This window comes from Paenibacillus tyrphae, from assembly GCF_027925525.1.
GTDB classification, from domain to species: domain Bacteria; phylum Bacillota; class Bacilli; order Paenibacillales; family NBRC-103111; genus Paenibacillus_G; species Paenibacillus_G tyrfis_B.
In genome coordinates this window covers 1-57,671 of sequence record NZ_BSDJ01000023.1, presented here as the reverse complement: position 1 = coordinate 57,671, position 57,671 = coordinate 1, and the positions used below count along the sequence as shown (strand labels likewise).

At 52.1% G+C, this 57,671-nt stretch carries 50 protein-coding genes (1 of these 50 running past the window's edge); 14 read left to right on the top strand and 36 right to left on the bottom strand.

The window, feature by feature from the left end:
- Positions 1-77 carry the 5' portion of a preQ(1) synthase gene (gene queF / locus QMG93_RS23970; protein ID WP_054973159.1) on the bottom strand. The gene continues 418 nt to the left of window position 1, outside the view, so only the first 77 of its 495 coding nucleotides appear in the window; the start codon lies at positions 75-77; the stop codon falls past the left edge of the window.
- A gap of 461 nt (positions 78-538) precedes the next feature.
- Here queF and QMG93_RS23965 point away from each other — a divergent pair, with 461 nt between their 5' ends.
- The 3 genes from QMG93_RS23965 to nfsA all read left to right on the top strand — a co-directional run bounded on the left by QMG93_RS23965 (position 539) and on the right by nfsA (position 9,879).
- The gene (locus QMG93_RS23965) at positions 539-1,693 is read left to right on the top strand and encodes an S-layer homology domain-containing protein (RefSeq protein WP_281940954.1); all 1,155 of its coding nucleotides are present in this window, start codon (positions 539-541) and stop codon (positions 1,691-1,693) included.
- A gap of 855 nt (positions 1,694-2,548) precedes the next feature.
- Entirely contained in the window at positions 2,549-8,941 is a 6,393-nt protein-coding gene (locus QMG93_RS23960; protein WP_281940952.1) for a fibronectin type III domain-containing protein, read from the top strand.
- Positions 8,942-9,144: 203 nt separating this feature from the next.
- Positions 9,145-9,879, top strand: a complete 735-nt coding sequence (gene nfsA, locus QMG93_RS23955) for an oxygen-insensitive NADPH nitroreductase (protein WP_281940950.1) — start codon at positions 9,145-9,147, stop codon at positions 9,877-9,879.
- Position 9,880: 1 nt separating this feature from the next.
- On the opposite strand, the gene QMG93_RS23950 is transcribed toward nfsA, so the two are convergent.
- Positions 9,881-10,576, bottom strand: coding sequence for a DNA alkylation repair protein (locus QMG93_RS23950; protein WP_281940948.1), 696 nt, complete (start codon positions 10,574-10,576; stop codon positions 9,881-9,883).
- A 129-nt stretch (positions 10,577-10,705) separates the two neighbouring features.
- Here QMG93_RS23950 and QMG93_RS23945 point away from each other — a divergent pair, with 129 nt between their 5' ends.
- Complete coding sequence (locus tag QMG93_RS23945; RefSeq protein ID WP_281940947.1) at positions 10,706-11,140, top strand: DUF6526 family protein; 435 nt, start codon at positions 10,706-10,708, stop codon at positions 11,138-11,140.
- Positions 11,141-11,752: 612 nt separating this feature from the next.
- On the opposite strand, the gene QMG93_RS23940 is transcribed toward QMG93_RS23945, so the two are convergent.
- Positions 11,753-13,519: a DUF4179 domain-containing protein gene (locus tag QMG93_RS23940; RefSeq protein ID WP_281940945.1), complete on the bottom strand. Its 1,767-nt coding sequence runs from the start codon at positions 13,517-13,519 to the stop codon at positions 11,753-11,755.
- On the bottom strand, positions 13,497-14,081 hold the full coding sequence (locus QMG93_RS23935; RefSeq protein ID WP_281940942.1) for an RNA polymerase sigma factor: 585 nt from the start codon (positions 14,079-14,081) through the stop codon (positions 13,497-13,499). Before QMG93_RS23935 ends, QMG93_RS23940 begins: the two co-directional genes overlap by 23 nt.
- Positions 14,082-14,271: 190 nt before the next feature.
- Between QMG93_RS23935 and QMG93_RS23930 the strand changes: the two genes are divergently transcribed.
- On the top strand, positions 14,272-15,171 hold the full coding sequence (locus QMG93_RS23930) for a D-alanyl-D-alanine carboxypeptidase family protein (RefSeq protein WP_413789326.1): 900 nt from the start codon (positions 14,272-14,274) through the stop codon (positions 15,169-15,171).
- Between the two features lie 90 nt (positions 15,172-15,261).
- On the opposite strand, the gene QMG93_RS23925 is transcribed toward QMG93_RS23930, so the two are convergent.
- The 13 genes from QMG93_RS23925 to isdC form a co-directional block, all read right to left on the bottom strand.
- A complete protein-coding gene (locus QMG93_RS23925; protein WP_281940940.1) occupies positions 15,262-16,836 on the bottom strand; it encodes a copper amine oxidase N-terminal domain-containing protein in 1,575 nt (524 codons plus the stop codon).
- 116 nt (positions 16,837-16,952) lie between these two features.
- On the bottom strand, positions 16,953-17,963 hold the full coding sequence (locus tag QMG93_RS23920; protein WP_281940939.1) for a YeiH family protein: 1,011 nt from the start codon (positions 17,961-17,963) through the stop codon (positions 16,953-16,955).
- A 123-nt stretch (positions 17,964-18,086) separates the two neighbouring features.
- A complete protein-coding gene (locus QMG93_RS23915; RefSeq protein WP_281940937.1) occupies positions 18,087-18,362 on the bottom strand; it encodes a hypothetical protein in 276 nt (91 codons plus the stop codon).
- A gap of 127 nt (positions 18,363-18,489) precedes the next feature.
- Entirely contained in the window at positions 18,490-19,500 is a 1,011-nt protein-coding gene (gene mglC / locus QMG93_RS23910; protein WP_281940935.1) for a galactose/methyl galactoside ABC transporter permease MglC, read from the bottom strand.
- 33 nt (positions 19,501-19,533) lie between these two features.
- Positions 19,534-21,042 carry a sugar ABC transporter ATP-binding protein gene (locus QMG93_RS23905; protein ID WP_281940933.1) on the bottom strand — a complete coding sequence of 503 codons (1,509 nt, stop codon included), beginning with the start codon at positions 21,040-21,042 and terminating at the stop codon, positions 19,534-19,536.
- An 89-nt stretch (positions 21,043-21,131) separates the two neighbouring features.
- On the bottom strand, positions 21,132-22,208 hold the full coding sequence (locus QMG93_RS23900) for a galactose ABC transporter substrate-binding protein (protein ID WP_281940931.1): 1,077 nt from the start codon (positions 22,206-22,208) through the stop codon (positions 21,132-21,134).
- Between the two features lie 419 nt (positions 22,209-22,627).
- Complete coding sequence (gene srtB / locus QMG93_RS23895; RefSeq protein WP_281940929.1) at positions 22,628-23,413, bottom strand: class B sortase; 786 nt, start codon at positions 23,411-23,413, stop codon at positions 22,628-22,630.
- Between the two features lie 19 nt (positions 23,414-23,432).
- A complete protein-coding gene (locus QMG93_RS23890) occupies positions 23,433-24,203 on the bottom strand; it encodes an ABC transporter ATP-binding protein (protein WP_281941054.1) in 771 nt (256 codons plus the stop codon).
- A 1-nt stretch (position 24,204) separates the two neighbouring features.
- Complete coding sequence (locus tag QMG93_RS23885) at positions 24,205-25,188, bottom strand: FecCD family ABC transporter permease (protein ID WP_281940927.1); 984 nt, start codon at positions 25,186-25,188, stop codon at positions 24,205-24,207.
- Positions 25,189-25,216: 28 nt separating this feature from the next.
- The gene (gene isdE, locus QMG93_RS23880) at positions 25,217-26,119 is read right to left on the bottom strand and encodes a heme ABC transporter substrate-binding protein IsdE (protein WP_281940925.1); all 903 of its coding nucleotides are present in this window, start codon (positions 26,117-26,119) and stop codon (positions 25,217-25,219) included.
- 91 nt (positions 26,120-26,210) lie between these two features.
- The gene (locus tag QMG93_RS23875; protein WP_281940923.1) at positions 26,211-29,906 is read right to left on the bottom strand and encodes an NEAT domain-containing protein; all 3,696 of its coding nucleotides are present in this window, start codon (positions 29,904-29,906) and stop codon (positions 26,211-26,213) included.
- Positions 29,907-30,024: 118 nt separating this feature from the next.
- Positions 30,025-30,495, bottom strand: coding sequence for an NEAT domain-containing protein (locus QMG93_RS23870; protein ID WP_281940921.1), 471 nt, complete (start codon positions 30,493-30,495; stop codon positions 30,025-30,027).
- A gap of 22 nt (positions 30,496-30,517) precedes the next feature.
- Positions 30,518-31,309 carry a heme uptake protein IsdC gene (isdC, locus tag QMG93_RS23865; protein WP_281940919.1) on the bottom strand — a complete coding sequence of 264 codons (792 nt, stop codon included), beginning with the start codon at positions 31,307-31,309 and terminating at the stop codon, positions 30,518-30,520.
- Positions 31,310-31,732: 423 nt separating this feature from the next.
- On the opposite strand from isdC, the gene QMG93_RS23860 reads away from it, so the two are divergent.
- Genes QMG93_RS23860 through isdG form a run of 4 tightly spaced genes read left to right on the top strand, consistent with a single transcriptional unit; the run spans position 31,733 to position 34,816 of the window.
- Complete coding sequence (locus tag QMG93_RS23860; RefSeq protein WP_281941052.1) at positions 31,733-32,689, top strand: ABC transporter substrate-binding protein; 957 nt, start codon at positions 31,733-31,735, stop codon at positions 32,687-32,689.
- An 11-nt stretch (positions 32,690-32,700) separates the two neighbouring features.
- Positions 32,701-33,696, top strand: a complete 996-nt coding sequence (locus QMG93_RS23855; RefSeq protein ID WP_281940917.1) for a FecCD family ABC transporter permease — start codon at positions 32,701-32,703, stop codon at positions 33,694-33,696.
- Positions 33,696-34,508 (top strand): ABC transporter ATP-binding protein, encoded by an 813-nt coding sequence (locus tag QMG93_RS23850; protein ID WP_281940915.1) that lies wholly within the window; start codon positions 33,696-33,698, stop codon positions 34,506-34,508. The genes QMG93_RS23855 and QMG93_RS23850 overlap by 1 nt, the downstream gene beginning before the upstream one ends.
- Positions 34,496-34,816: a heme oxygenase gene (gene isdG, locus QMG93_RS23845; RefSeq protein WP_281940914.1), complete on the top strand. Its 321-nt coding sequence runs from the start codon at positions 34,496-34,498 to the stop codon at positions 34,814-34,816. The genes QMG93_RS23850 and isdG overlap by 13 nt, the downstream gene beginning before the upstream one ends.
- 47 nt (positions 34,817-34,863) lie before the next feature.
- Here the strand turns inward: isdG and QMG93_RS23840 are convergent, their stop codons facing one another.
- The 6 genes from QMG93_RS23840 to QMG93_RS23815 all read right to left on the bottom strand — a co-directional run bounded on the left by QMG93_RS23840 (position 34,864) and on the right by QMG93_RS23815 (position 40,607).
- Positions 34,864-35,850, bottom strand: a complete 987-nt coding sequence (locus tag QMG93_RS23840; RefSeq protein ID WP_281940912.1) for a substrate-binding domain-containing protein — start codon at positions 35,848-35,850, stop codon at positions 34,864-34,866.
- Entirely contained in the window at positions 35,847-37,640 is a 1,794-nt protein-coding gene (locus QMG93_RS23835) for a sensor histidine kinase (protein ID WP_281940910.1), read from the bottom strand. Before QMG93_RS23835 ends, QMG93_RS23840 begins: the two co-directional genes overlap by 4 nt.
- Positions 37,637-39,286: a response regulator gene (locus QMG93_RS23830; RefSeq protein ID WP_281940908.1), complete on the bottom strand. Its 1,650-nt coding sequence runs from the start codon at positions 39,284-39,286 to the stop codon at positions 37,637-37,639. The genes QMG93_RS23835 and QMG93_RS23830 overlap by 4 nt, the downstream gene beginning before the upstream one ends.
- Positions 39,287-39,414: 128 nt before the next feature.
- Entirely contained in the window at positions 39,415-40,026 is a 612-nt protein-coding gene (locus QMG93_RS23825; protein ID WP_281940906.1) for a class I SAM-dependent methyltransferase, read from the bottom strand.
- Positions 40,027-40,102: 76 nt separating this feature from the next.
- On the bottom strand, positions 40,103-40,330 hold the full coding sequence (locus QMG93_RS23820; RefSeq protein ID WP_281940904.1) for a cold-shock protein: 228 nt from the start codon (positions 40,328-40,330) through the stop codon (positions 40,103-40,105).
- Positions 40,331-40,403: 73 nt separating this feature from the next.
- The gene (locus QMG93_RS23815) at positions 40,404-40,607 is read right to left on the bottom strand and encodes a cold-shock protein (protein ID WP_010495688.1); all 204 of its coding nucleotides are present in this window, start codon (positions 40,605-40,607) and stop codon (positions 40,404-40,406) included.
- A 305-nt stretch (positions 40,608-40,912) separates the two neighbouring features.
- Here QMG93_RS23815 and QMG93_RS23810 point away from each other — a divergent pair, with 305 nt between their 5' ends.
- Positions 40,913-41,149 (top strand): TM2 domain-containing protein, encoded by a 237-nt coding sequence (locus QMG93_RS23810; RefSeq protein ID WP_281940903.1) that lies wholly within the window; start codon positions 40,913-40,915, stop codon positions 41,147-41,149.
- Between the two features lie 55 nt (positions 41,150-41,204).
- On the opposite strand, the gene QMG93_RS23805 is transcribed toward QMG93_RS23810, so the two are convergent.
- The 5 genes from QMG93_RS23805 to QMG93_RS23785 form a co-directional block, all read right to left on the bottom strand.
- Positions 41,205-42,437 (bottom strand): MFS transporter, encoded by a 1,233-nt coding sequence (locus QMG93_RS23805; protein ID WP_281941050.1) that lies wholly within the window; start codon positions 42,435-42,437, stop codon positions 41,205-41,207.
- 614 nt (positions 42,438-43,051) lie between these two features.
- Complete coding sequence (locus tag QMG93_RS23800) at positions 43,052-43,591, bottom strand: hypothetical protein (RefSeq protein ID WP_281940902.1); 540 nt, start codon at positions 43,589-43,591, stop codon at positions 43,052-43,054.
- A 35-nt stretch (positions 43,592-43,626) separates the two neighbouring features.
- Positions 43,627-44,154, bottom strand: coding sequence for an NAD(P)H-dependent oxidoreductase (locus tag QMG93_RS23795; protein WP_281940901.1), 528 nt, complete (start codon positions 44,152-44,154; stop codon positions 43,627-43,629).
- Between the two features lie 38 nt (positions 44,155-44,192).
- Entirely contained in the window at positions 44,193-45,833 is a 1,641-nt protein-coding gene (locus QMG93_RS23790; RefSeq protein ID WP_281940900.1) for a DHA2 family efflux MFS transporter permease subunit, read from the bottom strand.
- Between the two features lie 38 nt (positions 45,834-45,871).
- Positions 45,872-46,507, bottom strand: coding sequence for an HlyD family efflux transporter periplasmic adaptor subunit (locus QMG93_RS23785; RefSeq protein ID WP_281940899.1), 636 nt, complete (start codon positions 46,505-46,507; stop codon positions 45,872-45,874).
- A 162-nt stretch (positions 46,508-46,669) separates the two neighbouring features.
- Here QMG93_RS23785 and QMG93_RS23780 point away from each other — a divergent pair, with 162 nt between their 5' ends.
- Together QMG93_RS23780 and QMG93_RS23775 are read left to right on the top strand one after the other, a co-directional pair.
- Positions 46,670-47,143 (top strand): MarR family winged helix-turn-helix transcriptional regulator, encoded by a 474-nt coding sequence (locus tag QMG93_RS23780; protein ID WP_281940898.1) that lies wholly within the window; start codon positions 46,670-46,672, stop codon positions 47,141-47,143.
- A gap of 226 nt (positions 47,144-47,369) precedes the next feature.
- Positions 47,370-48,260, top strand: coding sequence for an EamA family transporter (locus QMG93_RS23775; RefSeq protein ID WP_281940897.1), 891 nt, complete (start codon positions 47,370-47,372; stop codon positions 48,258-48,260).
- A gap of 24 nt (positions 48,261-48,284) precedes the next feature.
- Here the strand turns inward: QMG93_RS23775 and QMG93_RS23770 are convergent, their stop codons facing one another.
- The 7 genes from QMG93_RS23770 to QMG93_RS23740 all read right to left on the bottom strand — a co-directional run bounded on the left by QMG93_RS23770 (position 48,285) and on the right by QMG93_RS23740 (position 54,252).
- A complete protein-coding gene (locus QMG93_RS23770) occupies positions 48,285-48,908 on the bottom strand; it encodes a sterol desaturase family protein (RefSeq protein WP_281940896.1) in 624 nt (207 codons plus the stop codon).
- 31 nt (positions 48,909-48,939) lie between these two features.
- Positions 48,940-50,472 (bottom strand): aldehyde dehydrogenase family protein, encoded by a 1,533-nt coding sequence (locus QMG93_RS23765; RefSeq protein WP_281940895.1) that lies wholly within the window; start codon positions 50,470-50,472, stop codon positions 48,940-48,942.
- A gap of 44 nt (positions 50,473-50,516) precedes the next feature.
- Entirely contained in the window at positions 50,517-51,200 is a 684-nt protein-coding gene (locus QMG93_RS23760) for a lysoplasmalogenase family protein (RefSeq protein WP_413789327.1), read from the bottom strand.
- Between the two features lie 206 nt (positions 51,201-51,406).
- Positions 51,407-51,664 (bottom strand): zinc ribbon domain-containing protein, encoded by a 258-nt coding sequence (locus QMG93_RS23755; protein WP_281940893.1) that lies wholly within the window; start codon positions 51,662-51,664, stop codon positions 51,407-51,409.
- Positions 51,665-51,741: 77 nt separating this feature from the next.
- A complete protein-coding gene (locus QMG93_RS23750) occupies positions 51,742-52,677 on the bottom strand; it encodes a helix-turn-helix transcriptional regulator (protein ID WP_281940892.1) in 936 nt (311 codons plus the stop codon).
- Positions 52,678-53,138: 461 nt separating this feature from the next.
- On the bottom strand, positions 53,139-53,780 hold the full coding sequence (locus QMG93_RS23745; protein WP_281940891.1) for a hypothetical protein: 642 nt from the start codon (positions 53,778-53,780) through the stop codon (positions 53,139-53,141).
- Positions 53,781-53,793: 13 nt separating this feature from the next.
- A complete protein-coding gene (locus tag QMG93_RS23740) occupies positions 53,794-54,252 on the bottom strand; it encodes a hypothetical protein (protein WP_281940890.1) in 459 nt (152 codons plus the stop codon).
- Between the two features lie 50 nt (positions 54,253-54,302).
- Here QMG93_RS23740 and QMG93_RS23735 point away from each other — a divergent pair.
- Positions 54,303-55,453 (top strand): IS3 family transposase gene (locus tag QMG93_RS23735; protein WP_281940889.1). Its coding sequence is split into 2 segments (ribosomal slippage): positions 54,303-54,558 and positions 54,558-55,453, totalling 1,152 coding nucleotides; the frame shifts between segments, so codons are not numbered across the junction.
- On the opposite strand, the gene QMG93_RS23730 is transcribed toward QMG93_RS23735, so the two are convergent.
- Entirely contained in the window at positions 55,410-56,069 is a 660-nt protein-coding gene (locus tag QMG93_RS23730; protein ID WP_281940888.1) for a hypothetical protein, read from the bottom strand. The two genes, QMG93_RS23735 and QMG93_RS23730, sit on opposite strands and share 44 nt — an antisense overlap.
- Before the next feature lie 332 nt (positions 56,070-56,401).
- Between QMG93_RS23730 and QMG93_RS23725 the strand changes: the two genes are divergently transcribed.
- Complete coding sequence (locus QMG93_RS23725) at positions 56,402-57,301, top strand: hypothetical protein (RefSeq protein ID WP_281940887.1); 900 nt, start codon at positions 56,402-56,404, stop codon at positions 57,299-57,301.
- The last annotated feature ends 370 nt before the right edge of the window (positions 57,302-57,671 follow it).

Genomic DNA, 57,671 nt, shown 5'->3' with positions numbered 1-57,671 from the left:
GCATAGTTCATCGGATATTTCGTTTGCTGGTTGCCGAGCAGCGTCAAGTCGAGCTCGCCTTCTTTTCTTCCTGCCATGGTGTGCTTGGCTCCTTTCTCTTCTTAAACCTTTATTATAGCCGATCTATGAGCTAAAGGTAAGATTTTGTGAGAAAAAGGAAGGTACTCCAAGCGCCTCCGCCAATGGCCGGACAGCAGCCGTAACCGGGCCGTCGGTCATTTGAGCCTGTGCTTCTGTTCCCAGCAGCGATTGATTCACCTTCACTTGGATGGTACCCTCGGCCAGTACGGCAGGTTGAACGCACAACAGCGCCACGACAAAAATTGCAAAACCTCTTGAAGATTTCGGAATAAGATGGTAATATAACAACGAATGATGAGCGGAAGAACCGCCTTATCCATGCTTTAATGGGTAGGGCGGTTTTTGTGTTTTAGCGCAAGAAAAATCTGTAAATTAAGCACGGTCATGGTACAATAGACCTAGTCCTTTTGGATCTGGAAATCCATAACTTTGAATTCACTCGAAAGGAAGATTTTTGATGAAACGAGTTGTCCCTTTAGTCGTATCCATGATGTTAATGAGCGCCTGCAGCCCCAATGCCAATACGCTGGTTGCCGCAGAGCAGCCGAAATCGGCTGTGGAGTCAAAAGCAGTTGTGTCTTTAAGCGATATTTCCGGGCATTGGGCGGAGTCTGATATTAAGGCAATTGTAGCAGCCGGTTACGTCGACGGTTACCCGGACGGTTCGTTCAAGCCGGACCACACCGTTACGCGAGCGGAATTTATCACCATGACGGCAAAAGCAGCCGGTTTGAAGCCCGTACCGGGCGGCGATAACAAGGAGTGGTATGCTCCTTATGTCGCAGCGCTTGTGCAAGCCGGAATACACCAATACAAGGACTTTTCTTCCGGTGACTGGAACACGCCTATTACCCGGATGGAAATGGCCCGCCTCGCTGTCCGGGTATTGGACAAATCGCTGCAGTCGCCTGAGGACAGCACCGATGCGAAGAAGCTTATGTTTTTGGCGACGCAGAAGGGGTTGATTACGGGCATGGCCGACGGTCAACTCGGTAAAGAAGAATCGGCCACGAGGGCGCAATCCGTGAAAATCATTCAGCGGATTTTGGACGTGAGCCAAGGCAAGAAGCTCGAAGTAGATAAGCGTGCGGCCAGCTATGCGGAAGTGGAGTTGACGGGGAGTAACGTGCAGACGATGTGGGGTAGTCATGTGGTGGAGCTGCCATATAAAATGCCATTGCAGAATACGAAAGCAACGGTGAAAGTGCATCAGATTTTGATTATGGATTTGAAGGAGGGAGATGGGGCTTTTAGGTCGATGTTTGATGGTCGATTGAGGAAAGTGAGCGGTAAACCAATTGGAGATGAGTACTTAGTCGCGTTGAAAATAGAAATCACCAATGAAACAGGCTCTCCTTTAGGATACGGATTATTTGGTGAATTAGCCCCATTTACAGGAGTGAGAGTATCTATAAATGATAAGGATGGTCAAGTGGATAGAAAATTTTATCTTCCACAAATTGGAGTTGATATAGATCATTCGGAAGGGTGGTATCTTTTCGTCGTTCCTAGAGAAGAAGTAGAGAAGGAATTCAAAGAATACGGTTTTGTATATCTTAGGTTAAATGAAAATAATGGAGCTACTATTAATCTTCATAAAAAAGAACAGTAGAGGAAGGAGGCTGCAATGCTTATAAAAAAGCAACGAAAAAAAATCGTTGCGGCAGCCATAATCTTCTTTTTAGGATTTTCAATGTTTATGTTTCTATTACCAAATCACATCATGGCCGCCATCAACTTTAAAACGTTTAAGCCGACCTCAACCTTAATGAACTTTTCCGTACCCTTAAATTCAGGCACTCAAATTATTGACAAGGTCGATGTATACATGCAAGACGCAAACGGCGTAGAAAAAAAGATAAATTCGAATGTCTTCGAAGTGACCAATGATCAACTTATGTTAAAAAATATAACTGAAGGTGTCCCCGTTCCACTGTATGGTAAACGATATACAAATCCCGGTCACATCATTTGGCGGGACCCCAGTGGAAAGTATTGGGATACGGAAGGTGAAAGAACAAAGCATTATCAATTTCCGGGGAGTTGCAACAGTTCATCGGATGCAGCTCCTTCTCCTTGCCCAGGATTATTTCCAAGTGATGCGATGCTTTATCCATCAGGTGAATATGTTCTTTTTAACGAAACTGATTTACGAAAATGGGACGGATCTGCGGTAACGACTGCATACAAAGTTGAGCCCCCTCAAGATTTTTATTTTAAAGAAAATTTAACAGGTGAAGTTATTGACCTAGATCGAATTGATCCTAAAAGCATTACGATCACAAAGGCAATTGCTATTGCCGATGGCTTACAGATTGAGGACTTTGGAAGAAAAGTAGATAGATTCGGATATTTGAAAGTTTCTAAACCTTTTACATCAACATATAATCAACTCGATACCGACTACATCCTCTGGCCCAAAGGAAATCCAAAATATGACAAGGATCAACAAGGCCGGAATTATGTTATGGACGCCGACACCTTCTGGAACGCCAAGACCTACAAATTCGAAGGCCGCATTGAAGTGTTCTACAAAGCGCCGACCTTTCCCGACCTGATCCCTATCGATCTCAAATCGAACGGACCGGTCAAAATCGGCGAACCGACGACGTTTACCTACACGTTCCGCAACGTGGGAGAGCCAATCAAGAACAAAACCTTCTCGATCCTGATCCAGAATCGTTCCAACGGCAAAACGATTCACAAGGCATCGTTTACGAACGCCGAACAGAATGTGGATATTACGGGCACGTTTCAGTATACGGTGACGGACCCGGGAAAACTACTGACCGGATTTTATGTCGATTCGGACAATACGATTGATGAAGGTACGACTGGCGGGGAAGACAATAACTATAAGCCGTTTGATTTCCCTGTCGATATCGGCATCGACGGCGACTTTCGAATAAGGCCGGGACCGACGATCAAAATCCGGGATAATTTCGAGCTGGAGCCTGTTGATTTTAAAATCCCGAAAGGCTGCACCTATTTCGGTCATCAATATCGGTTCAACTATAACGGCCAGACATGGTCGACGAATCGGGTGAAAGGGCAATCGCAGAACAGTTCATTCCCCTACCCGAACGGGAGACCGTTTTATTTTGGAGAAGGTAACAACTACATAAGTCTGAAAATTCAAACTTCTTGCGGCGAAACGGACTGGATTAAGGAAAAACCATTAACGGTTCTCCCCGATCCGAACAATAAACCGCCCTATTTTCAGGCAGGCTGGTTTTACGATCAAGATCGGAACGGGATCTATCCGCCGGAATATTTTTTGGTGGGCGACATGGTGAATGTCCGCGTTATTCATAACCAGTACACAGACCCGAAGTCGCCTTCGGACCCGGACAACGATCCGATCCAGTGGAAATGGGATTTCGATTCCGGTACGCATCCTTGGGTTCAAAAAATAGCAAAGCAGTTGCACGAAGATTGGGGCAAGACGCTCGACGCCGAAGGCTATTATCATATCAAAGCCGATACGCCGGGAACCTTCTCCGTGAAAGCTACGGCGGATGACGGGCGCGGCGGGACGCGCACGGAAAACGTATCCTTGACTGTGATGGAACCGAATCCGATCCCGGTATGCACCGCACCTGCGGAGATCAAGGAAAATCGTCCTGTCCCTCCCGGAGCGATCCATGCGGATAAAAGCTGGAGCCCGGCGAGACGGTCCATCGACCATTCGAAAGACTTGTGGGTCAACAAGCTGGATAAGTATTATAACGGCACCTTGCAGGACGTTACAGCGACCGTCACGCTGGCAAAAGTCGTGGACAGCTCCGGCATGGCATCGACTGGCTACAGCACGTGCAGCATTACCGTGCACCCGGACTTGCCTCCCGTCGGCAAAATTGTCGTACCGCCGCTCGGTATCCGGAATCAGCCGGTGACCATCCGTAACCAATCGTACTCGCCGGACGGCGATCAGATCGTTTCCGTCAAATGGCGGTTCAAATACGACGCGGCAAACAACGGTTTTCAGGACGATCCCTGGCTGGATATCCTTGGGACAGACAGCAGAGTTGTCTCCTTCGATAACAATTCGCTTGTATTTAAGACCGACATGGTCGGTAAATATTTGTTCGATGTTCAAGTAACGGAGGACTACGGGAAAAGCGCCCTGGCATCCGATACGCAACCGGATGCGCCGCGTACGATGGATATCGTCAACAATGCGCCGCACGTTTCCTTTGCCATCGAAGGGCAAAACGACCAGCCGGGATTGAATCCGCCTATTATGTTTAACGCTAATACAATCGTAAACTCGTGGGCGCTGTTCGATACGAACACGAATAACCGGATCAATAACTACGTTTACCGGTGGGCTGCCGAGGGCAATGCTGTCCTACGGGCTGGCTTGGGAAGGGAAATGGAGCGTCAGGAAAGCATCATCAAGCGAGACAATCCGCCACAGGGGCCTACCAACGTTTTCGGAACGTTCCTATGGCCGGACCTCGGGTTTGGAGCGAATTTTATCAGCTCATATAAAGGTACGGTTTATCAGTGGGTGGGCGGTAGACCCACGCTGACCAGTACGCCCATCTTAATCCCCTCAACGATCTGGGACCCGGATGCGAGGACATATGTACCCGGATATGCTCCGGCGAAGTTTAATTCGATCGTACGTACGAACAAAACGTATCTTTATTTTGACGAGGGCTCGAAGCTGTATGCCTTTAATAAAAAGAAGTTGCCGCAGTACAGCCGAAAATGGAACAATGCAGCTAACAACCTGTTTCATCTATGGGATCGGGACCCGTATGATTTTATCCTTGCTCCGGACAAGTATACTGTGGCCGTACCGTTCCGGGATTCTCCGAGTGGGTCGACCTATACGAAAGAAGCATATTTGCCGGATGAGTATCAAGGTTCTGTGAAGTACGAGGTCGCAGGCGGAATCATCTACAAGGTTTCGAACATCAGAATGCACGATTATTTCACCACTTGCCGCAACGACGATGGTTCGAGAAGCTGGACGTGCGGCGTCGGCAAGGGCAATAACTCCTTTATGATTGAGGCATACGATGCGTATACCGGTAAGCTGATTTCAAGCAATAAGGACAATCCGCTCAAGAGCGGCTGGGAAGAGCTGGGTCTATCGGTTGACGAAAAGGATTATGTCGGTCGGAAGACGTTCTCGCTGATGACCAAAGGTGAAAGTCTGGTTATTGTGTATCAAAAGAATTATAGTAATGGATTGGCTGCTATTGGGTTTATCGAGGTTAATCCGCAGCTCCGGGAAGTCAGAAGAGGCGGACAATCGTTCCCGGACAGTACGATTAAATATCAAAGAAAGTATTATAATACGATGCTGGGGCGCCCGGTTCCTGAGCAATATCCGGAAACCTACCAATGCAGATACAGCGATCTAAACGGGTTATGGAAAGGGCCGGATGGGGAATTTTATACCTACATCAAACGCTCCTGCGACCGGGACGACGGATACATTAAAATCGACAGAAGATATAACGAGGACGCCCCGATCGGCGTTTATCTGCTGCGCATCAATAACGATTTGAGCATGGGATGGACCGCCAGATTGGCGGGTATGGAATGGTTCTACCCTTCCAACACGTCAATGGGTGGAGAAATGCTTTACAACAATTTTACGGCGCTCGTTGTAAATCCATATAACCGGACCTTGCTGACCCGCAGTTACACGAATATGGATCTTATGAACGGTCGTGGCGACCACCATAGCTTCGGACAATACGTGAATATGGACACCGGTGCGGTATCGGACGGACCTGTTCCATACAATTATCCGTACACGGTTGGCGTAACTCCTGGTGGCGGATTCAATGACGGAGGAGGAGGTTGCTCCTGGGGGACGGATGGAAAGTGCAGCCGTTTCAATGTTCATGAGGGCGAATTATTGAACGAAGCGTCGAATGAACAAGAACGGGGAGACAATTACTTAGGCGGATTTTATGTAGGGGACGGCCTGTTTTTGGGGATGTACAATACGGTAAAAAGACAAACGGGCAACGGCTATTACTTCACAGAAACCGAAAAGTACATGTATCTCGAAAGCGGTTCTTTGGATCAAGATCCTATACTGCGGAAAGGGTTTGTTCTCGGCCAGTTCGTTTCTCCGGATAGTTATCGTGACACGGACATTACGTTTCGAATGAAAATGACAAGTCCGAACGAGGATACGAGCTTAAGCGGTTTTTCGTTCCGGATGCTTGACCCAACCAACCGGTATAGTCTGGAAGCGGACGGCACCACGCTCTATCTAAGCCGTTACGTTGGCGGCAGCCGAACTGTGCTGCGCAGCCAGATGTGGCCGTTCGATAACACGGACAATCTATTCAAAATCAGCCTGTCAGGCGATAACATTCAAGTATTCATGAACGGCGTACCGGTGTTTGATGTACAGGATGCCACATTCACGGATGGAAAAATGGGACCTTTTACGGACAAATCGTTTGTCACTTTTACGGCCATTTCCATCAAGCAAAATCAGGACCGCCGGGATTGGATGTCCGACTACGCCATATGGGAGAATGGTTCGGCTTCGGCCAACGTACGGTATAAAAGCATTCTATTCGAAGATCCGGAAAACGATCCGATGGCCGGCAACTTCCGGTGGGGGGTTACGCATACGCCGAAATTCTTAAATAATCAGGGACGGTCCGCGCTGAACGGGAAAACGTTCGATGCTCCGCAGCAAACCTTTGACACAGTCGGCGTCTATCTGCTCACGCTGCGGGCGCAGGACGATCCGAACCGGAACTATTTATGGGCAAGCATGGTTTTCGATCAATACCGCAAATGGTCCAATACGTTCCAGAAAAAATTGACGGTTCACCGCAGGCCGAGCGCGCAGTTCACACTTTCGGAGAATGGGGACGGCACGGTCGCCTGGAACGATACGTCCTACGATCCGGATCGGTTCGATCCGAATCGGGCGGCTTGGGACCCGGTACGATGCAGTGCGTCCGATGTGACGGGCTACGATTATTGCAGCATGCGCGGGATCGTTTCCCGAGAGTACGGCTATGTCGACCCCGACGGTAATTTTGTAGCTGAAAAGCTGACAAGACCGAAAAAGCCGGGAGTCTATACCGTGTATTTGCAGGTTATCGATGAGTACGGGGCAAAATCTTACCCCGCCACCGCTTCGATCCAGCTCAAAGGCAACGTCCCTGAAATTCCAAAACCGACGATCCAGCTCACGTATCCGACTGGAACACGAGATAATCCAACGCTGGAACACGGAACGAGACCGACGATCCATTGGAGGCAGGATGACCCGGCGGGCCATTCGTTTACGGGCTACGAGGTTCAAATCATGGATTCACACGGAAGTCTCGTCATCAGTAGCGGGGAAACAAGCCAGAATGCGCCGCCGTATAGTGCGGCTTCGTGGCAAGTGACGACGGATTTGATCCGCGGCGAGCTGTATCAAGTACGGGTGCGCGCGCAAAATCCGTACTATTGGACGGAATGGTCCAAAATCGGATGGATGGTCATCAATTCGGCGCCCAGAGTTGTCATTACGAATCCGAACGGACCTGACGCCTATAATCCGACGCTCATTCTGGATAATAAACGACCGGCGATTGCATGGATTCAATCGGACGGCCAGAAGAACTATTACGCGAAAATGTACATCGAAATTTTGAACGAGACCGGCGGCATGGTCTACAACACCGGATGGAATGCGTATCAGAACACTACGGCAGCAACGAACAGCTTCCAAGTGCCGACGGACCTGCCGACAGGCGTTCCTTTGCAAGCACGGATGAAGGTCACCGACGACGATCCGAACCTATGGTCCGAATGGAGCAATACTGTATGGTTCTACATCAACATGACGCCGACTGTGACGATGAACGTTCCTTCCGGAACGCAAGCGAATCCGACGCCGATGAGCCCCACGCCAACCGTTTCGTTCACGCAAAGTGACCCTGATCCGAATACGACGTTCACGAAATATCAGGTCCAATTCATCAACGAAACGGGAAATACCGTGCTCTATGATACAGGAGAACAAGGGCAGCATCTTCAAGGGCAAGTGTCCTTACAAAACGCCTCCGTACCTAAGGACCATCCGCTGCCGGCAGGGGCAAAAGTTCAGGTTCGGGCGCGCGCTTTTGACGGATTTGTATGGTCGGCATGGTCTGCGCCAACTTGGCTGCTGACCAACCGCCCTCCGACGGGAAATATTACGTTTGTCACGCCCATTTACGAGCACGACACGCCCGTATTCACCGTATCGGTCTCCGATCCGGACTGCGATGCGATCGACGTCATGGTGGAAAGCAGCTTGAACGGCGGCGCGTTCGGAATTATTCAGCAATGGAGCGGCGTTCCGTCCGGCCAAAGCAAGGCGTTCACCTATGGTCCGCTGCCTCAAGGAAATTACACCTTGCGGCTATCCCTCAGCGACGGCAAGGGCGGAACGTTTAACCAGATCTATTCGTTCGTCGTACTGCCTTTGTCGATTAAGGGCTATGTCACGCATACGCCGGAGTGGGAAAGCTACCGGCTGCAGTGGAACGAGAAGCACCCGGGCGCGCCTCGGGGAGCTGACGTCTTTTGGGCCGGGGAAGCGTTCGAGCTATCGGCGACAGTGACCGATACCGGCACCAGTGCAACCAAGCCGCAGTCGCTCGATGCGACGCTTATGGAAACCGGCGAGCAAGTCAAGCTTGACTCTTCCGACCGCATTCGATTCAGCGGGCAACTGGTCAATCCCGATCATGCCCAATCGCTGCGCAGCGGCCAAACCTACACATTCCGATTCCGCGTGCATTGGAGCAACGGATTGGTTCAGACCGACGATGTGCAGGTCAAAATTCAAGGCAGCATGTATGATGTGATCGTCAATCAGATCCGGCATTGATGGCGCGTAAATTCGTCCGGTTATCTCTAAGAATAAGTGTCAGCACGAGAAAAGCCGCACGTTATCCCACCCGGTTTGACGATATGAATCTAAACATTTACAATTTAAGGTAGGCATGTCAACCAGTCTGCTGGAGACCCCCGACAGGGGGTCTTTCCTATTTACTACATTCCATACCATTCCATTCGGAGGTGCAACCATTTATGAACGCCGTAATTGACCTGCTCCAAAACCACCGCTCCATACGCAAATTCAAAGACGTTCCGCTGCAGCCGGAGCACATCGACGCCATCGTCGCTTCTGCTCAAATGGCTTCGACTTCAAGCAATGTCCAAGCCTACAGCATCATTGCCGTGACCGACCCGGAGAAAAAGCAGGAGCTGGCCCGGCTGGCCGGAAATCAGGCCTATGTCGAGCATTCCGGTCTGTTCCTTGTATTCTGCGCAGATTTGTACCGACTCCGTGAAGCAACCGAGCTGAACGGTGAAACGTTCCATCAAAATACGGAAAGCTTCATCGTTGCCACCGTCGATGCGACGCTTGCCGCGCAAAATGCTGCGGTGGCCGCCGAATCACTCGGATTCGGGATCGTGTACATTGGCGGAATCCGCAGCGCTCCAGAGGACGTAAGCCGGCTGCTCCAGCTGCCCGAGCTCGTCTATCCGGTGTTCGGCATGTGTATCGGCGTGCCCGATCAAGAGCCTTCGGCTCGCCCGCGGCTGCCGAAGCAGGCCGTTCTGCACTATAACGGTTATCAAGCAGACGATGTGCGGCAGCAGATCGAAACGTACGACGAGACGATGCTGGAATATTACCGAACGAGAACCGGAGGCAAAACAGTGACCACATGGTCCAGAGGGATGGCGGACAAATTCCGGCAGCCGGTGCGTGCGCATATACGAAGCTTCTTGGAGGCCCGGGGCTTTAAGCTGGAATAGGTTATTTCGGCTTTCGCCGATCCACATATTTGAGCGCTTCACGGATACTGAGCGGCGATAACGCAGTTTCGGTGACGAACCTGCGGACCGCCGCTTCGTCCGTCTTGGAATATTCCCGGAGCGCCCAACCGATCGCTTTTCGGATGAAAAACTCCTTCGAGTCCGCGCACTGCCTGATCAAATCAAAGAGTAAAACCGCATCCGTTCGCTTCTTGTAGCGAAGCTGGAACAATAATGCCGTCCGCTGCAGCCACAGCGAATCCGAAGCCATCCATCTTTGCGTATGGACCGGAATCAGCTCGGGAAACCGGGCGAACAATTCCCCTACCGCATGTCCCGCCAATTCATCCACCGTATCCCACCACGATTTGGTCGTTATGAGCTCTTCCAAAAGCTCGATTCGGGAGGCATTCGCAGTCTTGCTTCTTTTCCCGAGCAGCGTTAGCGCCGCATACTGGAATTCGCGTTCCGGCTGCGCCCACAATGCCCGGACCGCTTTTTCCAATTCCCCATTTTCCGGTACGCCGTACTCTTGAAGAAACTGCCAGACCAGCGCCGTGCGTTCAGGCGATTTGATCCCCAGAAAAGCGAATTGATCGCGCATATATGCCTGCATCGGGCCTGCCAATTCCGGGTTCGCATGGGATCGCAGATGGGCCTGCAAACGTTCGGCATAATCGGGAGTAACGTAAGCCAAGAAAATAACCTCCAGTATCGTTATTTTCTTCACTTTACAAAAAAGCGGACAAGCAAGCAACCAAGAGTGTGGTAAATTGTTGTAGCCAGTTATACAATAAAACTAACCTGACTACGGGAGGAAAATCGTTTGGAAACCCAACAGTACGCCAACCACCGGAAATTGGATCCGCTGTTCCATTTCGTGCTTCTTTGGCTAACTTTGATCGTTCTCGTCGGTGCCGTGATTTATGCCGTCCGTTCCCTGGTAGCGGGAGAAGGCGTGTCCATCGCACTGCTTCTTCTCGGGCTGAGTGTCATCGACGCCATCTTGGTCATGCTGGTGCGGACGTATGCACTCAAGGCTCAAGACCGGGCCATCCGGGCGGAAGAGCAGCTCCGGCACTTTATCATGACCGGCAAGCCGATCGATCCCCGATTATCGCTGCGGCAAATCATCGCTTTGCGATTCGCCGGCGATCAGGAGTACCCGGAGCTATGTCGCAAAGCGGCAGAAGAAAACATGCAGCCCGATGACATCAAGAAAGCGATCCAAAAATGGCGGGCGGATTACCACCGGCTGTAATATCCCTGCTGTGAACCCGCCGCTGTATGCGCCATACGCTATATGCACCATACGCTGTATACACCATGCACCAGAAGCTCTATATGCCTAAATGCACCATCCACCATACGTCATGCGTGCCAAATAGAGGAACTGTAGTGAGCTATGGGCTTCGCCCGACCGCCTTTGGCAACATTTAAAGGAACTGCGATGCGCTATTGCTCCCTTTTGAGGCACAACAAACTATTTTCGACACGGATAGCTAACGTATGTTCCTCTATATTTTTCCTGAGGCCAAGGGCCTGCGATTAGCGAATCGGAGTTCCTCTATTTGCCGCCCAAAACTAACGGGTCAGCCCATCCGCCGCCATGCAGCGCGGCAACGACTACCGCGAAAGTGGCACGACGGGAGAAAAGCGCACAACAGGAGAAAGTCGTAGCCCGTGAAATCCGTCCGTGCAACTTTCAGTTCTCGCTTTATTCCTCTCGGATAGTAACCTATTACCGTTGGGGTTCTAGCGACCTCCTCGCAGCGCCGAAACGTGTTTTTCCTTCTTAATTACTTTATAAAAAGATCTAATTGGCCAAAACACAAACAATACAGCATTCGGCTTCTCTTCCCCGCCTAACAATCTACCAGCTTCCACATCGAATGAGTCTGATTCCAAGCAAAAAGGACAGCTTCCTCCGCTGTCCTTTTGCCTCTTCATTCCGCCCGACATGTAAGTTAAGGTCGCCAAATTGCTGGATAGAGCCCGCAAGGCCTTCTTTATTATGGTTCTCCAGGTTTCCGTTCATCTCAACCGACCAATCGACGTTAACGTATCGTTTATTCACAACGTTTCGTATCAGCGTAATCCGTTCCGGCACAGTCAGCATACCGGGGATTCGGAACTCATAGTCCTCTCTCAGTTCGATCATCCCATCCTTCCATCCTGATCCCTTCGAACTCGAAGCCCCACGCATCGAAACTTGGTATTCTTTGCCCTCCGAATCCCGTGCCATCCAATAGTCATCAAAAGAATAGCCATTCCATAGTTTCCCATCGACATGCAGCGTACCTTCCGTTTCTTTACCGTTCGTATTCGGCGGTTGCTCGATCGTAAAACCTTTCAACCGAATATCGTCGCCGTCCGCACGGAAAAACACCGGTTCTTCCTGCAAACGAGCAGGTGCAAAGCTCACCGACGAACCGTCCCGCTCCGGTATGTAATACCCATCGAAGACGAAACGGTACGGCTGGTTCTCCGGGAGATACTGGAACGTATAACTTAAATGCATCAATCCGACCTTATCGCCAGCAATGTGGGATTGGGTCATTAAACTATTCATGCTGGGGTGTTTTCTCGTATTCACGCTATGAATTTCGCTGCCTGCCGCGTCTTCAAAGTGAAACATCAGCTCCTGCTTCTGCCAAAGGTCTCCCGGAGACCGCATCAATGCCTCCGAACTGAGCTCCGTATCCAACTCCAAACGAACCCCCTGCACCATACGGGTTAACCGCTTTAAGCGAACCGTCATACCACCTGGGGATGTATACTCCCCCTGCAATTCGGTGATCCTCGTTTGTTTCTGCGCCTCCGTCATATCGATCGGGAATTCAAAACTCCAGTTTCCTTTAACGACGGGAAATCCCTTTTTCCAAGAATCTCCGTCCAATTTACCGATCTGTCCCTCGATCATAATACGATTCGATTGAATGGGCTCTGGAAAAAACGCAACGAGATAATAAAAGTCGTTCGTCGCCCCCATATCGTACAATTTTCCAATCACTTTCCCCTGCTCGTCCTTAACGAGAATACGGCTTCCTTCTTCCGAGAGTCTTAAGCGATCCCGCTCGTGCTTTCCGTCCGGGCCGAACAGTTGCAGCGCCACAATAACACGGGTAGGGTCGGCAACAGCCTCGTCGATTTTGAGCGTGTAGCCTTTATCATTTATTTTAATGTTCGGATGCTGTACCAAACCGAATTCCTGCGCCCGCAGCAAGCCGATATCTACATTATTGCGTGAAAATAAAGACCGGATAATTTCCGCGACCGTCGGTATTGAATAGAAGGACGCCACACCTAGCAACACGAGGATGGAAGCTACTCCTACCGTGACCCACCAGATTTTCCGGCGGCGCTTCATCGTCACACGACCTACCCGTTCGGTCATCGGTTCCGGCGTCGCAGGCTCGATCTCTTCGTCCTGCAGCGCGGACATGACTTGATCCGTGAATGATTCCGGCAGCGTTTCCGCATACATTTCCCGGGCCCATTGCTCCTGTTCCTCTAAAAGAGCGTCTTTCAATCGCTGACAATCGGAGCAAGCAGCGAGATGATCATCTATGCCGCTGCGGTTGGTGACGCCAGAGCGGGTCAGGAACATCTCCATTTCATCGCGGCTCAAGCATTTCATATTCCAATCCCTCCTTGCTCTCGGTCATGATCTGCTTTAGCCGTTTTTTCGCCCGGTACAAGTCGTTCTGGACTTTGCTCACCGATACCTCCAACACTTCGCCGATCTCCTCGTAGCTCAAATCATTCGTGTATCTTAACAGCAGCGCCATCCGGTAGTTGGCCGGAAGCAGCGCCAGCAGCCGTTGAAATTCGGTTCGCCGTTCCGTTTGAAGCACCGATTGCTCCGGGCCGTCGCTGACCGCAGTCTCAACCTGCCCGATGGGATGCTCCTCGAATCTGTGCTTTTTCTTGTGATCCTTCAACAGATTGGCGGCGATGGTATACAACCAGGAGGCGAAGCTTTTGTCCGGTTGATGCGAAGCAAGCTTACGATAGGCCTTAATGAAGGTTTCCTGCGTCAAATCCTGCGCATCCATAGGGCTCGCCCCCATCCCCCGAAGGAGGCCGTAAATTTTCTGTTTATAGCGATCGACCAGAAAGCAGAATTCCTGCTTGCTTCCCGCCACAATCCGATGAATAAGCTCTCGTTCCGACTCCTGCCGGATATCGCGTTCCTCCACCACTCGGTCCTCCCAGCGTTCTATACTGTATAGACGACGAACCGGAATCCAATCTCTCACCTTAGGGAATATTTTTACAAAGAGCGGATGGGAGAAAAAATTAGAAACTTTTCGTATTCGTACGTCGTCTATGTAATAAGAGACCGCTAAAACGCGCGTGCATTTTAAATACAGAAAGGATTTGGCTCTATTGAACTCTCGTCGTACGACCGCCGCAGCGTTGCTGCTGGCCGCATTCATGCTCGTATCCGCCGCATGCGGAGACGGCGGCAGCAAAACGCAGGCCGACACCGCAGCCGGAACCTCGACACCTCCTGCATCATCGAATACCAGCTCGACTGGTACTAGCGCGGATGCATCCAAGTCGAAACCGTCCGAGACACCTGCCGCCTCTACGAACGGGCAGAATCAAGCTTCTGGTACCGCGGGGGTAAAGCAGACAGCTCAAACGGATACCAAATCTGGTAAGAAAACAGACGATATTCAGGTTGTCGCGAACCCAGCGGACGTTGCGGTTCTTGTCAACAAGACGAACAAGCTGCCGGATAGCTACAAGCCGCAGGACTTGGTTGACCCGAATGTGCCTTTTACGTTCAAAGAAAAGCTTGAAAAGCGCAAAATGCGCAAGGAAGCGGCCGCGGCGCTTGAAAAGCTGTTTGAAGCGGCCAAAAAGGATAACCTGCCGCTGGCAGGCGTCTCCGCTTACCGCTCCCATGAAACGCAAAAAACGGTGTATAACCGATACGTGCAAAAAGACGGCGAAGCCGCAGCGAACAAATATAGCGCCAAGCCGGGACACAGCGAGCATGAGACGGGGCTGGCCATCGACGTGGCCGGCAGCTCGGGTAAATGCGCGGCGCAGGACTGCTTCGGCGCAACCAAGGAAGCGAAGTGGCTCGCCGAGCACGCGGCCGATTACGGGTTTATCATCCGGTATCCGGAAGGCAAAGAGGGCATTACCGGCTACCAATACGAGCCTTGGCACCTCCGCTATGTCGGCGTAGACACGGCCAAAGCGATCGTCAAGCAGGGCGTAACGCTGGAAGAATACGTTAAGAACGCCGTACCTGTAACGAAGCCAAAATCCTGATCCGCTTCATAAGAAACGTCAAACGCCTGATTCTTTTTCCACAAAGGATGAAGAATCAGGCGTTTTGTTTTTTTCTCTATGCGTCCTGTACTACGGTTTATATACTTCGATGGAGTATAAGCTTTCCTCTCCCTCGGTTTTCACTTTGGCGCCCAATTGCTCGGCTACGAACCGGACCGGAACGTAGAGCGCATCTTTTTTCAGCACGGCGGGAGCGCCGATGCTTTTGTCGGTTCCGTTCACCCGGGCCGTTGCGCTGCCCGCTTGTAGTACGATCTCCGTCTGGGAGCTCGCGATGATCATCGTTTTCGTTCCCGCATCCCATGTCACCTTATAGCCAAGCCCTTCCCCGAGCTCTTTCCCTTGCACATAGGCGGTATTACTGCCCGAAATATAAGCGGCATTGTAATCGTAGGCCGGATATGCCTCTGTCCCCTCTGCCTCTGCCCCCGGTACACCGTCCAAGTCGGATTCGGACCAAATATAGAAGTACAAATACTTCTCCGTGATTCGAAGCTGCTCTTTCAACAGCTTGTAGAACGCCGAATCCGGCTGCACAACCTGTCTCAAGTTGTCCTCGTTCGATAAGTCCTCGTACAGGATCGCATCCTTCGCGGAGATGATGTCCGGCTTCACATCTCCATTGATGTTCCAGCGGTCCATCCGGACGGTAAGCTTGCCGCCGCGGATTCCGTCTTCCGTTCCCGGGGGACTTTGCATAGCGATCTCGGAGTTCCACTGGCGGATTTGCTTGCTCTCGTCGACGAATGCGTCCACTTTGAGCTTGGATTGGCTCAGCAGTTCCTGCTCCCAAGCACCGCCCATTTCGGAGGTCAAATAAAGCGCAATCGCTTTCGCCCCCGTATAGACTGCTTCCGTACCGAGCTGCCGGTCTTGGAACAACTCCTCCGCGAAGCCAAGTTCTTTTAGCTCCGGATGGAACTTATCGTAGATGACGACAGCCAGCTCGCGCAAGCCTTGGTCGTCCAAAGCTACGTTTTTAAACGTTGACCGGAACAACGAAGCAAATTGCTCTCCCGATACATCGAACCGGAGCTGATGTCCGCTGACCGTCTGCCCTTGAATCGTTTCCGTCTTCTTGTCTACGGCAAGGGAGGCGGCGTTTGGAAGGTTTTTGGCAAGGAGGCCTATCGCTTTGTTGGTCACCTCTTGCTGATCAACCAAGTGAAACTCCTTCAAAAACCTTTGCAGCCTATAGAACCAGTAATCGTCGTACATCGTCACCTCATGAGACAGACCGGTGAGCTCGTTCTTACGCCAATCGGCAATAACAATCGGCTTATTCGCGCCTTCCACGGTTAGCACCGCAACATCCTTATCTAGGGAAACGGCAAATGGAAGGTTCAGCTTAGCAGCAGTGATCGACCCTTTGGCCGACATCGTTTGCTCTTTTCGATTCACCTTCAAGCTGGATACGTTTAATTGAAATCCGTTCCAAAAGGCCACGCGTTCCTTCTCGGATTCGGACAAGGCACTCGTATCTCCCACATCGTATTGCAGCGCCATCGACAGCGAAGCCTCGTAAGAATTCGTTTTCAATTCGTTTTCAATGGCCTGATTCATATCCAAACCGCCAAGCGACTGGCAGCCGGCCGTAAACACAAGAGCTGCGCTCATGACCCATACGCCGATTTTTTTAAACAACGGGCATCTCTCCTTCGTTAGTCTTATGTACTTGACTAAAGATTCGATGAGATGGAACGGATTTCCTTCTTCCGTAACTTTGCAAAAAAAAAAGACGTTCCCGCATAACGAGAACGTCACATTTGGCCGGTCAGCGTGCCGACCGCATATCCCGTGACGGAGACGACCAACCAGACGATTAAGCCGAGAATCATCGGCCTTACGCCGGTTGCGGTCATCTGCCGGAAGTCGGCCGATAAGCCGACCGCGGTCAGCGCCACCACGATCATAAACTGCGCCGCCAAATGAATCCACTGTAGGAGTTGTTCCCCGAAAAGTCCGAGCGTGTACAGCAGCGAAGCGGCGAGAAACCATAAAATAAACCAAGGGAATACTTGCTTGATCGAAAATGATCCCCCCTCAGAGGCAGCCGCAGCTTCCCGCTTCTTGCTCCAACCGACGACGACCGCCATAATGATCGCGATCGGCACGATCATCGTGGTGCGCGTCAGCTTCACGATGGTAGCGTAATCCCCGGCAGCGGTGCTGAATGCATACCCTGCAGCGACGACGGAAGAAGTGTCGTTCACCGCGGTGCCCGCCCATAAGCCGAAGCCCGCATCGGATAAGCCGAGCGCATGCCCAAGCGCGGGAAAAACAAGGACCGCGACGATGTTAAACAAGAAGATCGTCGAGATCGAATACGCGATCTCCGCTTCCTCTGCTTCGATAACCGGCGAGATGGCCGCGATCGCCGAACCGCCACAAATGCCGGTGCCTGCGCCGATTAGCGTCGCCATGCGCAGCGGAATGCGAAGCAGCCGCCCGAAGCCGTAGGCCGCGGCGAACGAAAGCAGCAGCGTGACGATCATGACCGCGAACGTCTCCGTGCCGGTCTTCCATACTTCCGACAAGCTGAGACGGCAGCCAAGCAGGATAATTGCCCATTGCAGCACTTTTTTGGAGCAAAAACGAATGCCCTGCCATGTATGTTGCGGCTTGCGCCATAGATTGTTCACCAGGATGCCGATCACGATGCCAAAAACCGAGCCGCCGATCAGCGGAAACAGCAGGCCGAGCCCGTAAGACACGGCTGCAATGACTCCCGTGAGCGCGAGACCCGGGCCGAGTGATTTCAAACCGTTCATAGTGCTTCCCCCCCGATTCCCATGTACTTCCGACAGGTGTAATCGTAAGAGATTCGGGAGGAAAACACAAATACGAATCCTTGATGCTATGAATAAGCTTTTATTATGATTGACGGGATGGCTTTAAATTTTAATCGTGAAGAGGCGGTACAGAAGCGCGATGACGGCACCGGTCCAGAAGAGTGCGGGAACATGCAGCCAAGCGGCCGCTCCGCCGGCGACGACAACGATCAGAAGAGCTATCAAAGAGGGATACAGACGGGAAGCGGCAGCCGTGCCGTCCCAATAAGTCAAAGCGTCCAGCAGCCGGTCTTGCGTCTTCGCCTCGGCTCCGCAGTGAGGGCAGATCGAAGCGTCCAAGGGCTGAACGCCGGAGCAGTGAGGACAACGTGCCGTCATCGGAATCACCCATTCCTTTCGGTTAATTCATAGTTATTTTATCGGATAAATAAAGATATTGCAATCCTCCTTGGGGCCTAGCGCAAAAAAAACTTGCCGCCTATGCGACAAGCCTTTTGCGACTTCCTTATTTTTTCGCTAAATACTTACGAATATCAAAAGCGACGGCGGCGACGATGATCAACCCTTTAATAATGAGCTGCCAATACGGACTGACGCCGATGAAGGTCAAGCCGTAGTTGATGACGCCGAAAATGAGTACGCCGGCCAGCACACCCGGCACGGTTCCGATCCCGCCCGCCGTCGATACGCCGCCGACCACGCACGCGGCAATCGCATCAAGCTCGTACATGTTGCCGTAGTTGTTCGTCGCGCCGCCCGTACGGGCCGCTTCCAGCACGCCGCCCAAGCCGTACAGCGCGCCTGCGATCGCATAAATATAGATCAGGTTGCGCTTGACGTTAATCCCGGAGACGACCGCCGCCTGCATGTTACCGCCGATGGCGTACATATTTTTGCCGAGCCGCGTCTTGTTGAAAACGACCCAGACGATAAAAGCGACGACAATTGCGATGATGACGATATACGGCAGCGAATACGGCCCGTTCGGACCGATGAAGCCGGTGCCGATGGTTGTGAAGTCCTGGCGCAGGCCGGCAATCGGCTGCGATTCGTTCGGCTTCAAATCGAAGTAGATCGAGTTGGCCCCGTAGACGATGACCATCGTGCCCAGCGTTGCGATGAACGGCGGCACGCTCAGCTTGGATACGATCCAGCCGTTGATCAGGCCGACGAGCAGCCCAGCGGCAATCCCGATCAAGATCGGTGCCCAGACCGGCAGATCGGGCATGTCCGGGAAAAACCGGCGCGGGTAGTCGGCCGTCTGCAGCATCGAAGCGGACAATACCGCCGTCAACCCGACGACGCGCCCTGAGGACAAATCGGTTCCTCCCGTAATCAGCACGAACGCGGCTCCCAGCGCGATAATGGCGCGGGTCGAGTTTTGCAGCAAAATGTCCCGCAAAATATCGACCGACAGAAAGCGCGGATCGGACGCCGCAATGCCTGCTACGAGAAGGATCAGAACGATATAAATGGCATATTGCGTAAAAAAATGATTTAGCTTTCCCGTCTTCATAAGCCCGGTTCTCCTCCTTCGCGATGTCCTCTTCTAGTTGGCGGCAAGCCGCATAATTTCTTGTTCCGTCGCCTGCCGTCCGTCCAGGATGCCCGTCAACCGCCCCTCCGACATGACCATAATGCGGTCTGACATGCCGAGCAGCTCGGGCATTTCCGAGGAAATCATGATGATACTTTTGCCTTGCTTGGCCAGATCGGCGATGATCGTATAGATCTCGAACTTGGCCCCGACGTCGATGCCCCGGGTAGGCTCGTCAAGCAGCAAAATGTCCGGCTCGGTCAGAAGCCACCGCGCCAGCAGCACCTTCTGCTGGTTGCCGCCCGACAAGTTTTTGATCAGCTCCTTAATCGAAGGCGTCTTGACGCGCAGCTTCTCGACGCTCCCTGCGACTTCCGCCCGCCCCTTCCGCTCATTCAATAGGAAGAACGGATTGATATACCGGTCCAGATTGGCGATCATCGTATTTTCCAGAATCGACAGCACGGGAAAAATGCCCGTCACCCGCCGTTCTTCGGTCAGCAGCGCGATCTTGTGCTTTTTGGCGTCGGTCGGCGATTTGATCTTGACCTTGCGTCCGCGGAGACGGATCTCGCCGGAGGCAACCGACCGCAGGCCGAACAGCGCTTCGATCAGCTCGGTCCGCTGTGCACCGACAAGGCCGCCGACGCCCAAAATCTCTCCCTGCCGCAGCTCGAACGACACGTCCCGGAACGACTTCGGAAAAGGCGAGGTCAGCTTCTCCACCTTCAGCAGCACGTCGCCGGGCTTGTTGTGGCGCTCCGGGAAGCGCTCCTTCAGGTCGCGGCCGACCATCCGGGAGATAATGAGATCCGTCGTTAGCTCGGCCGCCGGCCACGTGCCGATCAGCCTGCCGTCCCGCATGATGGTCACGTCGTCGGAAATGCGGAGTATTTCCTCCATCTTGTGGGAAATATAAATGATGGATACGCCCCACCCGCGCAGCTCGTTGATGATCTTGAACAGCTGCTCCACTTCGTTGCCCGTCAGCGAAGACGTCGGTTCGTCCATCACGATCACTTTGGAGCGGAAGGAGACGGCTTTGGCGATTTCGAGCGATTGAATCTTGGATACGGACATCAAGCCTACCAGAGCGTTCGGATCGATATCCATATCCAAATCCCGAAACAGCGCAAGCGTATCCTCGCGCATTTTTTTCTCGTCGACGATGTTAAACGGCCCGAGCCCCTTCACCGGAAAACGGCCGAGCCAGAGATTCTCCATTACATTGCGGTGTGGCACCGGGTACAGCTCCTGATGAATCATCGAGACGCCCAAGCTCAGTGCATCCTTCGAGTTGTTGATCTCCACCCGCTGTCCGTCCAGGACGATCTCGCCGCCGTCCGGCTTGTAAATCCCGAACAAACATTTCATCAGCGTGGACTTGCCTGCGCCGTTCTCTCCCATCAAGGCGTGCACCGTGCCGGGGCGCACCTTCAAGGTGACGCCGTCCAGCGCTTTGACGCCGGGAAATTCCTTCGAAATTCCGTTCATTTCAAGCAAATATCGGGTTTCCGTCATGCCAAGGCCCCCTAGCGTAAGGATGCGCGCATACGACAAAGGGGCAACGTCCGCAGCCATTGCCCCTTGCCGCTCGGCCGGGTAGCCGATTATTTCGCGTCGTTCATGTTTGCTTTAGTAATTTTTTTGTAAGAGATCCAGACGTATTTGCCGTCGGTAATGTCATAGCCGGTGTTTTCTTTGGTTGGCGTCTGGCCTTGCGCGAGCACGTTCGCGATGCTGAACGTCGCTTTCCCCTGGTTCTTCGCGTCGTTCAGCACGGTGCCGAGCAGCGTGCCTTCTTCGAGCGCTTTGAGCGCAGGCGCCGTGGCGTCAACGCCGACGACCGGGATGAATTTGTTGTCTTTAAAATAGCCCTTCGCCTTCAAAGCTTCGATCGCGCCAAGCGCCATGTCGTCGTTGTTCGCGAAGACGGCTTCGATTTTGTCGCCGTGGGAAGCGAGGAACGCGGCCATTTTCTCCTGTCCTTTGACGCGATCCCACATCGCGGTGTCTTCCGCCAGCTTCTCCACCTTGATGCCGGCGTCCTCGACGGCTTTGATCGCGAACTTCGTGCGCAGCTCGGCGTCCTGATGCCCCGGCTCGCCCTTCAGCATGACGTATTGCAGCACGCCGTCCTTGTTTTTGTCCGCTGTGGGGTTCGCTTTGAAATAATCAACGATGAGCTGGCCTTCCATCGTACCGGACTGCTCCGCTTTCGCGCCGACGTAGTAGACTTTATCCCATTTTTTCATGTCGTCGGCCAGCGGCTCGCGGTTCAGGAACACGACGGGGATGTTGGCGTTTTTCGCTTTGTCGATGATGACGCCCGCTGCCGTACGGTCGACCGGATTGATAGCGAGCGCGTTGACCTTCTTCGTAATGAACAAATCGACCTTATCGTTCTGGGTCGGCTGGGAGTTCTGGCTGTCGACGATGTCCGCCTTCGCTTTGCCTTCCGCCGCTTGGGAAATCGCGTTCCGTACGCCCGTCATGAACGTATCGTCAAACTTGTAGATCGCGACGCCGATCGTCGGATTTTTGGCTGCGCCGGCATCGGGCTTGGCGGCCCCTCCGCCTGCATTCGTGTTCGCGCCGCCCGCCGGAGCATTGCCGGAACTGGAACAGCCGACAGCAGTGGCAAGCAGGGCTGCCGCGACGATCATGGATACAGCTTTCTTTTTCATAACATCTGACCTCCTGTTTTTTGCGTACGTTACGTTGGGTTAGCTACGTTCCCATTATCTTGGATTTCCGGTAAAAAACCCATTCAAAATTCTCATGTGTTTTATCGAAATCCTCATGTGTTTGGAGGTGGACGCAAAGAAACGTCCTTCGAATTTCAAAGGACGTTGAGTGTGTGGAGAAAGTGGGGCAATAGAGGCTTCTACGAGGGGGTGGAGTATCTACTTCCGGTCGCTGTTGTCAGCGGGAAACTTTGATTGAAGCCGCTTGCAGCGGATGTTTCCCGCAGACAAAGGCGAACGCTATCGCTCCTCCAGTAGATACCCCACCCAACGTATGATTCTCTATTTTGTAAAGACCATTTTCTCAACACATCTGAAAGTCCTTCGGATTCAAAGGACGTTTCTTTTATAAGGGAGGGCTAGGGATTCGCGGGCCTAACTTGCTCGATTAGCTTGGCGTGGATTATAAGTCTGCCCTTCGCAGGGTCGAGCGTATAGTCGCAGGTTGAAAGCGTGAGGATGCGGTCTTCCACCCCGAGGACGGTGTCCGTTTTGTACAGCGATCGCTCCTGCAGGCCCTGCAGGAAAGTCGCGTATTCCTGTTCGCTCCCGAATCCGGTCTGGATATAATCTAAATCCGCGGTCGCCAGGTAGACGGAGAAAATTTCGGCCCGATAGCTGTGATATAAGGTATCGTATTGAAAAGTGAGGTTATCCCTAAAAAAATCTTCTTTTAGGAATTTCTTTAAATCACCGAACATGGAGCCGTCCTTCATGCGATGGCCGTATATCACCGTGTTCGGCTGAGCCTTGCCGATATCGTTACGGAAGTCGAGGAAAATGCTGCCGGCGCTCGACTCCTCTCCCTTATAGTTCCGATTCAAATAATAGGCGTTGTCCTGCCCTTGGACGACCGGATAATCGATGGCCGTATTCCCGATTCGGAGCCAGCCGACCACGTCCGGATTCACGTCGAGCAGAGCCCTAAATTGAGTACGGGCCTCCTTCGGGGCTTCTACGGGCTCGCCCGGGGGCTCCACAGCTTCAGTGAGAGGCGGCTGGGGCTCCGCGTTCCCGTACAACCGCTGGGCTTCGGCCATGACGGTCCGGTTGTCGTGGTAGCTGCGGAAAATACCGGCTAACTCGTACCCGGAAAACAGCATAAGTCCCAAGCAAAGCGGCGTCAGCCATCTTCGAACGTTCAACTCATCACCTCAACACAAGTCAAATGCCGACCGGAATCATGTACAGCCCCGCAGTTTCTACATGCTTGACGATCACATCCACGCCATAAATCGTCTTGATCGAAGCTTCCGTAATGACTTCGTCAGGCGGGCCTTGCAACTGAATCTCGCCGTTCTTCATCACGATCAAACGGTCGCTGTAACGGATCGCCTGATTGATGTCGTGAAGCACCATGACAATCGTCAGGCCGTGATCGGCATTCAGCTTCTTGATCAATTCTAATAGTTCAATTTGGTAATAAATATCAAGAAATGTTGTTGGCTCATCCAAAAACAACATCGGCGTGCTTTGCGCCAAAGCCATCGCTACCCAAGCTCTCTGCCTTTCGCCTCCGGACAATTGGTCAAGCGTCGCCTGACGCTTTTCCAGCAGGTTCGTGCAGGACAGCGCCCACTCGATAGCCTTGTCGTCCTCCTCGTGAAGCGGGGCAAGCATGCTCCGATGCGCGATCCGGCCAAAGCCCGCAAGCTTCTCCACGGTGATGTCGGAGGGCGCGTCGTTCTGCTGGTGAACGACAGCCAGCTTTCTGGCCAGCTCCTTCGGCTTGTAGCTCCGAATCGCTTTCCCGTCCAGCACGACCTGTCCGCTGTGCGGAGCGTAATTTTGCGACATGACGCCGAGCAGCGTCGACTTGCCCGATCCGTTCGGGCCGATAATGGTCGTGATTTTGCCGGGCTCGATCCGGCCGTTCACCTGCTTGAGCTGATCGCGCTTCTTGTCGTACGAAAAGCTGACCTGTTGAATTTCCAACTTAATGTCCATGGACCCGATCACTCTTTCTAAGCAGAAATATCAAGAAAGGCCCCCCGATCACCATCATAATAATCGAGGCCGGAATTTCGGCAGGCGCCAGCACCGTTCGTCCGAGCGTGTCCGCCGTCAAGATCAGCAAAGCCCCCGCTAGGGCGGAAAACGGAATAAGCACCTTATGATCCGAGCCGACGAGCAACCGGGCGATATGGGGAACGAGCAGCCCAACAAAAGCGATAAGCCCTCCGATAGCCGTGGCAACACCCGCAAGCAGGACGGCGACGGCAGAGATCAACAGCCGGGCGCGCGCGACGGGAAGACCGACGTTCCGGGCCGATTTGTCCTGCAGCGCAAGCACGTTGCACCAGGAGCACAGTAGCAGCGAGAGCACGAGACCGGCGGTGCCATAGATGAGCATCGCTTCGACGTCACTCCACGTTTTCAAAGGAAACGTAGACGTCGTCGCCTGATTGACGCTGGCCACCGCATAGCTGCCTCTATAGTTAAACGATTGTCCCAGGCCGGTAAACATCGCATTGATGGCAATCCCTACAAGAATAATCCGAATCGGACTGAGGCCCGATTTCCAGGAGAACGAGTAAACCAGAAAACATGCCAACGCGCCGCCAAGAAAAGCAAAAAACGGCAGCCAGAAGAAAAGACCCGGGAATAGCGAGACCATCAAAATGGAAACAAACCCGGCTCCCGAAGAGATGCCGATCACACCCGCGTCCGCAAGCGAGCTTCGCATCACGGCTTGCAGAAGCACGCCCGATACCGCCAATGCCGCTCCGACGAACAGCGCGACGATGATCCGGGGCAAGCGCAAGTCGCGGATGACCTCCACTTTCTTATTCGCGCCGGTAACCAAGCCTTGAATCAGTTCGAAACCGCCGACCTTGATGCTGCCCGTCGTTGCGGATACGATGACCATGACGACGAGCAAAAGGATGACGGCCGCCAGGCTCCAAATCGTTTTGTTCATGTGCAAACGTCCTCTGTCGCTCCATAGTTTACGGGTACAGCATGTTCGTCACAACGTCCAGCGCTTCGATCGCCGCCAGATTTCCCGTTGTTCCGAACAATTGTTCCTCCAGATCGTATACCCTGTTGTTTTTTACCGCATCGAAATGCTTCCAAATGTCGTTTTTCTTGAATTCTTTATCGAACATTTTGACGACCTCTTCCGGCATCCCATGAGCCGCCCGCAAAATGACGTCCGGGTTCGCTTGCTGGAGATATTCCGTATTGGAGGCCAAATATTCCACTTTTTCACCCTGTACGATGTTTCTTCCGCCGGCCAGCTTCACCAGATCGCCAATGTACGAGTTTTCCGTCGCCACCAGATAGCTGCCCGGCACGCCGAGAAGAATAAGCACGGACGGGGACGGTTTGCCCGCAATCCGCTGCCTGATTTCGGCGAGCCTCTTGTCGTATTGGGCTACGATCGCTTCGGCCTGCTTTTGTCGGCCGTATTTGTTGCCTAGCGTCTTGATGGCCTCGTTCATTTTGCCCAGACTGGTCAAATCGAGAAAGCTCGCTTCGAGCCCCGCATTTTTGAAGACCGGTTCCAAGTCGTATTGCAAAGTCGTCACGGACAGTACGTCCGTCGGATCAAGCGACTTCACCAGCTCCATGTTCGGGCTCATCGGATTGCCTACTTGAGGCAAGGACGCATACCGTTTGGGCAGCTCCTTATAGCTGGTCGGAATCCCGACCAAATCGACCTCCAGCACATCCATGATTTCCGCAGCCGCCACCGTTGTGGCGATGATCCGATGCTCCGGCTGCGTCGTTGTCGCCTCCGGGCCTGTGTTCGCAGCAGCAGTACCATCGGTGTTCGCCTTTGTCGAGCAGCCTGTTACGAGCAGCAGGAAGACGATTGCAGCGCTTAGCCCTTTGCACCATTTGCCCACCTTCGCAATTCCTCCTTTCCTAAAAAAATTACGGAGGACGCCGGTTACCCGGCATCCCCGCTCATCCGATTTGTGAAGCCTAAGATTTCCATTAATTTACATGGTTCAGCATTTTCAACACCAGGTTCACCGCTTCGACCCGGGTTACGTTCGCATGCGGCGCGAAATGGTTGTCGTAGCTTGCGCCGAAGATTTCGAGCTTGTGGGCCGCATCAATGTAAGGCTGTGCCCATGGCGCAACTTGTCCGGCATCCGCGAACGTAAGAGACGCATTCGCTGCAGGCTCGATCTTCAGAGCGCGTACGATCATGACGGCCATTTCGGTCCGGCTGACCTTCCGATCGCCCGAGAATGTTCCGTCCGCATAACCGCTAATAATGCCCGAGCTTACGACGCTGGCCAAGTTCTCCTTGGCCCATACGGGAATGCTGTCGAGGTCGGCAAAGCTCAACTCGCCTTGCTCCCCTTTCAGCTTGAGCGCCCGGCTGATCATCGCCGCCACTTCAGCCCGGCTTGTCTCGTTATCCGGACGGAACGTGCCGTCCTCGTAGCCGTTGACGATGCCCAGCGCCGCAGCCCGCTCGATCAGTGCTTTTGCCCAATGGTCTTCGATATCGGTCAGCTTCGCAGGTGCGATCGCCTTCACCGCAGGCTTGGTTCCTGCTGCTTTAGGCTCTTCCTTCTTCTCTTCTTCCTTCTTGACAGGCTTGATGCTGTCCAGATCGAACGTCATGTCCACGGTGTATATCAGGTTATATTTGTCCGGCCAGTCCATCTTGATCCGGGCTTTTTTCGTGCTCGCGTCCTTCACTTCGAACTGAACGACCCGCGTATTTTCTTTTTCATTGAACGATACCACTTTGACGTCGGCAAACGGATCGGCATCCTTCTCGACCTGATCCTGCTCGACCTGGATCATCGGCATTTCTTTGCTTTTGTTCACGGTAAAGGTAACAAGCTTCTTGCCGTCTTCCTGAATGGTCAGGTTAGCAGGATGCTTCACCAGATCGTTGATGAACGATTTTTTCGGCGCATTCTTATCGGTTTTCTTATCCGTTTTATTGTCTTCCGTCTTCGCTTGCTCCGGGCTTGTTGCCGAAATAAGCAGCGTATAGTTCATCGTATATTCGCCAGCCTTTAGCGATTTAGGAAACGGCTTGGCGTTCAGGACTTTGGACAAGTTGCCGTTGAGCGGCCTAATGCTGCTTTTGTCAAACGCAAGGTGTACGTCATAGGAATGGAAATAGTTGAAGGCTGCCCAATCTACTTTGACCCAGCCCTTCACCTTCTCATCCAGATTCGGCACTTGGAATTTTACGACCCGCGTGTTTTCTTTCTCATCGTTGCTGACCACGGTCGTGTCGGCCAGACTTCCGCCTTGCTCGACTTTGAATTCCGTAATTTCCTTGCTTTGCTTGAGCACAATCGAGACGTATTGCGTCCCGTTCACCACTTGTAAGCTTCCCGGCATTTTCACGTAATCCTGCATTACGGATTTGGTATCGGTGCCGTATTTCAACACTTTAAAATCAATGCTGTATATACCGTCGACAAGCCCGTTCGGGCTTTTTCCCGGCGGGACCGGCACGTTCGGATTCACTGGCCCCTGTCCTCCGGGCGAAGCAGGCACGATGTTGTTCAAAGCGATGCGGAACGAACGCTCCTCTGTTCCGCTATCCTTCGCCACCGCCAGCTTGACGAGATAGGTGGCTGTCACATCGTCGATCTCGTATCGGACATCTGCTGCACCCGCAGCTAACATACGTGCGGTTTCAGGCTCCGAGGACGTTGGCGCTTCCTGCGCCGGAATATCCCGGGTCGTCCCGTCGGCGCGCAGCAATTGGAAATTCGCAATCGCTACTCCGTTTTTCCGTTGGAACGAGAGGAATTTCTTCCCGTCTTGAACGGTCAATTTCCCGGTATGTTCAAGATAAGTGCCTGCGGACGAGCCGAAACGGTCGCCGGAGATGACGACGAGATCGAAGCTGTACTGTCCGTTCGCGACTTCTACCGGAGGGCGGGTCCCAGTCACAACCGCTGCTTTGAATCCGGCAATCGCCGCCTCCAGAGCGCTTGCCGCCTGATCCACCTGCCCTTGCTCCGCTTCGTCCAGACCGGCTGTGGTTTGAGCCTGTCGGATCGCCGTATAAAGCGCGTTCCTGGCGCCATTGGCATATTGGCCCGGGAACGTGCCTTCAACCGCTGCGTTATGCAGCGCTTCGGCCTCCGCGATCAGCGCGTTCAGCTTCCCTTTTTCAGCCGGGCCCGCTTGAATGGCGAGCGTATGCCAGCTGCCGTCTACCTTGAGCTGTCCGTTATGGTTGTTCACCACGACGTCGCTTAACGCAACAAACGCATAAGTCGCCTGTGTCACCGATTGCGCCTGAAAAGTGAGCGTGATGTACCGATTGTTCACCGCCAAAGGCTGCACGCCTTCGTCCAAGCTGGTCGACAAGCGGACTTGTCCGGGCGCGATCTCGTACTGCTCCGTGAGGCGAAGACCGCTGATCAGCGGAGACGCTTCAACCAACTTCAGCTTGGCCGGATCGAAGCCCAACGTCAGTCCTTGCGTGTACACCTGCTCGTATACGCTGTTCGTCACGCCGCTCACCCCGAACGTCAGCTTCAGCTGCTGTCCGGCTTTCACGGCCGCCGGTCCCGTCAATTCGGAGGACGGGATTTTCTCGGCGTTTGCGGAGTCGAACTTCAAGCGGATTTTGTGCGTTTTTTGGTAAGGCTGTCCGTTGTACGAGGTTTCCACCCGCACTTCGGCATTCACGAGAGTGTTCAGTTCGCTCACTTCAAATTCCACTACCCGGGTGTCGTCCGCCGCATTGCGGCTTACCACGGCAGCATCGATCAGCACGCCGCCTTGCTCCACCTTGAATTGCGGAATGATCGAGCTCTGCTTCACCGTGAAGGATACCTTCTTGCGCCCCTGCTGAACCGTAAGCTTGCCTGGTTTAGCCAAGTACGAATCCATGCCCGACGTTTGATCCGCCGTCGCATGAAGCGCCGTAAACGGAAGGCGGTATACGCCGTCCTTCGCCGGGTCCGGATTCGCGGTATTCACCGATGCCTTGAACGCATCGAGGGCCGCTTGCAGCGCAGCAGCCGCCTTGTTCAGCTGCGCCTGCGTAGGTGATGCGCTGTCGGCGACAGCCTTGGCTTGCGCAATCGCCAGGCTTAATTTGCTCTTGGAGCCTACGGGATACTGCCCCTTCAGGCTGCCTTCCACGGCGGTATCATGCGCCGATTGCGCCTGAGCGACGAGCGCCGTCAGCCGGCTCTTGTCCCCCGGCTCCGCCACGAGGGTGTCCGTATCGAAAACAATGCGCACCGTATAATAATTGTCGTAGACAAAGTCGGGCATGCCCGGCAAGCCGATAATTTTGACATGGATCTTGGCATTCAGCTTAGCCGACATATCCGGTACTTCGAACTTCACGACTCTCGTATTCTTGACTTCGTCCCGGCTTACGACTTCCGAATCGACGAATTGTCCGTTGTTCTCCGTCTTGAAATATTGCCACCAGCTGCTGTTTAGCAAAGTGATGGATGCAAATTGCTTCCCGTCCTTCACTTCCAGCTTGGCCTGAACCGGCTTCGGAAGGTAATCGTTCACCATCGACGGCTCGTCTTTATCTTCCTTCAGCACGGTTAAACCGATTGTATAGCTGCCCTCCTCAAGCGAGGGGGCCGCACCGGCGAGCGGAATTTGGACCGCAGCGAGAAATACGAAGACGGCTACAAAAACGGATAAAGCTTTCTGTACTATCCTGCTCAAAGTCATAACGCTCCTTTGTTGTCTCGTAAATAAACCGGGGATCAAGCTCCCCTTGCTTTCCTGGCCGCAGCGGATTACAGATGCTTCTTAGCTACAATGACGCGCCTGGATGACTTGCTTATTGCGGTTTAATGGTGCTCGTATTGTATTGAATTTGAACGTTGTACTTGTGGTCGTAAGGGAACGGCAGCGTTGTAATTTTCACATGCGTGTACACGTTCGTTTTGGCCGTCAAATCGGATACCGGGAATTTAACGACGCGGGTGTTGGCTGCCGGGTCCGAGCTTACCAGGGTCGCGTCAACGTAGCTTCCGTTCTGTTCGGTTTTGAAAAATTGAATCCAATCGCTGTTTTTCAAAGTAACCGAGACGAATTTGTTGCCGTTGACCACTTCCAGCTTAGCCGGCTTCTGGAGATAGCCGTCCATGGTGGACGTTTGGTTGGTTTGATCCTTCAACACGGTGAATTCAACCGTATAAGTTCCGTCAGCAAGCGCAGGATTGGCTCCGGCCAGCGGGGCTTGGACGAAGGTCAGCAGCGCAAACATCATCATAAATACGGCAATAGCTTTAGTAAATTGCTTTCTCAAAGGGATTCTCTCCTTTTAGGGTCTAGTGGTTTTGGAGGCTGCGGACCAGATAGCATGTTGAAATGAAGAACAAAGCTGTAAAGAAAGCAAGGGGCGCTTTATCCCCGGTTTGCGGGTTGTCGGCTGACAGCATGACTTTGTCCGCCGGCTGCTTGACGGCGTCGGCTGCCGCCACAGGCTTCGTGCTCGCTGCCGGAGTTGTGCGACCCTTCTCCGCCTTCACGGCGTTCGCTTCCGGCTTCGCGCTTGCTGCCGGAGCTGCCGTACCAGCCTTCGCGCCTTTGTCGGCGCCGGGCTTCTCCGCAGCCGAAGTCGAAGCACCTGCTTTATCTGAGGCTGCTTTTGCCGCCGATTCGACTTTCTTTAACTTCTTCGTGTCGAAAATAAAGCGGATTGTGTAATCATGGTCGTAGTTAATCGATTCGACCGTCACATGAATTTTGGAAAGCAACGGCTTGGACAAATCGTCAAGCTTGAATTCGACGACTCGGGTGTCTTCGTTCTCATCGCTCTTGATCACCTTCGCATCGGCAAGATCGCCTTTGTCCGGCACTTTGAACATAGTGATCCATTTGCTGTGGTTCATTTGAATTTGCGCGGTGATCTCGCCTTTTTTTACCTGTAAGGTGGCCGGCTTCTCGAAATAATCGTTCGCCATCGAAGCCGACTCGTTCTCCGCCTTGACAATGGTGTAGTCAATCGTATACGTACCGTCGGCCAAATCGGAAGCGGCTTGCGCTCCCGATGCAAAGAACAAGCACAAGATGAACGCCAGCGTCAAAAAATAGGAGGGTAAAGCTAATGACCTTTTCACGTTGTACGGGCTTCCTTTCCGGTTAGTTTACAGAGAATTCGTTGATAATCATTATCATTAATATTGATTATCATTCTCAATTAGAACTCAAAAAAAATGATCCCTTCCGGCTTCTTCTGTTGTTCTTTTCGTGATTGTCTGAACATGGCATCCCTCCCTAATTTCATTTTTGGAAATATTTAGACTAAATTTTATCCGACAGGTTGATCTTATTCCAGATTCAAGGAAATTGTCAACCCAAATTATTGGCGGGAATCAAAAATTCAGTTACTCCATCACGCTCAAAAAAATAATTTGGATAAATCGCCCAACTCCCCATTGACATTGATAGTGATAATCATTATCATTTGTTTCGATCATACAATCTAATATCCGGCTCCGCCAGATAGGAGGACGCAAGTGAAACGATTGTGGCCTATAGGCATGGCCGTTCTGCTGCTCGGAGCGGCCGGATGCAGTCCGGGGTCGTCCACGGGGAGCGGTGCCACGGCTGCGCCGTCCGAGGCGAAGCAGTCTGTTACGAACACGGCCGATACGAAGCTATCCGTCCAAGATTTTGCCGGACGCAGCGTGACCTTCCCTACCGTCCCGACCAAAATCGCCGCATTAAGCAACGGCGAGGTGGATATTATTTATGCGCTGGGCGGCAAAGTCGTAGGCCGGCCGACGTCGGCAGGACCGGCGGCCGTCAAAGAAGCGGCCGGCGCGGAGCAGATCGGCAGCACCCATGGCATCGATCTGGAAAAAATCGCTGCGCTGGATGCGGATGTCGTGCTCGGCAACCATCCGTTGAACACGAAAGACATCCCTTCGGTCGAAGGCATCGGCTCCAAGATGCTGCTGACCTCCGCCAATTCGATCGGCGATATCAAGAAGCAGATCGCTTTGTTCGGCCAACTGCTGCAGAAGGAAGACAAAGCCCGGGAGCTGAACGAAAGCATCGATGCGAAGCTCAAGGAAATCGGTTCCGGCACGACTGGTCCCAAGCCGAGGGTCCTGCTCGTCTACGGTTCTCCGGGCACCTACATGGCTGCGCTGGGCAACTCCTTAAGCGGAGATATTTTGGCGAAGGCCGGAGGGGAAAATATTGCTGCGGACTATCCGAAGCTGGAAAACTATCCGCAGTATGCTCAATTGAATACCGAAAAAATCATCCAATCGAACCCGCAGCTGGTTCTGTTGATGAGCCATGGCAATCCCGAGAAGGTCAAGGACGGATTCTTGAAAGAAATGCAGCAAAATGCCGCCTGGAACAGCCTGGACGCCGTCAAGCATAATCGTGTGGAGGTGCTGCCGTCCGACCTGTTCGGCACGAATCCCGGCACCCGGGTCATTGAAGCGCTTGACCGGCTGAAAGCCTTGCTTCAAGCCGTGAAGTGAAGTGACGCCCGGTGAATAAACAACAACGCCTCTTGAGAAGAAAGCTGCTATGTATTGCAGCCCCGATCCTTCTCTTCGCCGTCACTTTTTATGGCATCGCCTACGGGTCCGTCTCTCTGTCGCTTCAGGAGGTATGGACGGTTTTTACGGCAAGCGGCCCGCCTGCGCACGAGAAAATCGTCATGAATCTAAGGGTCCCTCGCGTACTCGTCGGCATGCTGATCGGCGCATGCCTGGCCGCAGCCGGTGCGCTGCTGCAGGGCGTGATGAAAAATCCGCTGGCCGATCCGGGCATTATCGGCGTCTCGGCGGGCGGAGGTCTTGCTGCCATCATGGCGATGATCGTATTTCCGCAGTTCAGCTATTTGCTGCCCGCTCTCGCTTTTCTGGGGGCGCTGATCACCTCCGTTGTCATCTATGGGCTGGCGTGGGATAAAGGAGCCTCACCTCTCAAAATCATTTTGGCGGGCGTCGCGATCAATGCACTGCTGGGCGCTGTAACCAACGGGCTGATGGTGACGTATAGCGACCGGGTGCAAGCGGTTCTGCCTTGGCTGGCGGGCGGGCTAAGCGGCCGCAGTTGGCATCATCTGCAGTTCATGGCGCCCTACGCCATCGCAGGGCTGGCTTTGTCCGTCCTTGCGATCAAACCGGCCAACCTGCTGCTGCTTGGAGACGATGCAGCCAAGCTGTTGGGCCAAAAGGTGGAGGTGCAGCGCCTGCTGCTGATCCTGCTATCGTCCTTATTGGCCGGGGCAGCCGTCAGCGTCGCCGGGCTGGTCGGCTTTGTCGGTCTGGTCGTGCCCCATGCTATCCGGCTGCTGGCCGGCGAAGATTACCGCTTCCTCCTTCCGCTGTCCATCGTGGGAGGCGCAGCGCTTGTCGTGCTGGCCGATACGATCGCGCGCTCGTGGTTCGACCCGATCGAGCTGCCCGTCGGCATCTTGCTCGCAGGTTTGGGGGCGCCGTTCTTTTTATTTTTGCTGAAGAAACGGGGAATCGTGTGATGACCGCCACCGCTATTCATACGGACCATCTGGAATTCCATGTCGGCGCCTTCCGGCTTCGGGACGTTACGGTCTCGATCCCGAAAGGCAAGCTGACGGCTATCGTCGGGCCTAACGGCTCCGGAAAATCCACTCTATTAAAAATTATAGCGCAATTGCTGAAAGCCGATCAGGGAGAGGTATACGTTCATAACCGACAGGCCAAGACCTATAAATCGATGGAGTTCGCCCAAACCGTAGCGATGCTTACCCAATCCAAAGGCCAGCTTCCCGAGCTGACCGTGCGGGAACTGGTCGCTTACGGCCGTTCCCCATACAAACGTATGTTCGACCGTATGACGGCAGACGACGAGCGAATTATCGATTGGGCGCTGGACATAACGGGCACCGCAAAGGCAGAGCAGCAAATGTTCCACACTTTATCGGGAGGTGAGCAGCAAAAAGTCCGGATCGCCATGGCCTTGGCCCAAAAAACGAATATTCTGCTGTTGGATGAGCCTACCACTTATCTGGATCTCGCCCATCAGCTCGATGTAATGGAAATGCTGCAAAGGATCAATCAGACGCACCGGCTGACGATTGTCATGGTGCTGCACGATCTTCAGCAGGCCGCCAATTATTGCGATTATCTCATCGCGATGAAGCACGGACGCGTGGTAGGGTCCGGAAATCCGAAAGAAATCATCAGTCCGCAATTTTTGCAGGACGTGTACGCCATCGAAGCCAAAGTCGCCTTCGACGACGACTATCCTGTCATCATCCCGATTCGAAAAACCTGTAAACCTAAGGAGGAAATCACATGGTCATTGTAACGAATACATCCCACATCACGAAGGGCAACGCGCATAAGCTGATCGAACGGTTCGACAAGGTCGGAAAAGTGGAATATATGGAAGGCTTTCTCGGCCTGGAGGTGCTGCTGACGGAAAATACACCCGAATACGACGAGGTGACGATCAGTACCCGCTGGAACAAAAAAGAGGATTTTCAAGCGTGGACCCACAGCGAAGCGTTCCGGGAGGCGCACTCTCACCGCGGAGGCATGCCGGATTATATTATTTCCAACAAAATCTCGTTCTATGACGTCAAAATCGTAAGACAGCCCATCGCCGCAGGCTGATGAAGCAGGAGAGAGCAACCGTTTAGGCGGCCGCCCTCTCCATTTTTTCACTTCACAAAAGGAAACAACAGTTTCTGGTTGTCCGACCAGAACATGTTGTCCTGATCGATCACCTTCGTTCCGGTATCGAAGCGGGCGGGCACTTTCTTGCCCTCCAAGGCTTCCACCGCATATTTGACGCCCAGATAGCCCATGCTGAACGGATTCTGGATAATCGTCGCCTGAATGACGCCATCCTGCAGCGATTCGATGTTTTCGGCCGTGCTGTCGAACGTGACGGCTTTTACTTTTCCTTCCAGCCCCATCTCCCCAATCGCCCGGACAACCTCGATGGACGAAACGGCATGCAGCGCGACGATTCCGTCTAAGGGCTCCTGAAGAAGCTGACGGATTTGCCACGCGCACGGAGCGGGGTCCGAGGCGCACTCGACCTGCTCTACCACCTTCATCTGGCTGTGCTTGGCGAGTTCGTCCAGCACACCTCGCTCCCGCTGCTCGGTCGTTCTCACGCTTGGCTTGAAGCCGATCACTGCGATGCGGCCCCGGTTTCCGACGAGCGACGCCATTTTGAGCCCGGCCTTGCGCCCGGCCTCGAAGTTGTCGATGCCGATAAAGCTGCGCACCCGCGGCGAGTCGATCTCCGTGTCGATGGCGATGACGGGCATGCCTCGCTCCGCGGCCTGCCCGGCCGCTTCCGCCAGCGCCTGATCGTCGTTGGCCGCCAGCACCAGCGCATCCCGCTTATAATTGACCGCTTCGTTCACGAGCTGAATTTGGCCCTGTACGTCCTCTTCCTGCTTGGGCGCCCCGACCGACAGCTCGACGCCGAACTCTTTTGCCGCAGCTTCTGCCCCCGTACGCACCGTTTTCCAATAATCGCTGTTATGCGTCTTCAGCACGAGAGCAATTTGCTTCTTCGGCTCCGCGATGTGCGGCTCGGTGTTCTCGCTTCCGCAAGACGGGAGCAGCAGGAGGCAGAGCACGGCTGCAAGCAGCACCGGAACCGTTCGAAACGCTGCGCTTCCCCTTATCATCGCTCCTCCGCCCCTTCCGTTCGTACGGCCGGAATCCACAGCGTCACCGTCGTGCCTTCCTCCAGTTGGCTCTCGATCTCCAGCCCATAGGCCTCGCCGTAGCCAAGCCGGATCCGCTCATGCACGTTGCGGAGGCCGACGGAAGAGCCTTCGCCGCTTGCCGCCTCGCCCGTCAGCAGTCGTTCCAGCTTGTCCGCCGGAATGCCGAGCCCGTTGTCGATGACCTGCAGCCGCACCTTTTCCCCGACGAGCTCCGCGGTGATCCGGATGAAGCCTTCGTCCGCCATCATTTCGATGCCATGGTAGATCGCATTCTCCACGATCGGCTGCAAAATCAGCTTCAGCGTCCGGCAGCCCAAGACCTCCGGCTCCGCGTCGATCGCGAACTCGAATTTGTTCTTGTACCGCATTTTCTGGATAATCAAATAATTGCGGACATGCTCCAACTCGTCCTGTACGGAGATGACGGTCTGGCCTTTGCTGAGGCTGATGCGGAAAAACTTCGACAGCGCCGTAATCATCGTAATGACCTCTTCGCTCTTGCCTCCGCCGGCAAGCCGCACGACGGAATTCAGCGTATTATAAAGAAAATGAGGGTGAATCTGCGCCTGCAGCACCTCAAGCTCGCCTCTACGCTTCGCTTCCTGCTCGCGGATGATTTGGCCCATCAGCTCGCGGATACGGGCCACCATATAGTTGAACCGGCGCGACAGCCGCCCCACCTCGTCGTCGCCCTGCACCTGGATGTGAATGTCGAACACGCCCTGCTCCACCTTGCTCATCGAACGCTCCAGACGGCGGATCGGCTGCGAAATTTTGGCCGACATGAACGCCGAGATCAGCAGCACGAAGACGACGACAAACAGCAGCAGCCAGGCGATGAAGCCGCCGATTTCCTTTTTAGCGGTCACGATTTCGTCCATATAAGAAACGCCGATGATTTTCCAGCCGATGTTGTTGACCGTTGCGATGGTAATCAGCCGCTTGTCGCCGCTGGACGAATCAAGATAGTTGCCGTACGTATATTTGAGCGCCTGCTCCACATTCTCGTATTTCAGGCCGATATAAATGAGCTGCTGCTGAGGGTGGTACACGATGTTGCCTGCGGACTCGTCGATGATGTACACGTAGCCTTTCTTCCCCAGGCTGACCCGGCGGCACAGGTCGTCGATCGTCTTGAAGTTGAAGTCGACGAGCAGCACGGCGTTCTGCTTCTGGCCGCCGCGTTCGATCGTAATCTGCTTGCTCATGGACACGACCCACGTGTATTTACCCTTGTACAGGTTCTGGATGTGCGGCAGCGAGAAGGTCAGATGGTTCGGGTTCTCCAGCGCCGTCTTGAACCAGCTCTGCTCGGTCAGCTTCGTGTTTTTGCGCATGTCCATGACCGGAAGTCCCGCAATCGACTCGCCGTCCGCCGTAAACAGCGCCATCGATACGATATCCGTGCGGCTGTCCAGAATCATCCCGAGCTGATCGGTCAGCCGTTCGCCCGACACGATGGAATTCATCCACACCTTTTGCTCCACGGTCTGAAACACCTGCGACATATTTTGCAAGTAATTTTCGAGGTTGTACTTGACCTGCGCGACGATCTGTTCATTGCTGAGAAACGTGTTCTGCTCCGCCGTCTTCGTAAATTTGTTGTACAGCATCACGCTGACGAACGCTATAACAAGAAGCGTCAGCAGCGTAAACGACGCGGTGATGATCACCTGAATGCTCTTGACCTTCCACGTGTAGACAACGGATGCGGCCATCCGCCGAAGCCCCCGGGTCACCCACTTCATCCGCGCTGTCCCTCCACGGCGGCGCTGCGGTATTCCTTCGGCGAGACGCCTACATGCTTGCGGAAGCTGAAGCTGAAGTAGTTCGGCTCCGCGTACCCGACCCGCTCGGCGATCTCAAACGCTTTGAGGTCGGTCGTCCGCAGCAACTCCTTCGCCGCTTCCATCCGAATGTGCATCAGATAGTTGACGAATGTCATTTTCGACTCTTTCTTGAAAATGCTGCTGAAATAGCCCGCACTGATATGCAGATGGCTGCATACTTTCTGGATCGAAATGTCGGTCTCGTGGAAATGGCTCTTCGTATACTCGATCGCCTGCTCCACCAGCGATTTGTACGTATACTGTCGCTGGCTTGCGATGCTGTTCATGATGGCGGTGCACAGCCCGAGAATGCGGCTCTTCGCTTCCTGCAGGCTCGCGAATTTGTGCAGCTCCGCGAACGGCACGAAATCCGTCCCGAGCACCGCATCCAAATCGACGTTCGCATCTTTCGCCGCTTTGAGAATGGCGGTTAACATTTCCATCAAGTAAATCTGGTAATCCTTGAACGACACCTGCGTTTCGCCGATGCCGTGGAACAAGCCGTCTACCGTCTCCTGAATTTCCTGCGGGGTGCCGACCTTCAGACAGCGGATCAATGCATGCTCCTTCAATTCGTCGAAGCGCAGCTTCTCGACGAAACGTGTCTCCACGTCGTCAATACAAATGATCCGGTTACTGCCGAGAATGCCGCGGTAATCTAGTGCCAGGACCGCATCCTTGTACGAATAGGACACGTCCGTCAGGTCGCCGCATACGGTGCCAACGCCGATCGTGACGGTGAATTTCAAATATTTCTCAATGCTCTGCCGGAAGTCCTCCAGCACCGTAAGCGTTTTCTTAAGCGCGGAAGCTTCGCCCTCCTGTACCTGTCCGGCTACCGTCAAAAGCACCAAATAATCGTTATGCAAAAACACCCGCCCCAAGCGGTGCTTCTCAACGATTTCTTCGGCAATGTTCAGCACGGCGAAGCGTTTTAGCTCCATATCCTTCGAAGCTCTCAGCGAGGCTTCGGCTGCTCCCTCCGTATCCTCGCCGGTATCCATGCTGATGACGGATACGACGTAGGCGTCCGCTGCTAGCTCCAGATCGTAGCTCCGGCATTTCTCCTCGATTTCGCGCCGCGGCAGCTTCCGTGCGACCAGCGAGGCCAGAAAAACCTCACGCAGCACGGGCAGACTTCTGCGGTAGTGCTCCTGCAGCGTCTGGACGTTTTCCTTCTCCGCCGCTTCCTCGTCAATCCGGCGCTTGATCTTCGCCAGCACGTCGATCAGCTCCTGCGCCGAATACGGCTTGAGCACATATTCGTCGATATGCAGCTTGACCGCTTTTTGCGCATATTCGAACTCGTCGAAACCGGTCAGGATGACAATCTTCGTCGCTTCATACCGCTGCCTGATCCACGCCGCCAGCTGCAGCCCGTCCATAAACGGCATGCGGATGTCGGTGACGACCACGTCCGGCACCTGCCGTTCGAACAGCTCCGCCGCCTCCTGACCGTTTTCCGCGGTTTCGATCACTTCGAATCCGTGGCGGGCCCAGTCGATCTCCCGCAGGATGCCTTCGCGCACATCCTCTTCGTCTTCCACAAGCATGAGCTTATACATCGGTCACGGCCTCACTTTGCGCCGCTGCGGGAGCTTGCGCCTCCCGGCTTCGGCAGGTTTTCGAAATCTCGTGATAACAATGTATCAGAAGGGCGCCCCTTTTGAAAAGTGGAGGAATGAGGTCCCAGCTACTTCCGGCACACCGCCACGCCGATAAAATACCGGATGCCGTCCCGCGGCTTCTCGAAGGTCACGCCCCGCTGGTAGTAGATGTCCACCTCGCCAAATCCGGTGAACAGCTCCTCGAACTCGCTGGGTGTCAGCTGGTGGACGTGAAACGGTTCGCTGGTCGGCATGCCCCGCCCCCGGCCGAACGGGCTGGACAGGACCAAGATTCCTCCCGGCTTCAGCATGCGGTAGAGGTTGTCTATAAACGCCCTGTCGTCCTCCAAGTGCTCGATCGTTTCAAAGCTCAAGATCGTATCGAACAGGCCGAGCCGCTCCGGAAGCCCCGGGTCCGTCGCGTCCCCTTGCACATACGTCACCTTCTGATGATGGTACTCCCGGCTTGCGTACCGCAGCGTCTCCTCATCGTTGTCGACGGCGACGATTTCCGTCACTTCCCGCTTCCGCTCCTTGGCCGTCATATGGCTCCCGTACCCGGTTCCGCATGCAATGTCCAGTACTCGCCCCTGCACATAAGGAGCAGCAAAATAATATCTCGCGATATGCTCCAGCAGCATGCCGTTCGTCGGCTTCATCTGCTTCGGAATAATTCGCTCTCCCGTCCATTCGAGCATCCTCATCACCTCACTCGGAACAAAAAAGACCGCCCATCCAAGTTAACAACTTGAACGGCGGCTGTCAAATTCGTGCCTATTCCTCTTGCCCGGTCTTGACCGGACGTTGATCCGGCGCCGAATTTACCAGCACCGGCAGCATTCTCGTATCGCTAACCATAGGGGACTGGCACAACGGACACGTCGGGTTATGCTCGAACATAAAATTGTCCCGCATCCACCCGTTGCAGTCTTCTTTCGTACAGGACCAGATCTTGGTCTCTTCCTTGGGGACTTCCTCAAACATCTTTTTACGATAATTCACGGCCATTCCCCTTTCCGATCTCAATACTAAAAGAAAAACCGCCCCTAACTTGCGTTAGAAGCGGGCTTGCTGCTTAGTAAACTTTTACAACGTTCTCGGCTTGCGGTCCGCGGTTGCCTTGAACAACGTTGAATTCAACGCGTTGGCCTTCGTCCAGGGACTTGAAGCCTTCGCCTTGGATCGCGCTGAAGTGCACGAATACGTCGCTGCCGCCTTCAACTTCGATGAAGCCGTAGCCTTTCTCTGCGTTAAACCATTTTACTGTACCTGTTTGCATGGGTGTGACCTCCACAATTAATAAATTTAATATGCTCATTTTTAACCAAAATTAAAAAATTCACACATTGAAAAAAGTATCATGTAAAAAATGTCACCTTTTTCAATATGTGAATTCCGGTTTCATTTATAAACATTTATTTCATTTTACCACATTCCGTACGTAAAGGCAAATATCGCCGCCGGCAAAAATAAACTGCAATTATTAAGAATTATTTAGAAAAGAGAACTAACTTTTGGATAAGCGCCTGCCGATAGATACAAATGAGCATTTCAAAATTTACTGTTGTTAATGGAGGAATTACTGTGGATTATACTACACCGCAACATCAAGACAAGAGTCCGAAAAGCTTTGTAGCCGCGCTGCTTCTGGCTTTCTTCTTGGGATCGCTTGGCGTTCACCGCTTCTACGTAGGCAAGGTCGGAACCGGCATCCTGATGCTGATTACCTTGGGCGGCTTCGGTGTCTGGACATTGATTGATTTTATCATGATCGCCGTTGGGAGTTTTACTGATTCCGATGGCAGACCTGTCAAGAATTAATTCTCATCGCCTCATATTGACCCAGAAAACTGCTGCTGATGCGCGGCAGTTTTTTTCATTCGCGCTTGTCCGGGAAGTGGAGGGTGGAGGCAATTAGAAACGACACCGCCAGCAAGCAGAAGGGAACGACGCTGATCAAATAGCGGAACGTGCCCTGCGGATCGGGTCCCGGTTGCTCCCCGCTCACATACCCGAGCAGCAACCCGACCACCCAAAACGCTAACGCCGAGATCAAGCCGCTCGAACGTGTAATAAAGCCGCCGACCGCGGTGTAGACGCCCTCTCTTCGACGCCCGGTCTGCTCGAAGTCCCGGTCGATGATCTGGCTGCTGAGCACGGGCGGCGTTACCAGAAAGCCCGCCAAGCCGAACCCGACCGCAATGCCTGCCACGATGCCGCCCGCCAAATGGCTGCCGAACCACAGCGGAATGACGGACAATCCGTACACAGCCAAAGAAAGCCGCCAGCTTCGGACCGCACCCAGTTTGCGAACGATCCAATACCACACGGCAACCAGCGGAATAACCGACACGAATACGGAGGCAAGCAGTAGGGAGACTTGCGATTCCGGGATGCGCAGAACGTATTTGGCATAAAACGGAATCATCGATCCGATCAGCCCGTTCACCGTCTGCGCGAACGAATTGGCCAGATTGAACAGCCAGAACGCGCGGTTTTTGAGCGTTTCGCGGAACGCTTCCCGCAGCCGGAGCGGCGGTTCTTGGCGGGCTTCCTCGCTTTCCCTTACGGTCGCGGCGCACAGCAGCATGAATACGGCAAAAGCAGCGGCATACACAAGCGCCATCCGTCCGAAGCCCATCGCGGCAAATAATACCGGCGTCAGCGCCGAGCCAATAAGGATGGCGGCGATCTGAAAGCCCTGCTGAATGGCGGATGCTTTGGCCCGCAGCCGCTCGCCCCGGAACAACTCCGGGAACAAAGCGCCGTAATTCACCCACAGAATGGCGGATACGCTCTCGAACAGCACGAGCGCGACCAGAAACCAGGCGAACAAGCTGTAGCCGGACAAGCCGTCCGGGACGGCAAACACCATAACGAACGTCAGCATGAACAGCGGGACGGCCCCTACGATCCACGGCTTGCGCCGTCCGAAGCGGCTACGCGTCCGGTCGGATAAATAGCCAAACAAGGGCTGGTTAAGCGCATCCCAGATCAAGTAAATCGTTCTTGCGAGCGTGGCAAGCCCTACGCTAAGCCCCAGCTTCTCCACGTAGTAGTAGCTGTAGAACGAACTGAACGCTTGAGTCGGGATCATCATGGCGAGCATGCCCAAGGCGAAGGCGGTCGGGGAATTCACATATTTTTTCACGCAGGAACAGTTCCCCCTTCGGCATAGATTTCAATGTAAACGCTACCAAAAATGTTTCTGCTGGTTTGTTTCCTATACCGTTATGCGTGCCTGTCGTTTCATTATTCCGATTTATCAGATTTGTAATATAAATGAAATATAATTTTCATCATCCCTTAATGTTCGCAGACTATAATAATCCTTGACCCCCTTTTTAATATATAAAACCTTTAGACCCACAGCCCGTTGCTGTGGGTCTCTTTCTGTCCATTAGTCCAACGGCAATACCACTTTTACAAATATTACAATACTAAAGAATGATACCCATGGAAGCGAAATTTCCAAATCCCGGTGTGCATAACCTATTTTGTGAATATGTGAATAATAACAACCCCCTAGGGCAAGACTTCCCGTCGATAGGCTGTTTATTATGTGCATAACTCCGTGGATAACTAGGCTCCGACACCCGAAATCCACCCAGATACAGGGCTTGTAATTGGTAATTAGCTTAACTTCCAACGCGCAAAAAGACTTCCTGACCTCAGGACGCCATGCGATAACCCAAGGTAGTGAAGTCTTTTTCCGAAATCGTATTATTGCTTCTTATCGTGCATCGACCGCAGCGCCGTACGGAAGTCATCATCCTTCATGGGAGCTTCGCCGGCTTTCTCGGACGGCATCCCGGGCGTTGCCGGTTGGGCAAACCCGCGGAGCGCCTGACGATATTCCGGATCGGCCAGCTTGGTCGAAGTCTGCTCGGCTTCCGCATCGGCTTCAGGAGTACGTGCCCGGCCCGATTGAGCTATGGGCTTCTGCGCCGCCGCCCGAACCCCGGCTTCCTGTTCCGCCGCCGGAGGCACTTGGGCCGTTACGGCCCCGGCTCTCTCCTGATTCGCGGCGGGCCCCTGCGGTTCGCGCTTCTGCTCGGCCGGCCGGGGCTTCGCCGCCGCGGCTTCTTGCGCATCCGGACCCGCGGGCTCTTCCGCTGGAAGCCCCTGCTCCTTCTCCGGATGGCCGGGAAACTGCCGCTCGCTCCGGGGGACCGGCGAGGACATCATCGATCGCATATTATACATGATGAGAGCAATAACCAGAATGACGGCTATTGCGATGCAAATGACAGGAACGGTCATCTCGCTACCTCCTTCCGTCCGCCTGAGTCATCCGCTTAAGAACGCGCAAATCTCCGCGTCACTTCGGCGATCCGCTTTCCGAAGGCCCGACCCAACTGTTCGCCATGCCCGCCAAGCAGCTCTTCGCTATCGATCGGGCACGTCACGCCTACGCCGTAATACGAGCCGTACGTAGCGTTTTCCGGAAGATTTCCAGGCAGACCGACAACGATCATGCCTTGATGCAGCATCGGCGTCATCAGGCTGACCATCGTGGATTCGAGGCCTCCGTGCTCCGTCGCCGTCGTACAGAACACGCCGCCGATTTTATCGATCAGCTTGCCTTGCGCCCACAAATAGCCGAGCTTGTCAATCCATGCTTTAAGCCCGGCGCTGATCGTTCCGAAATGCCCGGGACAGCCCCAAATAATCGCATCCGCCTCAGGAAGAGCTCTGATGTCCGCTTCCTGCACGCTTCGCACCTCTACCTCGGCGCCCTCGACGAGGGCGGCTCCCGCCGCAATGGCATGCGCCAATGCCTCGGTATGTCCGCCTTCGCTATCGTATACGATATATAGTTTCATCTTAATCCCCTTTCTGGTTCAAAAGCGCCCTTCCAATCTTATTGCGCCGTTTGCCCCGGCGACGGGAGCAGAATAACCTCCGTCGGACGCGCGCTTGTCTCCTCGGGTGCAAGCAGACCATGCTTTGGCTTATCTTTTCTCACATCGCGCAAGAATACACTCAAGCCCAGCCCGACCACCGAAATGATCGTCGTCCAGAAAAAGGCGTCGTTAATCCCCATCACCGTCGATTGCAGCTTCGCTTGTCCGGCCAGCGCCGCTGCCGCTTGCGTTTTCGCTTCGGTCAGCGGTAGGTGCGCCGCCGTGGCGATCCGGTTGACAAGCGCATTGAACGAATCCATGAAGGTCGGGTCCGTCGTATCCATCCGGTCCGTGAAGGCGGCATAATGAGCGGTCGAACGATTGGTAAAAATCGTCGTAATCAAGCTTGTCCCGATCGAACCGCTGATTTGGCGCAGCGTATTGGACATCGCCGTCCCGTGCTTGCTCAGCTCCCGCGGAAGCTGATTCATCCCGGCCGTCATGATCGGCATCATCAGCAAGGACATCCCGAAATAACGCGCCATATAAATGGCAACAATATAACCGTAAGACGTATCCAAAGTCAGCGTCGTGAATTCGTACGTCGTCACCGTCGTAATGATCATTCCGATGACCGCCAGCGGGCGCGGACCAATCTTGTCGAACAGCGTTCCGGAGATCGGCGACATGATCATCATCACGATTGCTCCCGGCAGCATCATCAGCCCGGAATCGAGCGGCGTAAAGCCCCGCAGGTTCTGCAAATAAAGCGGCAGAAGAATCATGCCCGCGAACATGCTGGCCGTGACGAACACGTTGATCACGGTCGACAGCGAAAAGACCCCGTAGCGGAACACCCGCATATCCAGCATCGGGTTTTCCGAACGCATTTGCTGAATGACAAACGCGATAAGCAGAACGAATCCGGCAACGATGCAAGACAAGACAACGGCATCCGTCCATCCTCTGGACCCGGCTTCGCTTAGCCCGTACAAAAGAAGCCCTACCCCGGAGATCGAGGTGACCGTGCCGAAGGTGTCCAGCTTGATTTTTTTAGGCTCTTCGATATTTTTCAGCTTGAAAAAAGCAATGACAAGCACCAACACGCCGAACGGGAGCATTCCCGTAAACAGCCAATGCCAGTCGTAATTTTGTACAATCCATCCCGACAAAGTCGGTCCGACCGCCGGCGCGAACATCATCGCGAGCCCGAACAGCCCCATCCCTTTCCCCCGCATTTCCGGCGGAAATATAAATAAGATGACGCTCATCACCAGCGGAGTCAGAACGCCGCCGCCGATCGCTTGAATCAAACGTCCGGTCAGCATGACCGGGAAGCTTGGAGCAAGGCTGCAGATTAGCGCCCCTGCCGTAAAGGAAAGCATCGCGATCAAAAACAACCGGCGAACCCCAAGCCGTTCAATCAAGTACGCGGACAAGGGGATCAGAACCCCGTTCACCAGCATATAGCCGGTGAGCAGCCATTGCACCGTGCTCGTGCTGACGCCGAAGTCGGCCGTCAAGTGAGGGAGTGCGACGTTCAGCAGCGTCTGGTTCAGAATCGCCAGAAACAAGCCAAGCATCAGCACCGTCAATAAGCTCCCATAGCCTGACAAGCCGCCCGGGTTATCCTTCGTTTCTTGCGGAGAAGCCATCATCGCAGCTCCTTTCTTTATAAGATATTAGAAATAAATCCTTATTTTTTCGTCAATTTAACCGTGGCGTTCATTCCGGGCAGAACAGAATCCGAATAGTTGGTCATCGAAATTTTGACCTGCACCTTCTGCGTCACTTTCGTATAATTCCCACTCGTATTGGCGGAAGGCAGCAAAGAAAATACGGAGTTCGTCACATGTCCGATCTCCTCGACCTTTCCTTTCAGCGTCGTGCCGGCATCGCCGTCCACCGTAATGTCAACCGTCGAGCCGACGGCAATATCTTTCACGTCAGTTTCGTCCAGGTTGGCCGTAACATACAGGTTCTTCATATCGACAAGCTGCGCCAACGGCTGGCCGGGCTGGACCATTTGGCCTTCCTTAGCCTGATTTTTGACGATCGTGCCGTCAATCGGGGCAGCGACGTTCACCGTTTTCGAGCCTTCGGCCACTTGACCGACGTTGCCGTTTTTGGCGACGATCTCGCCTTCCTTCCCGCTCCAGGACGACAGCGTACCGGTCGCCGGGGCGGATACCGAGATGACATCACCCGCTACCCGGGCATCCTCGGTCTTGATATATTTGGACGACTGATCGTAATAATAAAATCCGCCGAAGGCTAACAATACAATAAGAACAACACCAATAATATTGGCTGCAAACATGCGACCTTTCATTCGATTTCTCTCCTCCAATATATTTTAATATGTTAATTACTTTGTTATAAAGTAATTTTTCAATAAAACCACTTTAGCATGAAAAAAAACGGAACACAATTAGTAATAAAATCCGGTATACTTGATCTATCACCGATTTTAAACCAAGTAAGGAGAAGCCTCATGCCCACAAACCAGCCTCCGGACACGTCTGCCCATGAATTCGACTCGATGAACAGACTGACGGAAACGTTCCTGAAATACAAAATGAAGCTCATCGCACAAAAGCTTAAAGAGCCGCATATGCGGATGAACAATACGAAATACTACATTCTTAAGACCATCTACCACAACCAAAACTGCATGGTCGCCGATATCGCCAAACGATTGCAGCTTTCCTCCGGCGCAACGACGATCGCACTGAATCAATTGGAGGAAGACGGCTTCCTCGTCCGTCAGCGCAGCGACTCGGACCGGCGCACCGTACGGATTTCGCTCACGGAACAAGGCGCTGCCTTCGTGAAGAGCGCCATGGAAATTCGGCGGCAGCTGCTTACCGATATGCTCGAACCGCTGAGCGACGAGGAGAAGACGCAGTTTTTCACCATGATCGACAAAATTACCGAACAGCTCGCCTTGAAGCTGGAACGGGAGTAATGTTTTCTTTTCGCACCCCTGCGTTGCCGGCTACGGGATTCTGCGAAGCTTTGCCATATTCGAGATTGACAACGACCAAAGTTTGTTATACGGTAAACCGAAACGGAATACTAAAACCTATTTGGGATAATGTGGACTTTTCTGGAGATAAATCTCTATTTTCGCCACACAAAGGGCCTTACTGGTCATTTGTGTGGTTTTTTGCATTCAAAACAGGAGGATTATTATGAAGTTATGGCACTATGCATTGATTGTTTTTTTAGGAGGCTGCTGTTACGGGATATTGTCAACATTTGTTAAATTGGCTTATACAGCAGGTTTCACCGTGTCAGCAGTAGCCGGAGGGCAGTATTTTTTCGGAGCTGTACTTATTTGGCTTGTTGTTCTATTTACCAAAAAGAAAAAACTAACTCGCATCCAAACTGCAAAACTTATTCTATCTGGAGTTCCATTTGGGCTAACAGGTATATTCTATTATCAAGCCTTACAAACCCTAAACGCTTCGCTGGCCATTGTTTTTCTGTTTCAATTTGTTTGGATCGGAGCCCTGCTGGAGTGGTTGTTCCATAAGAAAAGGCCGACAAAGCGTAAGCTTACTTCCATTGTGCTGCTTCTCATTGGGTCCATTTTGGCTGCCAACGTACTGTTTCAGGAACACATGGCGTTGTCATGGTTGGGAAGCTTTTGGGGAATGCTTGCTGCATTAACGTTTTCCACATTCGTGTTTTTGAGTAGCTCTGTTGAAAAAACAGCCCCTCCCATTTTAAAGAGTGCTCTTCTTTCCACGGGGGGCGTATTAACTGTATTTATCGTATTCCCGCCATCGTTTTTATTTGATTTGGAAGTATTCATGGGGTTGATTCCTTATGGATTAGCCCTTGGTATATTCGGGGTCGTCCTTCCTCCCCTTTTGTTTTCCATTGGAATGCCGCATGTTGGTTCAGGACTCGGAACCATTCTGACAGCATCCGAACTGCCGGTTGTCCTTACAATGTCCTCTTTAGTGCTGGCTGAACCAATAAGCTTGCCTCAGTGGATTGGCGTGATCATTATTTTAGGCGGGATTGTTAGTAGTAACCTTCGATCTGAAAATTCGAACAAGAAATCGACGTTATGACTATCTTAGTTTTGAAGACACGCTCTAGAGCCGCGAATCTACTTTTCCTTCCAGATTGCGCGCCGTTTCGCTTTTTTCCACCTGCTGCTCGTCGCGAAACGTGCCCAGCATGACATCGAACAGCGGGTTGGTTACGCCGTACCAGTAATGTTCGCTTTTGTAATGATGCCAGAGATGCACCTTCTTCATCCAGCGCCCCCAGGGCGTGATCGGCTTAATAGGCCGGTGGGCGACAAAATGCGTCCATTCGTAGTAAAGCAGGAAGCTGATTACTCCCGTAACAAAAGCGACGGTCAGCACCGTATCCTGCGTCACCCCATAAGCAATCAGCGCCGGTCCTGCCATGACCGGGAGGCTGTACCATACGGGAAGAAACAGCAGGTGCAATTCGTTCGGGTAAATATGATGGTCATAATGCAGACGGCGGAGCATAGCAAGCAGCAGGGGATGCTTCGGCGGCTTCATATGAAACAAAAAGCGATGGATCATATATTCGCTCAACGCATAACCGGCCATGCCAATGACGAGAGCCAGCCATATCGTCCCCTCATTCGCATGCGGCAAAATGACCGTCCACCCCGCCACCAGCAATACGCACATCACGCAAATATCAACATGGGTAAAAAACTCTTTGATATAGGGTCTCATCGCGCGTCCCCCTTGCCGATGTCCGGCTCGCTTATTTGGATTTTCGCAACAACTCAAGGTTCGCCCGAATGAAACCAAACAGGCTTCTCCGGGAACCGTACCAGCTTTTAATCAGTCGGCCGAAGACCGGATACTTGCCCGCATACGGAAACCAGTTCACTTCCGCCGGTTTCGTTCCGCGGTCCAGCACGACCGCCTTTTGATGACAAAACAACGTAAGGCCCTCTTCCCCATGGTAGCGGCCTATTCCGCTGTGCTTTATCCCGCCAAAAGGCAAGTACGGATTCGCGATCGTGACCATTACATCATTAATACAGACGCCGCCGCACTCCAGCAGGTCGGCGATGCGGCGGGCCTTGGTCAAGTCCCGGCTCCAGACGCTGGCGTTCAGACCGAAAGAGGAATCGTTCGCCAGTTCGACCGCTACCATCTCATGGTCAAAAGGCATGACGTTCATGACGGGGCCGAACGTTTCTTCACGCATCACCTTCATCCGCGGGTTCACCTGCGTCAGTACGATAGGCTGAACCTGCAAGCCCTGCGATAGCCGCCATTGTTCGGGATGAAGTCCACACTCCATCTCGGCCCCTTCCTCCAGTGCATGGCGAACATGATCGCTAACGATATCCACCTGCTTCGAAAATGTCATCGAGCCCAAGTCCGTATCTTCGGTTCCGTTTTGGCGCAGCCGGCTCACTTCCTGCTTTAGTCGCTCGGTAAAGTCGGCATAAACGGATCGCTCGACATAGATTCGCTCCACCGAAATACACGCCTGCCCGCTGTTGGCCAGCGAGCCCCATACCGCTCCTCTCACGGCCCGCTCCAGATTCGCATCGGCGAAGACAATCATCGGGTCCTTGCCGCCGAGCTCAAGCGTGGTCGGGATGAGCCGCTTCGCGGCTTCTTGCTGAATCCTGGCGCCAGTTTGCACGGAGCCTGTGAAGAAAATATAATCCGGCTCCGCCTCAATGAGCCTGGCTCCCAGCGCGCCATCTCCATGAGCGATTTGCACAAGCCCTTCGGGAAATCCCGCCGCCGCGAAAATACGCTCCATCAATTTGCCTACAAGCGGCGTTACCTCGGAAGGCTTGACAATGACGCTGTTGCCGGCTGTTAATGCGTTTAACGCAGGTATCATCGCAAGCTGAAACGGAAAATTCCACGGCGCAATGACAAGAACGACACCACGGGGGTGGTAGGAAATCGTGGATTGCTTCCCGAACAAGGTGAGCGGTGTCTTCGCTTTTCGCGTTTTTAGCGTTTTGACTGCGCAATCTTCCATATGCTTGATCGCATCCGCCACGATAAACAACTCGTGTGTTGCCGCTTCCACGAGCGGCTTCCCGGTTGCCTGAACAATCAGCTCCGCGCATTCCTCAAAATGCTCCGTGATGTAGTAGCGAATCCGCCGCAAATACGTCAATCGTTCCGCTACCGGCGTCTGCTTCCATGGGGGCGAAGCTATTTTCGCCTTTTGCATCATTGGGTCCACCGCTTCCAGCGGCGTTGCCTGAATTTCCTCTCCTTCTTCTCCAGTCGCAGGATTTACCGCTCTCCACGCCACCACGATCGCTCCATTTCGCTACAAAATATTTTATTCGCCGAACATCATCCTGCCGCGGCGTAAATAATCGCCATCTGTCCGGCGACATACGTGAACCAGATCCATATTTCTTTATGTTTCATTCGGTACCCCCCGACATCCGTCACGCCGATCAGCAGATCGGACAGGACAAAGATCAGGGCGCCAACAGCCGTCAGCCACCAGACTCCCCCTAGCATCATCGCCAGATCAAGAGCAAAGCAGGCCATTCCGCCGACCCATAATCCGTATCCAAGCGCTCCATAATTAAGGATGGCTTGCTTGTGGGGATTGCGAATGAAAAATAGCCATCCGACAACAAGCAGCAAACCGTAGCCGGTCACGCCGATCCATAATCCGCGGCCTCCTGCGGCCCCTCCGCTTGCAGACATCATTTGAATAAAAGCGGTCATGTAGAAGCTCTGCGCGACCGCGAAGGTCAGCATGCCGCCAATTAGCCTTTGCGGCCAAGGAATGACACCGGCCATGGACAGATCGCCGAGGAATGACATCAGCATTCCCCAAAATACCCACTCGCCATAAGGCGAAGCCGGGTCGGATCGCCAAATCGCGAACGCTGCCGCAACCAGCGAGAGGCTGAGCAGCACTCGTACCCACAGCGGGAGGATAAGATCGTCCTCTCCGCTTGCCGCTCTCCGCCTGGCCATCCATAAGCCCCATGCAAAAAGAACAACCTGCACCAAAGCCATCCCCATCGTACCCCTCCAAATCTAAATCCATTCTATATCCTATATATGCCATTTTCCATCATTTCATGGACGGTTTTCGATCAAGAAGAATGGCCCGGCCGGCAAAAGATAAAAGCCGCAGACGCGCCTGCGAATAACGCAGAGCACGACGACGGCTTTTTTGGGGACCTGATGAAAAATAGTTTTGGTGTCGGAACGTCAGTCTGTTACGCCCATCTTTTGAGCGAAGGGATGAATTGATTCAGCATTTCGCGGGCTTCCTGCTCCGATATGCCTTGGCCTTCGATCACATGCGGAACGCATTCCTCGATCATCGATTGCACGGTAGCGTCCGGGGAGGTGAAGGCCCCTCCTTGATAGCAGTAGGTACAGTACTCTTCATTGCGGCTTCCATCGGCGTTCGTGCCGAAATCCTCGGCAGTGTTCAAGGGCATGCTGCAGCTTTGACAAAACTGTTTGTCCATTTTGACAACCTCCATTTGATTGGGAATAGCTACAGCATACACCCCTAACTCTGACAACAGTTTGTCATGTTATTTTTTCATTTCCCGTACATCTTGCAGATGCGCTCTGCGCGGTCCCGGATGAGCACGCGCAGCCGCTCGGGTTCGAGGATTTCAACTTGGTCCCCGAAGCTTAGCAGGAAGCCGTACACCCACTCGTCCTCGGGATACGTCTGCACAACCGTCAAGTAACCGTCCTCTCCCGTTTGCCCTTCCTCCATGCCGAAAAATTCTTCCGCCCGGGCTCTCGCCTCAGGCGCGAAGCGCAGTACCATCGTCACCGTCTGGGAGCCGCTATTCCACATCTGCTCCAAGTCCTTCTCTTCCAGGCTTGCATGCTCCCTGCGCTCGAACGGGTGATCCATCACAACCACTTGAGTCATGCGCGACAACCGGAACATGCGAAAATCGCCGCGAAGCGGGCAATACGCGTACAAATACCAAGCTGCACCCTTTAGCAAAAGCGTCATCGGCTCGACCTCCCGGTCGGTCGTCAACCTGTTGTTCGAAGTATAGGCGAAACGGAGGGTCATCTCCCTCTGGAGCGCTTCCCGAATCAGGGCGACCTTCCGCTTCATCGCACCGTCGGCCCCCCACGGGTTCATATCGATGACGAGCCGCTCCTGCCAGAAGCGGGCGGTTTCTTTTTCCTTGTCGGTGAGCAAGCTCGTATATTTCTCCAGCGTCGTTCCGAGACGCGTATCGTCGAGTGTCTTCGTCATTCCTTTTAAAGCTGAAATGACCGATGTGATCTCCTCGAACGTCAGCGCGTTCCGGTCCAGCCGATAGCCCTCCATGACGGCAAAACCGCCCCCAGCCCCTTGGTAGGCGACGATCGGGAACCCGGCTTGGCACAACGTTTCGATATCCCGGTAGACGGTCCGGACCGAAACCTCCATTTTGTCCGCGAGCTCCGCGGCCGATATTCTTCTCCTGTTGACAACCAGCATCAAAACAGCAAGTATCCGTTCCAAACGCAAGACCGCTCCAGCCTTTCTTTATTCGGACTCTCCCTCATAGCAGCATTATTTCGACTTAAGCAGTACGTCCTCCTTTTTTCCGTCCCATTCGACATGTATGGGGATTTCCTCGCCCTTTCGAGCAAACGGATAAGAGGAGACGGAGCTGGCCACGATTTTATTATTTTTTATGTTATAGCCTTTTATCGAGGAGCTTCCTCGTCCAATGCTCGCTCTCGCCGGTGAACACAAGGTTGTTATGATCATCTCGGGCACATCCCTGCAAAAGCAACAATGCAAAGAGTAAAACGAAGGCTGTTCTCATCGTCAGACCTCCCTGTTATTTACAATAATACCATACTAAAAAAGCCAGCTGGGACTTTTACATACTGAATAAGAAAAGCCCATAGGCGAGATCCCGCGTCTATGGGCTGGATATGGGGTGTATAGTAACTATTATTCTTTTAAATGGCAGATTACTTGATATCCATATATCGGATTTTGAGACCAATAACTTCACCAGTCTTCAGATCAATATCTGCATAACCATTATAAAAATAGCTGCACATCCCCCATACAATACATATTTTATTTGATACATCCTGGTTATCAATCTGATATGGCTTTTTAAAAACAAACCTATAACTAACACTTGGATTGTCTGGTAAGTGTTTGTCCACCAAAAAAAGTTCCGATTGATGATAAGGCAATTCAGGATAAAATTTCCCCAAAGTTCTTTTTTCATTTTTTATATTCTGGCCTAGCATTGGCTTGGCCAGATTAACATTATATTGTCCCTCCCCTATGATTTCGAGTGATGCCGAGGGTAGATAATTAGTTAAAGCCTCTTGAAGATAGAAATTCATTCGTTGATCCAAGCTTTCTCTGACCACAAAGATCATACTAAGTCCTAATAAAACAATTCCTACATAGGAAATAAGACTGTTCTTATATCGTTTTATTAATAAAAATAAACTTAATAAACATAATAGAGTAACGACTATAGCCATAGAATAAAAAATGATTTTATTATCAATATTTCGACGTAAGTAAATAAAGACCGGTATCAAACAGACAATTGAAAAGTTCAGATATGTCAAAACCGTTCTCTTCTTCATCCTAAGCCCCCCATCAAAAAGATACAATGTTCGATTTTATCCTTTTAGCTGAATTCTGTTTCTTTAAAGAATCGTTTTTTAAACTATACTCCACATATTGGTCTGAGTATGAAGATGAAAACAGTATCTTGTCATTTTCCAAAAAAACGCGATTGGCAATAATGGGAATTTCAACTTCTTTTATAGTTTCATTCTGCAAGTCAAAAATAGTCATGACTCCTCCCCATACAGGGTCAGTATTATATGAAAAATGGAGCAAGTATAATTTATTGTTTTGCTTCTTTATTTCTAGAGGGGAAAATTCCACTTTTATTTCCTTTTCGACTGTCAGGTTAGCCTTCTTTAATTTAACCAGATTAGTATATTCTTTTTTATCGTAGGAAAGAACGCCTACATAAATATAATCCTTATGCTCTTGAATAGAATTAATTCTTCTACTATCTTTTATGGTGCTAGACTCAATATTGGACACGGAGAACCGAGAGTGCGAAAATAAAAGCATTCATAATCGAGGTGTCCGACATGACGAAAAAATACGACAAAGAATTCAAACTTCATACCGTTCGACTCGTTCAAAAAGAAGGGAAATCAGTGGCGCAGGTAGCCCGTGAGATGGGTCTGCATGAGAATACGATCTATCGCTGGATCGCCGAGTTTAAACAGGACGGCAGCGGGGCGTTTCCCGGTAGTGGGCAACTAAAACCGGAAGACAAGGCCATGCGTGATCTTGAGAAGCGGATTCGTGATCTGGAAGAGGAGAACGAAATCTTAAAAAAGGCGATGCACTACTTCGCAAAAGACCGGCGCTGATCTATAAATTCATCCACGATCATCGCTTCAAGCTCCGTGTCGCGAAGATGTGCGCCGTATTTGGAATCTCCCGAAGCGGTTATTATGATTGGACCCGGCGAAAAGAAAGCGGTCGAAGTCAACGTCATAAGTGGCTCAAAAAGCAGATTCGGCGCATCTTTTTTGACCATAGGCGTCTTTATGGAAGCAAGAAAATCTGGGAAACCCTGAAGAAACAAGGCGCTCAGGTAGCCGAGAAAACCGTTGCTCGAATCATGAAGGAGCTCGGCTTGAAATCCCGAACAATCAAGAAATATAAAGCAACAACGAATTCCAAGCATAACTTGCCGGTAGCCGCGAATGTGCTGAATCAACAGTTTCAAGCGAGTGCGCCTAATCAGGTCTGGATGACAGACATCACCTATATCTCGACGGATGAGGGATGGCTCTATTTAGCGAGCGTCATGGACTTATACAGTCGTAAAATCGTAGGGTTTCATATGGATGAACGAATGACGAAGTCACTTGTGATAAAGGCGCTAGATCAAGCCTATCGGCTTCAGAAGCCACGCGGTGAAGTTCTCCACCACTCTGATCGAGGCAGTCAGTATGCTTCTTTAGAGTACCAGGAGCGACTCAAAAAGTATAAGATGAAGGGCAGCATGAGCCGCAAAGGAAATTGCTACGATAACGCTTGTATCGAATCGTTCCACAGCGTGCTGAAGAAAGAGCTCGTATATTTAGAGAAGTTCAAGACCCGCAAAGAAGCCAGAGAGCGGATTTTTGAGTATATTGCGTGTTTCTACAATGGAAAACGAATCCATTCCTCCATCGGGTATTTTACACCCAATCAATACGAACGTATGTATCTGTCTGCTGCGTAATTCTCTCGATTCTATATGTCCAATTTATTGACAGTGGTCCATTTATAATAGTAGTATTTATTGAATAATCGCTAACATTTATCTTATGAACAAAACTATCTACATTTTTCACTAGGTTATCACTGGTTACAAATACCACGCTTTCATCGAAAATAGCATCTGTTGGATTTCCCTCTATTTCCACCGTTTTTATAACTTCAAATGTAGAATTGTTAACAAAGACTACTCTTCCCTTCTCTCCGTTTACTTCACAGATGACCGCATTCAATACACTGCCTTCAATAATTTTAACAGGACGATTTTCGACAGGGATCGTTTTAATGATCTTCTCATCTTTATAAATGTCCACTTTAGACCCAACTTTATAATCATATTCTCTTTCATAGGGAACCCACAAAAGTCCCTTTTTATCATAAAGAATAAATGAAGTGCGACCATCTAATTTATTTTTTTTTAATCCGGTCGTTAGAGAAGAAATATAGTAATATCCATCAGCTTCACGTGATACTCCATAGTAGTCTTTTTTAATCTCTACACTCTGCACCTCAGTATTACATCCTAACAAAAACAACTCTAGCATTAAAATTATTAACATCAATAAATGTTTTTTAATCATTTTAGTTTTCTCCTATTTTGTTAATATGTATTTCGAGGTACAAATGATAAAAGCGCAAAGGTATTACCATTCTTTTCCTCATCACATTTTTACTTTAGTTCCCTCTATCCCTCATAAACTTAAATGTTCAAATACTTTCCATGTTACTAGTGAGAAAAAAATAAAAAAGTAAAATATAAACATAGATCCCAATTTATATATTGTATTATATATTTTTCTAGTATAATATATATTCCGTTAGTTTCATCCTATCAGCCACCTTACTAACAAGTTCATTAATTGTACCAGCAACAGCTACAGCAGATTTTTTAGAATTTTCAGGCCAAAAAACATTGGAAGGAAACAATACGTTCAACGTTGGAGCTATTTACAGAGGTGATATCCTTCTGGGATCTAACCCCGGAGGAAATTATGGCGCTTATACCCATGCCATGATTGCTTACAATGACAGCTTCTACACGTGCACAAAACCAAGTGATTGGCGGTATAGAGAGCACGGCTGTGCCTCTTATGGTTTACTTATCGAATCGGGACAAGCCAATCCTTCTATTGGCATCGTTGATGTTTGGAAAATCAAAGAAAATTACGATGAAGCAACTCAACTGGGTATTAAAAACTGGGATCATAGTCAAATGAGTTCACTTGCCGGAAAAGCAGATTTTTACCGAGCGAATAATAATGGTCCTTATACAGTTGACTCATATTCATATCCGCTGACTAATCAAACCGCATGGTGGTGCTCTAAACTTATATGGAGAGTTGCTTATGACTTGGGGGTAGATTTGCGGACAGGGTTCGACCGCTATACCAATACGCTACTCTTTACCCCCCAAATGATTTACAATAGTGCTGATACGGTAGTTATCCAAACAACGACAAACAACGGTCAGGTTGGTTTTACAGGTGCTACTGATGCTACAACAATAAAAGAAACCAATGACGACATACGTCTAGGCAAAATTGAAATTATAAAGATTGGATTGTTGGAAGGCTTAAAGCAGGAATTTAAAGATAAGTTGAAGGAAAATGCCAAGCTCCAAAATGATGGCCAGAAAGCAAATCTCAAAGCACTGGAAGACGATATCAAAAATCGTGTTAAACAATATAAAGAACAAATTATTCGCGTTAACAACGATCCGGAAAGCAGAGCAAAAAACCTCAAAATCTGGGGAGAGAAATACAATCATGATCAACTCTTGAAAGACGTTGAAAGCTTCAATGTTAGCTTATAAATTTCCAAATGTCCTCAAGAGGTTATCGAGATATCAATACGCCAAACCATGCAACTATACAAAAAAAACTAATGTACCGCCTCCCCACGAATCACAATGATCATTAGACGTCATTCTGTACCGTTACGTTTCAATTATGTAATTAAAAAAAAGCGCCTGAGCGTAATAAGGTGAACTGTGACCCACAAGAAGGACACTTTGAAAAAAGTGACCATCTTGTGGGTCATTTGTGTTTTAATCAGAGTAAGGAATAGGGGCGAGAGGAAAATGGGGAACTTGAATCGAGTGCTTTTTACAGAAGAACAAATGAAGAATTTGGAGAAAAACCCTAATGTACAACATGTGTCGGAGACGACCATTACATACACGT

Excerpts from the sequence above, each read along its gene's own strand:
- QMG93_RS23940 (WP_281940945.1), bottom strand. The coding sequence starts at position 13,519 with ATGAAATGCTTGAGCCGCGATGAAATGGAGATGTTCCTGACCCGCTCT.
- QMG93_RS23900 (WP_281940931.1), bottom strand. The coding sequence starts at position 22,208 with ATGAAAAAGAAAGCTGTATCCATGATCGTCGCGGCAGCCCTGCTTGCC.
- QMG93_RS23780 (WP_281940898.1), top strand. The coding sequence starts at position 46,670 with ATGCCCACAAACCAGCCTCCGGACACGTCTGCCCATGAATTCGACTCG.
- QMG93_RS23965 (WP_281940954.1), top strand. The coding sequence starts at position 539 with ATGAAACGAGTTGTCCCTTTAGTCGTATCCATGATGTTAATGAGCGCC.
- QMG93_RS23960 (WP_281940952.1), top strand. The coding sequence starts at position 2,549 with ATGGACGCCGACACCTTCTGGAACGCCAAGACCTACAAATTCGAAGGC.
- QMG93_RS23915 (WP_281940937.1), bottom strand. The coding sequence starts at position 18,362 with ATGACGGCACGTTGTCCTCACTGCTCCGGCGTTCAGCCCTTGGACGCT.
- nfsA (WP_281940950.1), top strand. The coding sequence starts at position 9,145 with ATGAACGCCGTAATTGACCTGCTCCAAAACCACCGCTCCATACGCAAA.
- QMG93_RS23825 (WP_281940906.1), bottom strand. The coding sequence starts at position 40,026 with ATGCTCGAATGGACGGGAGAGCGAATTATTCCGAAGCAGATGAAGCCG.
- QMG93_RS23885 (WP_281940927.1), bottom strand. The coding sequence starts at position 25,188 with ATGAACAAAACGATTTGGAGCCTGGCGGCCGTCATCCTTTTGCTCGTC.
- QMG93_RS23800 (WP_281940902.1), bottom strand. The coding sequence starts at position 43,591 with ATGACCGTTCCTGTCATTTGCATCGCAATAGCCGTCATTCTGGTTATT.
- QMG93_RS23745 (WP_281940891.1), bottom strand. The coding sequence starts at position 53,780 with ATGAAGAAGAGAACGGTTTTGACATATCTGAACTTTTCAATTGTCTGT.
- QMG93_RS23785 (WP_281940899.1), bottom strand. The coding sequence starts at position 46,507 with ATGAAAGGTCGCATGTTTGCAGCCAATATTATTGGTGTTGTTCTTATT.
- QMG93_RS23755 (WP_281940893.1), bottom strand. The coding sequence starts at position 51,664 with ATGGACAAACAGTTTTGTCAAAGCTGCAGCATGCCCTTGAACACTGCC.
- QMG93_RS23790 (WP_281940900.1), bottom strand. The coding sequence starts at position 45,833 with ATGATGGCTTCTCCGCAAGAAACGAAGGATAACCCGGGCGGCTTGTCA.
- QMG93_RS23835 (WP_281940910.1), bottom strand. The coding sequence starts at position 37,640 with ATGAAGTGGGTGACCCGGGGGCTTCGGCGGATGGCCGCATCCGTTGTC.
- QMG93_RS23840 (WP_281940912.1), bottom strand. The coding sequence starts at position 35,850 with ATGATAAGGGGAAGCGCAGCGTTTCGAACGGTTCCGGTGCTGCTTGCA.
- mglC (WP_281940935.1), bottom strand. The coding sequence starts at position 19,500 with ATGAAGACGGGAAAGCTAAATCATTTTTTTACGCAATATGCCATTTAT.
- QMG93_RS23805 (WP_281941050.1), bottom strand. The coding sequence starts at position 42,437 with ATGCTCGCCATGATGATCCCGACTCAAGCGTTCAGTTCGTTCTACAGC.
- isdG (WP_281940914.1), top strand. The coding sequence starts at position 34,496 with ATGGTCATTGTAACGAATACATCCCACATCACGAAGGGCAACGCGCAT.
- QMG93_RS23850 (WP_281940915.1), top strand. The coding sequence starts at position 33,696 with ATGACCGCCACCGCTATTCATACGGACCATCTGGAATTCCATGTCGGC.
- QMG93_RS23795 (WP_281940901.1), bottom strand. The coding sequence starts at position 44,154 with ATGAAACTATATATCGTATACGATAGCGAAGGCGGACATACCGAGGCA.
- QMG93_RS23760 (WP_413789327.1), bottom strand. The coding sequence starts at position 51,200 with ATGGCTTTGGTGCAGGTTGTTCTTTTTGCATGGGGCTTATGGATGGCC.
- QMG93_RS23770 (WP_281940896.1), bottom strand. The coding sequence starts at position 48,908 with ATGAGACCCTATATCAAAGAGTTTTTTACCCATGTTGATATTTGCGTG.
- QMG93_RS23775 (WP_281940897.1), top strand. The coding sequence starts at position 47,370 with ATGAAGTTATGGCACTATGCATTGATTGTTTTTTTAGGAGGCTGCTGT.
- QMG93_RS23815 (WP_010495688.1), bottom strand. The coding sequence starts at position 40,607 with ATGCAAACAGGTACAGTAAAATGGTTTAACGCAGAGAAAGGCTACGGC.
- QMG93_RS23830 (WP_281940908.1), bottom strand. The coding sequence starts at position 39,286 with ATGTATAAGCTCATGCTTGTGGAAGACGAAGAGGATGTGCGCGAAGGC.
- QMG93_RS23905 (WP_281940933.1), bottom strand. The coding sequence starts at position 21,042 with ATGACGGAAACCCGATATTTGCTTGAAATGAACGGAATTTCGAAGGAA.
- QMG93_RS23860 (WP_281941052.1), top strand. The coding sequence starts at position 31,733 with ATGGCCGTTCTGCTGCTCGGAGCGGCCGGATGCAGTCCGGGGTCGTCC.
- QMG93_RS23920 (WP_281940939.1), bottom strand. The coding sequence starts at position 17,963 with ATGAACGGTTTGAAATCACTCGGCCCGGGTCTCGCGCTCACGGGAGTC.
- QMG93_RS23730 (WP_281940888.1), bottom strand. The coding sequence starts at position 56,069 with ATGATTAAAAAACATTTATTGATGTTAATAATTTTAATGCTAGAGTTG.